This window comes from Leifsonia sp. 466MF (assembly GCF_900100265.1).
In the GTDB taxonomy this organism is placed as follows: Bacteria; Actinomycetota; Actinomycetes; order Actinomycetales; family Microbacteriaceae; genus Leifsonia.
Genome location: NZ_LT629696.1, coordinates 1,014,103 through 1,071,773, shown reverse-complemented (window position 1 = coordinate 1,071,773; position 57,671 = coordinate 1,014,103). Strand labels below are relative to the sequence as shown.

The 57,671-nt window shown below is 71.3% G+C and carries 42 protein-coding genes, 1 pseudogene and 1 riboswitch (2 of these 44 only partly in view); of the genes and pseudogenes, 27 read left to right on the top strand and 16 right to left on the bottom strand.

What is annotated here, in order from left to right:
- From BLR91_RS05085 to BLR91_RS05075, 3 genes are all read right to left on the bottom strand, one after another.
- Positions 1 to 3,009: the 5' portion of a ricin-type beta-trefoil lectin domain protein gene (locus BLR91_RS05085; protein WP_089876641.1), read on the bottom strand. 258 nt of this gene lie to the left of the window's left edge; the window shows 3,009 of its 3,267 coding nt (coding positions 1-3,009); the start codon lies at positions 3,007 to 3,009; the stop codon falls past the left edge of the window.
- A 162-nt stretch (positions 3,010 to 3,171) separates the two neighbouring features.
- Positions 3,172 to 4,803, bottom strand: a complete 1,632-nt coding sequence (locus tag BLR91_RS05080) for an acyl-CoA dehydrogenase family protein (RefSeq protein ID WP_089876643.1) — start codon at positions 4,801 to 4,803, stop codon at positions 3,172 to 3,174.
- Between the two features lie 38 nt (positions 4,804 to 4,841).
- Entirely contained in the window at positions 4,842 to 5,702 is an 861-nt protein-coding gene (locus tag BLR91_RS05075) for an Abi family protein (protein WP_157694661.1), read from the bottom strand.
- 174 nt (positions 5,703 to 5,876) lie between these two features.
- On the opposite strand from BLR91_RS05075, the pseudogene BLR91_RS20460 reads away from it, so the two are divergent.
- The 3 genes and pseudogenes from BLR91_RS20460 to BLR91_RS05065 all read left to right on the top strand — a co-directional run.
- Positions 5,877 to 6,345: pseudogene (locus BLR91_RS20460) on the top strand (ATP-binding cassette domain-containing protein); the annotation flags it as partial.
- Between the two features lie 191 nt (positions 6,346 to 6,536).
- Positions 6,537 to 7,682, top strand: coding sequence for an ABC-F family ATP-binding cassette domain-containing protein (locus tag BLR91_RS20455; RefSeq protein WP_442911335.1), 1,146 nt, complete (start codon positions 6,537 to 6,539; stop codon positions 7,680 to 7,682).
- A gap of 130 nt (positions 7,683 to 7,812) precedes the next feature.
- Positions 7,813 to 10,644 (top strand): helix-turn-helix transcriptional regulator, encoded by a 2,832-nt coding sequence (locus tag BLR91_RS05065; protein WP_089876648.1) that lies wholly within the window; start codon positions 7,813 to 7,815, stop codon positions 10,642 to 10,644.
- 185 nt (positions 10,645 to 10,829) lie between these two features.
- On the opposite strand, the gene BLR91_RS05060 is transcribed toward BLR91_RS05065, so the two are convergent.
- The 5 genes from BLR91_RS05060 to rsmI form a co-directional block, all read right to left on the bottom strand.
- The gene (locus BLR91_RS05060) at positions 10,830 to 11,765 is read right to left on the bottom strand and encodes a 4-(cytidine 5'-diphospho)-2-C-methyl-D-erythritol kinase (RefSeq protein ID WP_018191631.1); all 936 of its coding nucleotides are present in this window, start codon (positions 11,763 to 11,765) and stop codon (positions 10,830 to 10,832) included.
- Between the two features lie 66 nt (positions 11,766 to 11,831).
- Entirely contained in the window at positions 11,832 to 12,683 is an 852-nt protein-coding gene (rsmA, locus tag BLR91_RS05055) for a 16S rRNA (adenine(1518)-N(6)/adenine(1519)-N(6))-dimethyltransferase RsmA (protein WP_089876650.1), read from the bottom strand.
- The gene (locus BLR91_RS05050) at positions 12,680 to 13,609 is read right to left on the bottom strand and encodes a TatD family hydrolase (protein ID WP_089876652.1); all 930 of its coding nucleotides are present in this window, start codon (positions 13,607 to 13,609) and stop codon (positions 12,680 to 12,682) included. Before BLR91_RS05050 ends, rsmA begins: the two co-directional genes overlap by 4 nt.
- Positions 13,606 to 15,195, bottom strand: a complete 1,590-nt coding sequence (gene metG / locus BLR91_RS05045) for a methionine--tRNA ligase (RefSeq protein WP_089876654.1) — start codon at positions 15,193 to 15,195, stop codon at positions 13,606 to 13,608. Before metG ends, BLR91_RS05050 begins: the two co-directional genes overlap by 4 nt.
- A gap of 84 nt (positions 15,196 to 15,279) precedes the next feature.
- Positions 15,280 to 16,098 carry a 16S rRNA (cytidine(1402)-2'-O)-methyltransferase gene (rsmI, locus tag BLR91_RS05040; RefSeq protein ID WP_089876657.1) on the bottom strand — a complete coding sequence of 273 codons (819 nt, stop codon included), beginning with the start codon at positions 16,096 to 16,098 and terminating at the stop codon, positions 15,280 to 15,282.
- Between the two features lie 75 nt (positions 16,099 to 16,173).
- On the opposite strand from rsmI, the gene BLR91_RS05035 reads away from it, so the two are divergent.
- From BLR91_RS05035 to BLR91_RS05025, 3 genes are all read left to right on the top strand, one after another.
- Positions 16,174 to 17,787: a dolichyl-phosphate-mannose--protein mannosyltransferase gene (locus BLR91_RS05035; RefSeq protein WP_089876660.1), complete on the top strand. Its 1,614-nt coding sequence runs from the start codon at positions 16,174 to 16,176 to the stop codon at positions 17,785 to 17,787.
- Between the two features lie 45 nt (positions 17,788 to 17,832).
- A complete protein-coding gene (locus BLR91_RS05030; protein ID WP_089876662.1) occupies positions 17,833 to 19,425 on the top strand; it encodes a S53 family peptidase in 1,593 nt (530 codons plus the stop codon).
- A 143-nt stretch (positions 19,426 to 19,568) separates the two neighbouring features.
- Positions 19,569 to 20,591, top strand: a complete 1,023-nt coding sequence (locus tag BLR91_RS05025) for a YeiH family protein (protein ID WP_172823186.1) — start codon at positions 19,569 to 19,571, stop codon at positions 20,589 to 20,591.
- 7 nt (positions 20,592 to 20,598) lie between these two features.
- Here the strand turns inward: BLR91_RS05025 and BLR91_RS05020 are convergent, their stop codons facing one another.
- Positions 20,599 to 20,913, bottom strand: coding sequence for a DMT family transporter (locus BLR91_RS05020; RefSeq protein ID WP_020077159.1), 315 nt, complete (start codon positions 20,911 to 20,913; stop codon positions 20,599 to 20,601).
- Positions 20,914 to 20,923: 10 nt separating this feature from the next.
- A riboswitch (guanidine-III (ykkC-III) riboswitch) is annotated at positions 20,924 to 20,987 on the bottom strand.
- Between the two features lie 76 nt (positions 20,988 to 21,063).
- Here BLR91_RS05020 and BLR91_RS05015 point away from each other — a divergent pair.
- Together BLR91_RS05015 and BLR91_RS05010 are read left to right on the top strand one after the other, a co-directional pair.
- Entirely contained in the window at positions 21,064 to 22,365 is a 1,302-nt protein-coding gene (locus BLR91_RS05015; RefSeq protein ID WP_018191640.1) for an O-acetylhomoserine aminocarboxypropyltransferase/cysteine synthase family protein, read from the top strand.
- The gene (locus tag BLR91_RS05010) at positions 22,362 to 22,964 is read left to right on the top strand and encodes a CoA-binding protein (protein WP_018191641.1); all 603 of its coding nucleotides are present in this window, start codon (positions 22,362 to 22,364) and stop codon (positions 22,962 to 22,964) included. Before BLR91_RS05015 ends, BLR91_RS05010 begins: the two co-directional genes overlap by 4 nt.
- Before the next feature lie 94 nt (positions 22,965 to 23,058).
- Here BLR91_RS05010 and BLR91_RS05005 read toward each other — a convergent pair whose 3' ends face one another.
- Positions 23,059 to 23,640 (bottom strand): class I SAM-dependent methyltransferase, encoded by a 582-nt coding sequence (locus BLR91_RS05005; RefSeq protein ID WP_089876664.1) that lies wholly within the window; start codon positions 23,638 to 23,640, stop codon positions 23,059 to 23,061.
- Between the two features lie 152 nt (positions 23,641 to 23,792).
- Between BLR91_RS05005 and BLR91_RS05000 the strand changes: the two genes are divergently transcribed.
- The 8 genes from BLR91_RS05000 to BLR91_RS04965 all read left to right on the top strand — a co-directional run bounded on the left by BLR91_RS05000 (position 23,793) and on the right by BLR91_RS04965 (position 41,787).
- A complete protein-coding gene (locus tag BLR91_RS05000; RefSeq protein WP_089876667.1) occupies positions 23,793 to 33,356 on the top strand; it encodes a DUF7507 domain-containing protein in 9,564 nt (3,187 codons plus the stop codon).
- A gap of 43 nt (positions 33,357 to 33,399) precedes the next feature.
- Positions 33,400 to 36,723 (top strand): ATP-binding protein, encoded by a 3,324-nt coding sequence (locus BLR91_RS04995; RefSeq protein ID WP_089876669.1) that lies wholly within the window; start codon positions 33,400 to 33,402, stop codon positions 36,721 to 36,723.
- Positions 36,724 to 36,887: 164 nt separating this feature from the next.
- Positions 36,888 to 37,130: a helix-turn-helix domain-containing protein gene (locus BLR91_RS04990; RefSeq protein WP_018191645.1), complete on the top strand. Its 243-nt coding sequence runs from the start codon at positions 36,888 to 36,890 to the stop codon at positions 37,128 to 37,130.
- The gene (locus BLR91_RS04985; RefSeq protein ID WP_089876671.1) at positions 37,123 to 37,632 is read left to right on the top strand and encodes a Clp protease N-terminal domain-containing protein; all 510 of its coding nucleotides are present in this window, start codon (positions 37,123 to 37,125) and stop codon (positions 37,630 to 37,632) included. Before BLR91_RS04990 ends, BLR91_RS04985 begins: the two co-directional genes overlap by 8 nt.
- A gap of 146 nt (positions 37,633 to 37,778) precedes the next feature.
- Positions 37,779 to 38,780 carry a daunorubicin resistance protein DrrA family ABC transporter ATP-binding protein gene (locus BLR91_RS04980; protein WP_018191647.1) on the top strand — a complete coding sequence of 334 codons (1,002 nt, stop codon included), beginning with the start codon at positions 37,779 to 37,781 and terminating at the stop codon, positions 38,778 to 38,780.
- Positions 38,777 to 39,595, top strand: a complete 819-nt coding sequence (locus tag BLR91_RS04975) for an ABC transporter permease (RefSeq protein WP_018191648.1) — start codon at positions 38,777 to 38,779, stop codon at positions 39,593 to 39,595. Before BLR91_RS04980 ends, BLR91_RS04975 begins: the two co-directional genes overlap by 4 nt.
- A gap of 238 nt (positions 39,596 to 39,833) precedes the next feature.
- Positions 39,834 to 41,219, top strand: coding sequence for an L-serine ammonia-lyase (locus BLR91_RS04970; protein WP_089876673.1), 1,386 nt, complete (start codon positions 39,834 to 39,836; stop codon positions 41,217 to 41,219).
- Between the two features lie 79 nt (positions 41,220 to 41,298).
- A complete protein-coding gene (locus tag BLR91_RS04965) occupies positions 41,299 to 41,787 on the top strand; it encodes a glutathione peroxidase (protein ID WP_020077153.1) in 489 nt (162 codons plus the stop codon).
- Positions 41,788 to 41,808: 21 nt separating this feature from the next.
- On the opposite strand, the gene BLR91_RS04960 is transcribed toward BLR91_RS04965, so the two are convergent.
- Positions 41,809 to 42,099 carry a hypothetical protein gene (locus BLR91_RS04960; protein ID WP_089876676.1) on the bottom strand — a complete coding sequence of 97 codons (291 nt, stop codon included), beginning with the start codon at positions 42,097 to 42,099 and terminating at the stop codon, positions 41,809 to 41,811.
- Between the two features lie 112 nt (positions 42,100 to 42,211).
- On the opposite strand from BLR91_RS04960, the gene BLR91_RS04955 reads away from it, so the two are divergent.
- Complete coding sequence (locus BLR91_RS04955; protein WP_018191652.1) at positions 42,212 to 42,643, top strand: TraR/DksA family transcriptional regulator; 432 nt, start codon at positions 42,212 to 42,214, stop codon at positions 42,641 to 42,643.
- A 58-nt stretch (positions 42,644 to 42,701) separates the two neighbouring features.
- Here BLR91_RS04955 and BLR91_RS04950 read toward each other — a convergent pair whose 3' ends face one another.
- Together BLR91_RS04950 and BLR91_RS04945 are read right to left on the bottom strand one after the other, a co-directional pair.
- Positions 42,702 to 45,653, bottom strand: a complete 2,952-nt coding sequence (locus BLR91_RS04950; protein ID WP_089876678.1) for a helix-turn-helix transcriptional regulator — start codon at positions 45,651 to 45,653, stop codon at positions 42,702 to 42,704.
- An 85-nt stretch (positions 45,654 to 45,738) separates the two neighbouring features.
- Positions 45,739 to 45,978, bottom strand: a complete 240-nt coding sequence (locus BLR91_RS04945) for a hypothetical protein (protein WP_089876680.1) — start codon at positions 45,976 to 45,978, stop codon at positions 45,739 to 45,741.
- 141 nt (positions 45,979 to 46,119) lie between these two features.
- On the opposite strand from BLR91_RS04945, the gene BLR91_RS04940 reads away from it, so the two are divergent.
- Positions 46,120 to 46,722 (top strand): NADPH-dependent FMN reductase, encoded by a 603-nt coding sequence (locus tag BLR91_RS04940; RefSeq protein WP_089876683.1) that lies wholly within the window; start codon positions 46,120 to 46,122, stop codon positions 46,720 to 46,722.
- Complete coding sequence (locus tag BLR91_RS04935; protein ID WP_089876685.1) at positions 46,719 to 47,141, top strand: WapI family immunity protein; 423 nt, start codon at positions 46,719 to 46,721, stop codon at positions 47,139 to 47,141. Before BLR91_RS04940 ends, BLR91_RS04935 begins: the two co-directional genes overlap by 4 nt.
- 24 nt (positions 47,142 to 47,165) lie before the next feature.
- Here BLR91_RS04935 and BLR91_RS04930 read toward each other — a convergent pair whose 3' ends face one another.
- Positions 47,166 to 48,197, bottom strand: a complete 1,032-nt coding sequence (locus BLR91_RS04930; protein ID WP_089876686.1) for an aldo/keto reductase — start codon at positions 48,195 to 48,197, stop codon at positions 47,166 to 47,168.
- A gap of 268 nt (positions 48,198 to 48,465) precedes the next feature.
- Between BLR91_RS04930 and BLR91_RS04925 the strand changes: the two genes are divergently transcribed.
- The 3 genes from BLR91_RS04925 (at position 48,466) to BLR91_RS04915 (ending at position 50,034) form a co-directional block, all read left to right on the top strand.
- A complete protein-coding gene (locus BLR91_RS04925) occupies positions 48,466 to 49,146 on the top strand; it encodes a hypothetical protein (protein WP_089876688.1) in 681 nt (226 codons plus the stop codon).
- Between the two features lie 2 nt (positions 49,147 to 49,148).
- Positions 49,149 to 49,448, top strand: coding sequence for a hypothetical protein (locus tag BLR91_RS04920; RefSeq protein ID WP_089876690.1), 300 nt, complete (start codon positions 49,149 to 49,151; stop codon positions 49,446 to 49,448).
- An 85-nt stretch (positions 49,449 to 49,533) separates the two neighbouring features.
- Complete coding sequence (locus BLR91_RS04915; protein WP_089876692.1) at positions 49,534 to 50,034, top strand: metallophosphoesterase family protein; 501 nt, start codon at positions 49,534 to 49,536, stop codon at positions 50,032 to 50,034.
- Between the two features lie 88 nt (positions 50,035 to 50,122).
- On the opposite strand, the gene BLR91_RS04910 is transcribed toward BLR91_RS04915, so the two are convergent.
- The gene (locus tag BLR91_RS04910) at positions 50,123 to 51,652 is read right to left on the bottom strand and encodes a DUF7059 domain-containing protein (RefSeq protein WP_089876693.1); all 1,530 of its coding nucleotides are present in this window, start codon (positions 51,650 to 51,652) and stop codon (positions 50,123 to 50,125) included.
- 31 nt (positions 51,653 to 51,683) lie between these two features.
- Between BLR91_RS04910 and BLR91_RS04905 the strand changes: the two genes are divergently transcribed.
- The 5 genes from BLR91_RS04905 to BLR91_RS04885 all read left to right on the top strand — a co-directional run bounded on the left by BLR91_RS04905 (position 51,684) and on the right by BLR91_RS04885 (position 55,789).
- The gene (locus BLR91_RS04905) at positions 51,684 to 51,959 is read left to right on the top strand and encodes an acylphosphatase (protein ID WP_089881543.1); all 276 of its coding nucleotides are present in this window, start codon (positions 51,684 to 51,686) and stop codon (positions 51,957 to 51,959) included.
- Between the two features lie 130 nt (positions 51,960 to 52,089).
- The gene (locus BLR91_RS04900) at positions 52,090 to 52,983 is read left to right on the top strand and encodes an aminodeoxychorismate lyase (RefSeq protein ID WP_018191663.1); all 894 of its coding nucleotides are present in this window, start codon (positions 52,090 to 52,092) and stop codon (positions 52,981 to 52,983) included.
- 143 nt (positions 52,984 to 53,126) lie between these two features.
- Positions 53,127 to 53,462: a hypothetical protein gene (locus tag BLR91_RS04895; RefSeq protein ID WP_018191664.1), complete on the top strand. Its 336-nt coding sequence runs from the start codon at positions 53,127 to 53,129 to the stop codon at positions 53,460 to 53,462.
- A gap of 13 nt (positions 53,463 to 53,475) precedes the next feature.
- The gene (locus tag BLR91_RS04890; protein ID WP_018191665.1) at positions 53,476 to 54,087 is read left to right on the top strand and encodes a dihydrofolate reductase family protein; all 612 of its coding nucleotides are present in this window, start codon (positions 53,476 to 53,478) and stop codon (positions 54,085 to 54,087) included.
- A gap of 124 nt (positions 54,088 to 54,211) precedes the next feature.
- Positions 54,212 to 55,789 carry an FAD-binding oxidoreductase gene (locus BLR91_RS04885; RefSeq protein ID WP_089876695.1) on the top strand — a complete coding sequence of 526 codons (1,578 nt, stop codon included), beginning with the start codon at positions 54,212 to 54,214 and terminating at the stop codon, positions 55,787 to 55,789.
- 38 nt (positions 55,790 to 55,827) lie between these two features.
- Here BLR91_RS04885 and BLR91_RS04880 read toward each other — a convergent pair whose 3' ends face one another.
- Positions 55,828 to 57,671, bottom strand: the 3' portion of a protein-coding gene (locus BLR91_RS04880; protein WP_089876697.1) for a thioredoxin domain-containing protein. It continues 7 nt past the right edge of the window; the window shows 1,844 of its 1,851 coding nt (coding positions 8-1,851); the start codon falls outside the window, past its right edge; it ends in the stop codon at positions 55,828 to 55,830.

The window sequence follows — 57,671 nt, the reverse complement described above, 5'->3', positions numbered from 1 at the left end:
CGCGAGGGCGACGCCCTTGACCACCGTCCACTGCGAGCCGTTGGTGCGACTGTAGGTCTGGTAGAGCTTGTCGTCGGCGCCGCGGGCGAACACATCCACCGACGAGCCGAACACCGTGATCGCCAGTTCGCCGACCAGGGGCACGCCGAACAGGATCTTCTGCGACCCCACCCACTGGCCGGCGAGGGTGCGCACGGAGTGCCAGGTGGTTCCGTCGGTGCTGCGGACGACGACGTGGGAGTCGCCCCACACGGCGTCGAAGGCGACAGCGGGAGGTTCGAGGGCGGTCGGCAGTCCGGGGTCGGTCCAGGGGCCCCAGGTCTTCCCACTGTCCGTGCTGGTGATCGAGTACACACGCGTGTTGCTGGTCAGCGCCCACAACTCGATCCGGCCGCGCGATGCGGTCAGCGCCGGTCGTCCGACGATGGTCGTCCCGGCCGGCGGCGAGATGGTGTTCCAGCCGGTCCAGGTCGTCGCCCGGACCTTCCAGGCGATCGCTCCGCTCGTCGTACGCGCGGCCGCCACGTAGCGGCTCTGCCCGGGGTCGAAGGTGACGGCGGGAGCGCTCGCGATCGTTCCGCCGAGGCCCGGGTTCCAGGCGATCTCGGGGAGGTGGTGGTTGCCGCTCAGGTCGAACTTCTCCCATGGGCCGATCGCCGCCCGGTTCGCGAGGAGCACACCGTCGCCCCCGGACTCGGCGACGACGTACTTGCCGGTCGCCTTCGAGAGCAGGGCAACCCATCCCTCCGTTGACTCGGTGAGCGTGAATTTCTCCCGATCGCCGATGGATCCCGCACTCGCTCGCAGTTCCGTCGAGGTCGCGTCGACCGTCACGAAGCGGCCGGCGCTCCGCGAGCGGAAGGACACCGACCCGAGGTCGTCGTTGTTGAAGACGAGGTCGAACAACTCGTCGGTACCGACCGTTGCCGCCTTCGGCCACAGCACGTTCGACTCGTAGCTGACCACCGTGACCTGCCGGGAGTTCGCGCGTGCCGACAGCGACACCTCCGCGGTCGGCGCGGGGACGGTGGGCACGGCTGCCGGCGGGTTCTCGGGCAGGATGCGCCATTGCTGATTGGTGCGGTCGCCCGACGTCTTGCACGCCCAGCTGACGATGGCGGTCCCCTCGTCGGTCTTCCCCTCCGCCACGTCGAGGCACTGGCCGCTCCAGCGGACGTTGGTGAACGTCGTCGATCCGTTGGTGTTGGTTGACGGCTTCCACCGCTGCGCCAGGTCGTCTTTGCTGCAGGTGCGCACGAGGGTGGGCGCCGACTCGGCGGATGCGGTCAGGCACTGCAGCTCCTCCGTCCCGGACGTCGAGCGCCAGGAGGTCAGCATCCCGGAAGCCGGATCCGTCGGGGAGGCCGCCCAGGCCCAGTTCTGGTTCTCGCCGTTGACGTCGTTGCCGATCACCCCGTTGCCGGCGGTCGCCGTCAGCACCTTGCCGGTGCCGAGCAGTGTGCGCACGCTGACCCGCGGCTCGCGGCCCAGCGCCCCGACGTCGTTGAAGACCTCGTTCTCGGTGGTCGTGCAGGACCAGAGGATCAAGCGGCTTCCGTTTCCGGTTGCACCGCCGGCCACGTTGATGCACTTGTTCGAGACAGGGTTGTAGATCGTCCCGTCGCCGCGGTGATGCCAGACCTGGAGGGCGTCGCCCTGGCGGCAGCGTGCCGTCACGATCGTGCTGTTGTCGGCGACGCCGGAGGCTGCGACGCAGAGGGTCAGGTCCGGGCCGTCCACGTCACCGGGACCCGTGAGATCGAACACCGTCATCGACCGGCCCTCGTCGTGGAACCGCACCTTCTGGTTGCTTCCGTTGTTGCAGTCCCAGATCCCCAGCTGCCGGCCGGGCTTCGTGTCGCTGTCGGGCACGTCGATGCAGCGACCGGACTGCTGTCCCACCAGCGGGTACGCCTGCGAGCCGGGAACCGCCGGCGACGCGGCCGTCTCGGGGTGGGAGACGATCATCCGGGCGTTCTGCGAATCGCAGCCGCCCAGGACCGCGTGGATGCCGAGCACACCGAGGCGGGCGAGCAGGCACTGCCCGTCCTTCTGGTTGCGGAGCGTCGTCGTGCCGTCCGCCTGCTGCTGCACCGACCAGAAAAGTCCGGCGCGGTCGCTCCTCTCGTAGCACTGCTGCTCCGTCGCGACCTCATGGCCGTTGTCGGTCGACCATGACGCGAGGCACAGGGCGGACAGCGTGTTCACGATCACGCCCGCCCGTTCGCCGGCCGGGCCGACACCGGCTCGCTCCTGCGGGACGAACGTCCAGCGTGCCGACGTGTCGGTCGCCCGTCGGTTCATGAACAGCGCGCCGCCGGGTTCGCCCCCGCCGTGCAGGGCGAGGCCGGCGTCGATGACGATCGGGGCGTCCGCGGGAAAACCGGGCGTGGCGTTCGGCGCGAGGGAGGCGAGGACGCCGGCGATGTCGTCCGGGTACGGTCCGATGTCCTGGCCCGGGCAGCCGATGTGGCTCATCACCGAGCGGCAGCGGTCGTTCACGACCGGGTGATTGAGGCTCAGCAGGTGCCCGAACTCGTGGATCATCACCGCCGCCTTCTCGAGCTGGGTGAGTCCGTCCATCTGTGCCCGGTACGCGTCGATCCGCCCGGTGTCGTAGGTGCCGGTCCCGGCGGTGCCGCAAGCCGAAGCCCCGGCGGACGCGTACGCGTCGCGGCGACCGGTCGCCGGGTAGACAGTGACGTACGACGTGTTGGCGTGGAAGGTCGCCGGCGGTTCTGCCGACACCTCGAAGGTGATGAGCCCGGGCAGCGCATCCTCCCAGGCGGCGGCCGCCGCGCGGACGGCCGTCCGGTAGTTCGCGGGAAGTTCCGGGTCGTACGTCACGTGCATCGCCGGGCGCACCGGCTGGGTCGGCGAGCAGCGGGAGTTGCTCACCGCATCCACCCACGCGAGGGCGGGGCGATCGACGGCCAACACACCGGACGTGACGAGCAGGACGACGGCGACGGCCGCAGCGGCCCAGCGCCCGAAGGAATAACGCAACACGCCCTTTACGACGCACCGCTCGCTCCGCCCATGACGCCCTCTCGCATCTATACCTCTCCCGCGCCCCTCCCCCCGCCGTCGAGTACACGATTTCTGCACGCCGCGGCGGCGTGTCGCGGTAAGGAATCGTGTACTCGACGGTGGTTGGACGGAGGTGGGGGGTCAGGCGCGGGCGGTGAGGGCGGCGAGGTCGAGGCCGGAGGGGAGCTCGCCGTAGAGGGCTCCGCGCTCGGGGCCGAGCCGGGCGGCGACGAAGGCGTCGGCGACGGCGGCGGGTGCTGTGCGGATGAGCAGGGAGGCCTGCAGCGCGACGGCCAGTGCGGCGACGAGCGGGCGCACCGCCGCCTCGGCCGCGGCGGGGTCGTCGGTGGCGGACGCCGCTGCCGCCGCCAGGCGCGCCCGCAGGCGGTCATGGTGTCCGTCGAAGGTCCGGTACACACCCCGAGCGGCGGCGAGCTCGGCGTCGAACGCCTCCGCCGCCGCCGGCTCCCGACGCAGCGCGCGCAGCACATCCAGGGCGATCACGTTGCCCGAGCCCTCCCAGATCGCCATCACCGGCTGCTCCCGATACCGCCGGGCCAGCGGGAACGCCTCCGTGTACCCGTTGCCGCCGAGGCATTCGAGCGCCTCGTACGCGTGTCCCGGACCGCGCTTGCACACCCAGTATTTGGTGACGGCGGTCGCGAGCCGGCGGAGCGCCACATCCCCCTCCCGCGCATCCGCATCGTGAGCGCGCGCCAACCGGAGGGACACGGCGGTCGCCGCTTCCGACTCCAGCGCGAGGTCGGCGAGCACCGCCGTCATCGCCGGCTGGTCGATCAACCGCCGCCCGAACGCCGCGCGGTGCCGCACGTGCCAGGCCGCCTCGGCGACCGCCTGCCGCATCCCCGCCGCGCTGCCGTAGACGCAGTCGAGACGCGTGCGATTCACCATCTCGAGAATGGTGCGCACGCCCCGGCCCTCCTCCCCCAGCAGGTACCCGACCGTCTCGTCGAACTCGACCTCGGACGACGCGTTCGAACGGTTGCCGAGCTTGTCCTTCAGCCGTTGGATGAGGAACACGTTGCGCGCGCCATCGTCCAGCACGCGTGGCACGAGGAAGCAGGAGAGCCCGTTCGCGGTCTGCGCGAGCACGAGGAACGCGTCCGACATGGGCGCGGAGCAGAACCACTTGTGGCCCGTGAGCAGCCAGCGTCCGTCGCCGTCTGCGAGCGCGCGGGTCGTGTTGGCCCGCACATCCGATCCGCCCTGCTTCTCGGTCATGGCCATCCCGAACAGCGCGGAGGTCTTGCCGGGGAGCAACCGGCCGTCGTAGTCGCGGCTGAGCAGCCGCGGCATCCACTCGGCGGAGAGGCTCTCGGAGACGGCGAGCGCGGGGACGGCGGCGTGCGTCATCGATACCGGGCAGGCGTGGCCCGGCTCGACCTGCGCGAACTGCAGGAAAGCCGCGGCACGGGCGACGTTCGCTCCCGGACGCGGGTCCGCCCACGCGGACGTGTGGGCACCGGCCGCGACCGCAGCGGCGATGACCCGGTGGTAGCCGTCGTCGTACTCGACCTCGTCGATCCGGTTCCCCCAGCGGTCGAAGGCGTGCAGCTCGGGCTCGTGCCGGTTGGCGAGCTCCGCATCCCGCTGGAACGCCTCCGAGCCGACCAGGCGGCCGATGTCGCCGAGCGAGGGGATGGCCCAGGCGGCGTCGTAGCGCTCCACGCCTTCCCGGAGCGGCAGGTTCGCCGCGAACTCGTCCACGTCGACGCGCGGGGGCGCCTGGTTCACGACGGTGTGGGTGACCATGGCGGGAGTCTAGCTCCGGTGCCCGCGTGAAGAAGGCCTCAGCGGGGCGCTGGCTGCAGTATCCCGGCGCGGAACTCGGCGTCTTCGTCGAGAAGCGCAGACACCCGCTCCGACCAATCCGGCAGCCGGTTCATGCCCTTGAGGAAACGCTTCGCGACGACGATGCCGCTATAGACGCTCGACGGTTCGTGGCGAGGTTCTCGCTTCTTCTCTTTCGGAAGCGTCGCGAACATGACGTCGAAGGAGCGATGCCACAACTGCCCATGATGTGCACACACGTTCCGCAGGACAGCAAAGCTGTGGATGCTGGACCCGAACCCCGTACGCTGCAGACCAGCGGCGTCTGCTGTGCGCTGCGCGGCGAGCGGTGGATCCAGATACCACACCATCTTGGCGAGCGCGCCGAAAGTGACCACCTCGATAGCGACCCAGATGGGAACCCGCGAAAGGTCATCCCCCGAGCGGTAACGTGCGACGGTGCGGAGTTGAGGCCGAAGCAGTTCTCGTCTGATCTTTGCGATGTGGCTTCCCAGGTCTGGAGTGCTGTCCAGATAGGCGGCCGACTCGAGATAGAACGCGTGCGAACCGTGCACGCGTCCCGCCTCGTGCGCGAAGCGGGAACGGACTCCGATTTCGATTTCTATCAGCGCTTCCGTCAGCAAGAGCCGGAGGCGGGCATCGCGGTCCATCAATCCAAGAATGCGCTCAAGCGACGCTCCGGCGTCGTAGTCGTCGTCTCCCCGCGAGGGCGCGACCTGGAACTCTCGCCCATATCCGCTCACGCGGTAGTAATTGAGGCGATGAAGCGCGTGTGCGGCTTGCTGAGCGTCACCCACATCCAGTCCACGCTGATCGAGGAGCTCAACCTGCTCATGGAGGGAGAGGAACGGCTTGTGCACAGAATTGATGTTATGAGAATGTCAAGGCAAACAGCATCTGGCATAAAAAGACCCCCCGCATTTGAGGAAGCCGGACGGCTCGAGCCTTGGGGGGGCGCTGATACTGAAACTGTAACAGGTGCCACCGACGGGGCGGGAGTCTAGCTCCGCCCGCCGGGTAGGCTGGAGACCCTCATGGCTCACCTTCTCGGCGCGGAATCCCTTCACCTGGAGTACCCGACGCGCACCGTCTTCGACTCGGTCACGCTGGGGCTCTCCGAGGGCGACCGCGTCGGCGTCGTCGGCCGCAACGGCGACGGCAAGTCCACGCTGCTGCAGCTGCTCGCCGGGCGCATCGAGCCGGACTCGGGCCGGGTGACCCGCCGCCGCGGGGTGACGGTCGGGATGCTCGACCAGCGCGACGAGCTGCCGTCGCAGCTGACGGTCGGGCACGCCATCGTCGGCGACCGGGAGGAGCACCTCTGGGCGGGCGATCCGCGCGTCCGCGACGTGCTGGCCGGGCTCGTCTCCGACATCCGCTGGGAGGCGACGATCGGGGAGCTCTCCGGCGGCCAGCGTCGTCGCGTCGCGCTGGCCGCGCTGCTGGTGCACGACCACGACATCCTCTTCCTCGACGAGCCGACGAACCATCTCGACCTGGAGGGCGTCGCCTGGCTCGCCCAGCACCTGAAGGGCCGCTGGTCGGCGGCGTCCGGCGCGCTCGTCGTCGTGACGCACGACCGCTGGTTCCTCGACGAGGTGTCCACGACGACGTGGGAGGTGCACGACGGCATCGTCGAGCCCTTCGAGGGCGGGTACGCCGCCTACGTCCTGCAGCGCGTCGAGCGCGACCGGATGTCCGCGGTCGCGGAGACGAAGCGGCAGAACCTCATGCGTAAGGAGCTGGCGTGGCTGCGTCGCGGCGCTCCGGCGCGCACCTCGAAGCCGAAGTTCCGGATGGATGCGGCCGCCACGCTGATCGCCGACGAACCGCCGCCCCGCGACACCGTCGAGCTGACGACGCTGGCCACCTCCCGCCTCGGCAAGGACGTGGTCGACCTGATCGACGTCTCGGTCTCGTACCCGCCGAAGACGGTGCTGCGCGACGTCGAGTGGCGCATCGCCCCCGGCGAGCGCACGGGCATCCTCGGCGTCAACGGAGCGGGCAAGTCGACACTGCTCGGGCTTGTCGCCGGAACGGTGAAGCCGGACTCCGGAACCGTGAAGCGCGGCAAGACGGTGCGCATCGCCACCCTCACCCAGCAGCTCGCCGAGCTCGACGACGTGCAGGACGAGCGGGTCTCCGCGGTCGTGGCGGGCAAGCGGACCACCTACCTCGCCGGCGGCAAGGAGGTCACCCCGGGCCAGCTGCTGGAGCGTCTCGGCTTCTCGAACGCCCAGCTCTCCACCCCGGTGAAGGATCTGTCGGGCGGCCAGAAGCGCCGGTTGCAGTTGCTCCTCATCCTGCTCGACGAGCCGAACGTGCTCATCCTCGACGAGCCGACCAACGACCTCGACACGGACATGCTGGCCGCGATGGAGGACCTCCTCGACTCGTGGCCGGGGACGCTGCTGGTCGTCTCCCACGACAGGTACCTGCTCGAGCGCGTCACCGACCAGCAGTACGCCGTACTCGACGGCCGCCTGCGGCACCTTCCCGGCGGCGTGGACGAGTACCTGCGTCTGCGCCGCGCACAGGGCGCGGTCGGGGCCGCGGCCTCCGATGCTGTCTCGAGCGTCGCATCCACACCGACGACGCCCGTCACCCCCGCGCTTTCCGGCGCCGCACTCCGCGCCGCCGAGAAGGAGCTGTCGGCGCTCGACCGCCGGCTCGCCAAGGTGGGCGACCAGGTCGCGGCCAAGCACGAGGAGCTGGCGCGGCACGATCAGAGCGACTACCAGGGCCTCGGCCGGCTCACCGACGAGCTCCGGACGCTGGAGGGCGAGATCGCCGACCTGGAGACCCGCTGGCTGGAACTCTCGGAGCAGCTGGAGGGCTGACCACGCACGCACGGCATCCCGCGTCCACTCCCCCGGACTGGGGAACGAACTCGGCCTCTCGCTGTGCGATGATCCTGAGGATCGGTCGCGAAACCCGACCCGACGCGGCCGACGGGGACGGGAGCGCCACGTGACTGACCAGGAACGGGCCGACGAGCGGCCCCTGTTCGGACGGGACCGTGCCCGCGAGACGATGCTCCTGGTCGCGCACCGCGCCAAGGAGCGCGGCGGGGCGGTGCTCGTCACCGGCGAGGCCGGCATGGGCAAGACGGCGCTGCTCGCCGATGTCGCCCAGCGGCTCGACGGCTGGACGGTGCTGCGGGTGCACGCCGACTCGTTCGAGTCCGACCTCGCCTACGCGACCGTGGAGACCCTCGTCCGCGGCCTCAACGCCCAGCGGACCGGCACGAAGCGGGGAACGGATGCCCCCATCCGCCCGCCGTCGCCCGGCGACGACCCGCTGACGGTCGGCCGGCTGCTGCTCGACGCCATCGACGCGATCGACGGGCCGGTGTGCCTCATCGTCGACGACGCGCAGTGGGTGGACGAGCCGTCCGCACGGGCTCTCCGCTTCCTGGTGCGACGGCTCGCGGAGCAGTCGTTCCTGTTCACGGCGGCCGCGCGGCCGCAGCCGAACAGCGTCAGCGGCCTGTTCGACGACCTGGCCTCCAGCACCACGAACCACGCCCGCGTCGAGCTCACACCGCTGACCGTCGGCGACACGCAGGAGCTCGCCCGCCACATCCTCGGGCACCCCGTCTCACGCCGCACCGCGACGCGTCTGACCGAGGCGACGCAGGGGTCGCCGCTGCTGCTCAGCGTGCTCCTCGGCCAGCTGCGCGACACCTTCGCCCAGGCGCTGCACCCGGCTGGATGGGACCTCCCGGCCACCGCGATCACGCCGCTCGCCACCGCGATCGCCGCCTCCCTGGAGGGTGCCGAGCCGTCCGTGCGCGCGGCGGCGGAGCTCGTCGCGGTGCTCCGCGATCCCCTTCCGCTGCCGGTCGTCGGCACCATCGCGCAGCGCCTCGGGATCGACGTGGATGTGCCCGGTGCGGTCGCCCGCGGGCTCGTCCTCGCCGAGACGCGCGACGGGGTGGTCCGCGTCGAGCCGGCGCACGCCATCCTCGCCGACGCCCTCGCGGGCGAGCTGTCGCTGGAGAGGCGCGTCGCCATCCACCGCGTCGCCTCCGAGGTGCTCTCCGGTCACCGGGCGCTGCGGCACCGGGTCGAGGCTGCCGACCGCGCCGACCCGACCCTGGTCGCCGAGCTGCTCTCCGCCGCGCTCACGGTGTCCGACCTCGGGCAGGCGGAGCAGGCGCTCAGCTACGCCCGGTCGGCCGTCGACCTCGCGGACGGCAGCGACGCGGAGCGCGCGCTGCTCGAACTCGGGCTCATCGCCATGCGGTTCCGGATGCACGAGCGCATCCTGGACCTCCGGCCCGCCTTCGAGGCGACCCCGGCGTCGCCCACGCGGGACGCCGTCCTGCTGGAACTGCGGACCCTCTCACGCGACCTCCCGGGCGCGCTCGCGTTGGCGCTCGAGTTCGAGCGGCGGCCCGCTCTCACCCCGGACGAGCGGGCCCTCCGCTCCCACGTGGCCGAGGCACTCCCCAAGGTGCTCATGGCGATGGGCGATTTCGCCGGCGTGATCGACCACCTCGACGCCGCACGGGAGCACATCGCCGCCTCCCCCGCGCCGAACGAGGTCGCCGATCCGGCCCTCCGCTGGCTGGCCGCGCCGCAGGACGACCTGACGCGTCTGCTCGGCTGGGCGATCAACTCGGCCGCGCACTCTCGCCGGCCCGACCTGTTCGGTCCGCTCACCGTCGAACTCGACGAGCTGCTCGTCGGGCACGAGTCGCCCGCAGCGGTGGATGCGCTGGTCAGCCGCTCACGCGTCTTCATCCTCAGCGGCGACATCGGCCGCGCACGTGCCGACCTGGCGCGCGCGGCGGACCTGGTGCGGCGCTTCCCCTCCAGCTGGACGGCCGGATTCGCACGCACGATGTACGCGCACATCCTCTTTCTCACCGGCGAATGGGAGGACTCCGTCACCCTCGCGGACACGGCCGTCGCGCTCGCGCTCGACGAGACCGATCTGTCCTGCTGGCCGATCGCCCTGTGGACCTCAGCTCTGGTGCGCGCCGGCCGCGGCGAGGCGGAGGCGGTCGAGGAGCGGCTCCGCGCCGCCGCGCAGGCCGACCCGCGCATCACCGGATCGTACGACGGCGACCTGCCGCATCTCGCGCGTGCGGAGCTCGGGCGCGCCCTGGGCCGGCCCGAGGAGCAGCTGGCGGCCGCCGAGCAGGCGGAGGCTGCCGCCTCCCGCGGCTCCACGCTCGGCTGGCTGACGTACCGGATCGACGCCCTCGCGGCCCTGGAGCGGCCCGCGGAGGCACGGGAGGCGTACGAGCGGGCGGCGTCGTCGCCGATGTGGCGGCCGTACTACGGCTCGCTGCGATGGCTGGAGGGGCGGGTGCTCGAAGCCGAGGGGCGCACCGCCGAGGCGCTCGACGCCTACGAAGACGCGGTCGCCGAGCCCGGCGCGGAGCGCTTCCCCTTCCCCCGCGCGGTCGCTGCCCTGGACGCCGGACGGCTCGCCGCCGCGCAGCCGGGCGCCACGGCCGACGGCAGAGAGCGGGCGCGGGCGCAGCTGGATGCGGCGGCCGAGACCTTCCGCCGCCTCGGTGCAGCGGGATACCTCGCCCGCTGTGTGCGTCTGCTCGATGAGACGGCGGTCGCGACCTCGGCCGTCGACCCGCTCGCAACGCTCACGACGCGGGAGCGGCAGGTGGCGCACGCGCTCGCCGCGGGGATGACGAACAAGGAGATCGCGGAGCGCCTCTACGTGTCCGTGACGACCGTCAACTTCCACGTCCGCAACATCCTCTCGAAGCTCGGACTGCGCTCGCGCCGGGACCTCCGCACGCTGTCGCGGAGGAGACCCGTCAAGTCTTGACGGTTTCGCGCTCTGGGCACCGTTCGCGGGCCGAGCGCTGGTTAGGGTGAGAACACCTGGGATGCCCGGCCCGGGACGTGGATACGCTTCAGATTCCGACGGATCGTCTCAACCCGACGCGTGTCGTGGCCGGGCATCCTCGGGCATCGACATCCTCGGGCATCCGCATCGCCGGGTCTCCGCAGTCAGTCGCCGAGGATGCGTGCCCCGTGCACCGGCCCGGTGGCGCGGACCGCCCTCACCCGGGAAGCGCTGAGCGCGATCTGCAGGTCGATGGCCGAATCGAGATCGGCCGCCAGGAAGGCGACGGTCGGGCCGGATCCGGACACGATTCCGGCCAAAGCCCCGTTCATCTCGCCCAGCTCGATGACATCGGCGATCTCGGGCACGAGGTGGATGGCCGGAGCCTGCAGGTCGTTCGTCAGAGCCTCCGCGAGCATGGCCGGTTCACCGGCGCGGAGGGCCTGCAGCACGGCGGAGTCGACGGTCGGCGACACCTGCGCCGGGGCGATGTCGGCCGCGTGGCGCTCACGGTGCCGGTCGAGCTCGCTGTAGACGCGTGGTGTGCTCAGCTCGCCGTCCGGGAGCGCCAGCACCCAGTGGAACTGGCCCGTCGCCAGGGCGGGGCTCAGCCGGTCGCCGCGACCGGTGCCGATGGCAGTGCCGCCGACCAGGGCGAAGGGCACGTCGGCACCCAGCGTGGAGGCGAGGGTCAGGAGCTCTTCCCGCCCGAGCTCCGTGCCCCAGAGCGTGTCGCAGGCGACCAGCGTGGCGGCGGCGTCCGCCGAGCCTCCGCCCATCCCGCCGGCGATGGGAACGTGCTTGTCGATCTCCAGCCGGACACCACTGGAGTAACCGGTCCTCTTGGCCAGCAGGCGCGCGGCCTTGATCGCCAGATTGGATTCGTCCCGCGGCAGTCCGCTGGTGTCGACGCTGCCGCCGAAGCTCACCGAGAAGTCATCGGCGTGGTACGCGCGGACGTCCTCGTAGAGGGAGACGGCCTGATAGGCGGTCGCGACGTCGTGGTAGCCGTCCTCCATGACGGCGCCGACACGCATGAACACGTTGATCTTGCCCGGGGCGCGAACATGCACGCCGTCGACGTCCCACGCGTCCACCATGTCTCCAACCTACACACACCGGAACGCCCATGCTGGGCACGGCCTGAGCGCCTGTTCGCGCTGTGGCTACTCCGCGCTCGCAGCCGCCAGGCGTGCGAAGTCGGCCAGGGCGAGCTGCTCGCCGCGGAGGGACGGAGAGATGCCCGCCGCCAGCAGAGCCGCCTCCGCCGACGCGGGGTCGCCGTAGACCGGGGCGAGGGCCTGGCGGAGCGTCTTGCGGCGCTGCTGGAAGGCGGCGTCGACGAGGGCGAAGGTGCGGAGACGGAGCTGCTCGTCGCCCGGCGGGTCGTCACGCCGCTCGAAGGCGACGAGGACCGAGTCGACGTTCGGCACCGGCCAGAAGATCTGGCGGCTGACGGAACCGGCGGTGCGCCAGGTGCCGTACCAGGCGGCCTTCACGCTCGGGGCGCCGTAGACCTTGGAGCCGGGCTGCGCGGCGATCCGGTGCCCGACCTCGGCCTGCACCATCACGACGCCGGAGCGGAGGCTCGGGAAGTGCTCCAGGAAGTGCAGGAGCACCGGAACCGAGACGTTGTAGGGAAGGTTCGCGACGAGGCGCACGGGATCGACCGGAAGCTCGGTGATGGCGAGGGCGTCCCGATGCACCACGGTCAGGTGCGGGGCGGCATCCGGCGCCAGCTGGGCCACCGTCGTGGGCAGCTGCGCGGCGAGCCGACCGTCGATCTCGACGGCCACCACGTCCGCTCCAGCCTCGAGCAGGCCGAGGGTGAGGGATCCGAGCCCGGGGCCGATCTCTACGACGCTGTCTCCCGCCTGGACCTCGGCGACGCGGACGATCCGACGGACGGTATTGGCGTCGATGACGAAGTTCTGGCCGAGCTTCTTCGTCGGGGTGACGTCGAGCAGCTCAGCGAGGTCGCGGATCTCCGCCGGGCCGAGCAGCCGGAGCTCGGTCACGCGATGATCCCGATGGGAGTGGTCGGCGGCGGTCCGACGGGCTCGCTGTCCCACCGGCCGTACACGAGCTCCGTGTTGGAGTTGATCTGCGCGGCGAGGGTCGAGGCGTCCGTTCCCATCACCTCGGCCATCGCCCGGAGGGTGTGCGGGATGAGATACGGCGCATTCGGGCGGCCGCGGAACGGCATCGGCGTGAGGAAGGGGGCGTCCGTCTCCACCATCACCAGGTGGCGCGGGGCCGCCTCGAGGGCGGCACGGAGGTTGGGCGCGTTCTTGAAGGTGACGTTGCCCGCGAACGACATGTACCAGCCGTTGTCGGCGCAGATGCGGGCCAGCTCGACATCGCCCGAGAAGCAGTGGAACACGGTCCGCTCGGGGGCTCCGACCCGCTTCAGCGTGGCGACGACGGCCGCGTGCGCGTCGCGGTCGTGGATCTGCAGCGCGATGTCGTTCTGCTTCGCGATCTCGATGTGGGCCTCGAACGACCGGAACTGCGCGTCACGCCGGGGCCCCTCCTCCGTGCGGAAGAAGTCGAGTCCGGTCTCGCCGACAGCGCGGACCCGCGGCCGACCTGCGAGCTCGGCGATCACGCCGAGGGCGTCATCCAGCTCTCCGCGTTCGTCGTAGTCCGGCGCGTCGTTCGGGTGCAGCGCGACGGCGGCCAGCATCCGCGGCTCGACGGCAGCCGTCTCGGCCGACCACCGGGACGTCTCGACGTCGTTGCCCACCTGGACGACCCCTCGCACGCCCACGCTGGACGCGCGGTCCAGCTGCTCGCGGTAGTCGAGCGGCTGCTCGCCGTCGGCGATCTCGAGGTGCGTGTGGTTGTCGTAGACGGGAACGGTCAGCGCCTCGGGCAGCGGAGGGTAGCTGAGGTCGCGGCCGTCGGTGACGTGCCGCTGCCGGACGAACGACGGGTCCGTCATACCGCGGCGACCGCCTCCGCGTCGATCCGCGGGAACAGCGCCTCGAGACCATTGACCTCCGTGCCGGCCGGCAGCTGACCCCAGTCGCCCGCCGTCCGGAGCGGCTGCGCGTCGAGCGCGCCCAGCTCGCCGGCGACACCGAGCGACTCCCACAGCTTTCCGGTCGCGGCCGGGATCACCGGCGACAGCAGCACGGCGAGGGACCGCAGCCCCTCGGCCGCCGTGTAGAGCACGGTGCCGAGGCGCTCGCGCTTGGCCTCATCTTTCGCCAGGGTCCACGGCTCCTGCTCGGTGATGTAGCCGTTGAGCTCGTCGACGATCCGCCAGATCGCCGTCAGGGCGTCGTGGATCGCCAGCCGCGAGATCGCCGCATCGGCGTCGGCCGCCGCGGTGCGGACGACCTCCTGCACGTGCAGGTCGACCTCCCGGTACTCGCCCGCCGGCGGCACGATGCCCTCGAAGTACCGCGTCACCATCGCGATCACGCGCGACGCCAGGTTGCCGAAGCCGTTGGCGAGCTCGGCCTGATACCTGGCCGCCAGATCCTCCCAGCTGAACGAGCCGTCCTGCCCGAAGTTGATGGCGCGCATGAAGTAGTAGCGGAACGCGTCGGAGCCGAACGTATCGGTGATCTGCGTCGGCGCGATGCCCGTCAGCTTGGACTTGGACATCTTCTCGCCGCCCACGAGCAGCCAGCCGTGACCGAACACGCGCTTCGGCACCTCGAGGCCGGCTGCCATCAGCATGGCGGGCCAGATGACCGCGTGGAACCGCAGGATGTCTTTGCCGACCAGGTGATTGGCGGGCCAGCGGCGGGCGAACTCCTCGTCGTCCTGCCCGTAGCCAACGGCGGTGATGTAGTTGAGCAGCGCGTCGAACCACACGTAGACGACGTGCGACTCGTCCCACGGCACCTTGATGCCCCAGTCGAAGCTCGATCGCGAGATGGACAGGTCGCTCAGCCCCTGACGCACGAAGCTGACCACCTCATTGCGGGCCGACTCGGGCTGCACGAAGTCCGGGCGCTCCTCGTAGAGCGACAGCAGACGGTCGGCGAACTGGCTCATCCGGAAGAAGTAGTTCTTCTCCTGCAGCAGCTCGAGCGGCTTGGAGTGGATGGCGCAGACCTTCTGACCCTCGTACTCCCCCGTGCCGTCGACGATCTCGCTCTGCGGCTTGAACTCCTCGCAGCCCACGCAGTACAGCGCCTCGTACTCGCCGGCGTAGATGTAGCCGTCGTCGTAGAGCTTCTGCAGGAACTTCTGGACGTTGACCTCGTGCCGCTCGTCGGTGGTGCGGATGAAGTCGTCGTTGGCGATGTCGACGGTGTCGAGCAGCGGCAGCCACTCCTCGGTGACCAGCTTGTCGGCCCATTGCTTCGGCGTGGTGCCGTTGGCGGTCGCCGTGCGCAGGATCTTCTGCCCGTGCTCGTCGGTGCCGGTGAGCAGCCAGGTGTCGTCGCCGGCCTGGCGGTGCCAGCGGGCGAGGACGTCGGCCGCGACCTCCGTGTAGGCATGCCCGATGTGCGGGACATCATTCACGTAGAAGATCGGCGTGGTGATGTAGAAGGAAGAGCCGTCGGACATGGTGACTATCCTACGGGCGCTGGAGCACGCGATCCGGTGTGTTACTCCGCCTGTGGAGAACGGGATGTGCTGTGGACGGACTCGTCAGCGGCGCCGTTCGAGGGCGGCCTGGTAGAGGTCGCGCTTCCCGAGGCCCGTCGCCTCGGCGACCTCGGCCGCCGCATCCTTCAGCCGCGTGCCCGAGGCGACCAGCGCGAGCACCTGCTGCACCGCCGCTTCGGGGTCGGCCGCCCGCGCCGGAGCGCCGGCGACGACGACGACGATCTCTCCGCGCACGCCCTCGGCCGCCCAGGCGGCCAGTTCCGCCGCGGTGCCTCGACGCACCTCTTCGTAGAGCTTCGTCAGCTCGCGGCAGACGACGACGCGCCGGTCGGCGCCGAGCGCCGTCGCGATGTCGCCGAGGGAGGCGGCGAGCCGGTTCGGCGACTCGAAGAACACCATGGTCCGCGGCTCGGCGGCGACCGCCCGCAGGGTGGACAGCCGCTCCCCCTGCTTGCGCGGGAGGAAACCCTCGAAGGTGAAGCGGTCGGTCGGGAGGCCGGAGACGGCGAGCGCAGTCAGCACGGCCGACGGCCCGGGCAGCGCCGTCACGCCCACCCCCGCCGCGGCGGCCGCCTCGACCAGGTGGAATCCGGGGTCGGACACCGTGGGCATCCCGGCGTCGGAGAGCAGCACCACATCCTGATCGCGCGCCAGCTCCACGAGCTCCGCTGCCCGATCCCGCTCGTTGTGGTCGTGCAGGGCGATCAGCCGCGGGCGGTTCTCGACGCCGAGGCCCGCCAGCAGCCGCTGGGCGACCCGGGTGTCCTCCGCCGCGACCACCGTCGCCGCGGACAGCACCTCCACCAGCCGCCGCGACGCGTCGCCGAGATTGCCGATCGGAGTCGCGGCGAGGATGATCATGGCTTCTAGTGTGGCAGTCGAAAGTTGTCTGTCCGTCGAAAGGCGACACCGAGCCTCCGCCCCTAGCATGGCTGGGTGACCTCTGCTCCTCCGACCGACCTCCCGGCCGCGCACGTCGCCGCGGTCCCCGTCGGCACGCGCCTCGACGACTGGTGGGCGCGCGTCCTCGGGACGCCGGCCCGCCTGCGGCTGTGGATGTGGGGTGCGCCCGTCGCGGTGACCCTGCTCGCCGCCGTGCTGCGGCTGTGGAACCTGGGCCAGCCGCACGCGCTCGTCTTCGATGAGACCTTCTACGTGAAGGACTCCTGGAGCATATGGAACCTCGGCTACGAGGGCAGCTGGCCCGACAAGGCCGATGCGCGATTCGCCGCGGGCCAGACGCAGATCTTCGACGCGGATCCGTCGTTCGTCGCGCATCCACCGCTCGGCAAGTGGCTGATCGGGCTCGGGATGGCGGCCACCGGCCCCGCGAACTCGTTCGGCTGGCGGGTGTCCACCGCGATCGCCGGGACGATCGCCGTGCTGCTCGTCTTCCTCATCGCGCGCACCCTGTTCCGCTCGACGATGCTCGCCACGATCGCCGGCTTCCTCTTCGCGATCGACGGTCACGCCATCGTGATGAGCCGCGTCGCGCTCCTCGACAACTTCGTGATGTTCTTCGCGCTGCTGGCGTTCTGCTGCATCCTGCTCGACCGGCGCTGGGCGGCCGATCGGCTGGCTGCCAAGGTCGGGGCCGCCCGGTCAGCGGGTCGCGATCCGGCGTGGGGACCGGTGCTGTGGTGGCGTCCCTGGCTGATCGCCGCGGGCATCCTCTGCGGGCTGTGCGCCGGGGTCAAGTGGACCGGCTTCTACTTCCTCGCCTTCTTCGCCGTGTACACCGTTGTGGTGGATGCGGTGGCCCGCCGCCGAGAGCGGCTGCCGTTCTACGCGAGCGGCGCCCTGCTCAAGCAGGCGCCGGCGACCTTCGTGCTGATGGTCCCGCTCGCGTTCGTCACCTACGTCGCGACGTGGACGGGCTGGATCCTGTCGAGCAACGGCTACTACCGCCACTGGGCGGAGGCCGCACACGCGCAGTGGACGGGCGCCTTCAGCTGGGTGCCGCTCTGGGTGCAGAACCTCTGGTACTACCAGACGCAGATGTACAACTACAGCATCAACCTGCACACCCCGCACCCCTACCAGTCGAACCCGCTGACGTGGACGCTGATGCTGCGGCCGACGAGCATGTACTACGTCGGAACGACGAAGGGGCAGGACGGCTGCCAGTGGGACTCCTGCTCTGCGGCGATCACCTCGCTCGGCAACCCGCTCATCTGGTGGGCGGGAACGGCCGCCATCCTCTTCCTGGTCTACTGGTTGATCCGCTACCGCGACTGGAGGATCGGCCTCATCCTCACCGGGCTGGCGGCGGGCTACCTGCCGTGGTGGCTCTACATGGGCCGGACGATCTTCACCTTCTACTCGATCGCCTTCGAGCCGTACCTCATCCTCGCCCTCACGGCGGCCATCGCGATCGTGCTCGGGAAACGCACCGATCCGGAGCCACGACGGCGCCGCGGCATCCTCTGGACCAGCGTCTTCCTGGCCGCCTGCACCCTGGTGAGCGCCTTCTTCTGGCCGATCTGGACGGGCCAGCAGGTGCCGTTCTGGTTCTGGCAGATCCACATGTGGCTGCCCAGCTGGGTGTAGCTGCGGCCCTGTGCGGTGTCGGAGGCCGGTGGTAGACCGAGTGGTATGACCGATGCGGAACAGCCCCTCGACCTCGTCCCCCTTCCCGGAAGCGAACGGCCGGAACGTCCCGGCTTCCGCGCGCACGGCGGCCTCGCGCCCGACTCCCGGGTGGATGCGACGCTCGTCCTGCGCCGCCGCGCCGAACTCCCGCAGAGCGCCTTCGCCGAGCCGCTGAGCCGCGACGAGCTCGCGGAACGCTACGGCGCGTCCCCGCAGGACGTCGAACTGGTCCGCAGCACGCTCGAAGGGCTCGGGCTGACGGTCGACGAGGTGGATGCGGGCGCGCGTCGTGTCCGTGTCTCCGGCCCTGTGCAGACCGTCGCTCGGGTGTTCGGCACCGATCTGGCCGAGTCGAGCGCCGAAGACGCGGGCGAGGGTGCGACCGTCTACCGGCAGCGGACAGGGGGGCTCAGCATCCCGGCCGCGCTCGCCGGCGTGGTGACCGCTGTCCTCGGTCTCGACGACCGGCCTCAGGCGCGGGCGCAGTACCGCTACGTCCCCGCGGCCGCGGTCAACACGAGCTACACACCGCCGCAGCTCGGCACGGTCTACGCGTTCCCCGACGGCACCGACGGGGGCGGGCAGACCATCGCCATCATCGAACTCGGCGGCGGCTACGTGCAGGAGGACCTCGACACCTACTTCGCCGGCCTCGGCATCCCGACGCCCAGCGTGCGCGCGGTCGGCGTCGACGGCGGCTCGAACGCACCGGACGGCAACCCGAACGGCGCCGACGGCGAGGTCATGCTCGACATCGAGGTGGCCGGCGCGCTGGCCCCGAAGGCCGAGATCGTCGTCTACTTCGCGCCCAACACCGACGCCGGCTTCCTGGATGCGGTGACCACCGCCGCGCACGCGGACCCGACCCCCGCGGCGATCAGCATCAGCTGGGGTCAGTCGGAGGACGGCTGGACGGCGCAGGCGCGCACCGCGTTCGATGAGGCGCTGCAGGACGCCGCCGCCCTCGGCGTGACGACCACCGCGGCCGCGGGAGACGACGGGAGCAGCGACCGGGTCGGCGACGGACGGCCGCACGTCGACTTCCCCGCCTCCTCGCCGCACGCGCTCGCCTGCGGAGGCACGCGGCTCGAGGCGGACACCTCGACCGGCACGGTGCGCTCGGAGATCGTCTGGAACAACGGGACGGGCGGCGGCGCCACCGGGGGCGGCGTCAGCGCGGTCTTCCCGCTGCCGTCGTGGCAGGCGGGAGTCGGGGTGCCTTCGGGTGCGGACGGGACCGACGCGGGAGGCTCGGCCAACGGCCCGGGCGGGCGCGGGGTGCCCGACGTCTCGGCGGTCGCGGACCCTCAGACCGGATACCGCATCCGCGTCGACGGTCAGGACACCGTGATCGGCGGCACCAGCGCGGTCGCCCCGCTGTGGGCGGCGCTCGTGGCCCGGCTGGCGCAGTCCACGGGGAAGCCGCTCGGGCTACTCCAGCCCCGGCTCTACGATTCCGTTCCTGCCGGGAAAGTGGCGGACGGGTTCCGTGACATCACGACCGGCGACAACGGCGCTTATCGGGCGGCGGCCGGGTGGGACGCGTGCACGGGTCTGGGCGTGCCGGACGGGACGAGGCTGCTGTCGTCGCTCTGACCGGCACGCGGCTCGGCCGGGCGGCCGGTGGGTCGCAACACGCCGTTATGCGGCGCGCATAACGGCGTGTTGCGACCCACGCTGCGGACGCGCGCGACGTGTGCGCGGCACGGACGGGCGAGCCGGGCCGACAGAATGGATCGGTGAGCACTCCGTCGGTGACCGCCCGTCCGCTGCCCTGGCTTCCGGGCCTCGTGGTGTGCGCCGTGGCCGCGGCCGTCGCGTGGGGTGTCCACTGGCTGGTGCCCGCCGTGCCGCTGCTGACCGCGGCCGTGGTGCTCGGGATCGTGGTGGGCCAGCTCCCGGTCGCCCGGCCGGCCGTGACCGGACGACTCGCACCGGGACTGTCCGTCAGCGCCAAACGCCTGATGCGCATCGGCGTCGTGCTGCTCGGCCTGAAACTCAGCTTGGGCGACATCGCCGGGCTCGGCTGGGTGGCCATCCTGACCACCGTCGGCGTCGTGCTGCTCAGCTTCGCGGGCACCTTCTGGATCGGTCGGCTGATGCGCCTCCCGGGTCATCAGCCGCTCCTGATCGCCACCGGCTTCTCGATCTGCGGCGCATCCGCGATCGGCGCCATGAGCGGCGTCGTGAAGCCGAAGGACGAGGAGGCCGCGACTCCGGTCGCCCTGGTGACGCTGTGCGGCACGCTCGCGATCTTCGTCCTGCCGCTGTTCTGGCATCCACTGGGATTGGATGCGCAGCAGTTCGGCCACTGGGTCGGCGCCGGCGTCCACGACGTCGGGCAGGTCGTCGCGACCGCGCAACTCGCGGGCGCCGCCGCCCTGGCCGTCGCGGTCGTCGTCAAGCTCACCCGTGTGCTGATGCTCGCCCCGATCGTGGCGGTCGCCGCGGTCGTGGAGCGTCGCCGCCACGTCGCCGGCGACCCGGGCGTGAAGCGCCCGCCCATCGTCCCGCTCTTCGTCGCCGGGTTCCTGCTCGCCGTTCTGGTGCGGACGTTCGTGCCGCTCCCGTCCGCCGTGACGGACGGCGCCGACACCCTGCAGACCGTGCTGCTCGCCATGGCGCTGTTCGGCCTCGGCACCGCCGTCCGCCTCCGCACCCTGGTCGGCACCGGCGGGCGCGCCCTCGTCACCGGACTCGTCTCGTGGCTGCTGATCGCCGTGCTCGCGCTGGCCGCCGTCTGGGTGTCGACGGCCGCCTGACTCGCGCTCAGTCGACCAGTTTCAGTCCGATGACACAGCCCACCAGGCCGACGATCAGCAGCGCCTTGACGAGGGAGAACCCGTCACCGCCGAACGTCATCGCGTAGAGCACGGTCAGCGCCGCGCCGATGCCGACCCAGACCGCATAGGCGGTCCCGGTGGGGATCTCCCGCATCGCGAAGGCCAGTCCGGCCATGGATGCGAGAAGCGCTCCGACGAAGACCACGGACGGCCACAGCCGCGAGAGCCCCTCCGAGCGGCCGAGCGCTGTGGCCCAGACGGCTTCGAGCACGCCGGAGAGAATGAGAACGATCCAGGACACGATCCGACTCCTTGGCCAGTCTTGTCGCTCACCGGGTACTGAACCGTCGTCCGGGGCCCTGCGTGGGCCTCGCACCAGGGTAGCAAAGCGGGTTGCGGCGTGTTACGACGCCCGCCGGAGAGCGTCGGCGGCGTCGGGTAGCGTGAGCCCATGGCAGATCGCGAATACGGTTTCCGCACGCGGGCGATCCACGCGGGCAACATCCCCGACCCGGTGACGGGAGCGCGCGCGCTGCCGATCTACCAGACCAGCGCGTTCGTGTTCGACGACACGGCGGATGCCGCGGCACGCTTCGCCCTGCAGAAGTACGGCAACATCTACTCGCGTCTCGCCAATCCGACCGTGGCCTCGTTCGAAGAGCGGGTCGCCAGCCTCGAAGGCGGCCTGGGCGCCGTGGCGACGGCCTCCGGCCTCAGCGCGCAGTACATCACCTTCGCGTCGCTGGTCGGTGCGGGCGACCACATCGTCGCGTCCGCGAACCTCTACGGCGGATCGATCACCCAGCTGGATGTGACCCTCCGGCGCTTCGGCGTCGAGACCACCTTCGTGCAGAGCGCCGATCCCGCGGACTACGCCGCCGCGATCACGGACCGCACCAAGCTCGTCTTCGCTGAGACCATCGCCAACCCCTCCGGCGAGATCGCCGACATCGAAGGGCTGGCGGAGGTCGCCCACGCGGCCGGCATCCCGCTCGCCATCGACTCCACGATCGCGACCCCGTACCTCAACCGGCCGTTCGAGTGGGGAGCCGACATCGTCATCCACTCGGCCACCAAGTTCCTCGGCGGCCACGGCACGACCCTCGGCGGCGTGGTGGTCGAGAGCGGACGCTTCGACTGGCACTCCTCGAAGTTCCCCCTGTTCGGCGAGCCGGTGCCCTCGTACGGCGGGCTGCAGTGGTCGGGCAACTTCGGCGAGTACGCGTTCCTCACGCGGCTGCGCGCGGAGCAGCTGCGCGACATCGGCCCGGTGCTCGCACCGCACTCGGCCTTCCTGCTGGCGCAGGGCGTCGAGACGCTGCCGTACCGCATCCAGGCGCACGTCGACAACGCTCGCGCAGTGGCCGAATGGCTGGATGCCGACCCGCGCATCGAGAAGGTGTTCTGGGCCGGACTGCCCGAGCACCCGCACCACGAACGCGCGCTCAAGTACCTGCCGAAGGGGCCGGGCAGCGTGTTCAGCTTCGTCGTGAAGGGCGGCCGGGAGGTGGGCCAGAAGTTCATCGAGTCGGTGAACCTCGCCAGCCACCTCGCCAACATCGGCGATGCGAAGACGCTGGTCATCCATCCCGCGTCGACCACCCACGCGCAGCTGACCGAGCAGCAGCTGCTCGACGCGGGTGTGCTGCCCGGCGTCGTGCGCATCAGCGTCGGGATCGAAGATGTCGACGACATCATCTACGATCTCGATCAGGCGCTCACGATCGCCGTCGAGGAGGCGAACGCAGCATGACGACTGCCACCGAACCCACCACGGAGTCCACCGCGGAGTCCACGACCGAGGTCCAGCTCGCGAACGGGCTGAGCTGCGCGCTGCCGTCCGACTCCCCGCTCGCCAAGCTGCTCAAGTCGCAGCGCACCTGGGTGGGGCCGGACGCGAAGGAGCGCCTGAAGATCCTGCGTGGCGCGAAGTCCGTCGCGATCGTCGGCGCGTCGCCCAACCCGGCCCGCTCCTCCTACTTCGTCGGCACGTACCTGCAGCAGTCGAGCGACTACCGGCTGTACTTCGTCAACCCGAACGCCGACACCATCCTGGGCCAGAAGGCCTACCCCGACCTCGCGTCGCTGCCCGAGGTTCCGGACATCGTGGATGTGTTCCGCAAGCCCGCCGACATCCCCGCGGTCATCGATGAGGCGCTCGCGATCGGCGCTCCGACCGTGTGGGTGCAGCTGGGGATCTGGAACCAGGAGGCCGCCGAGTACGGCGAGTCGAAGGGGCTGACGGTCGTCATGGACCGCTGCATGAAGATCGAGCACGCCCGCTTCCACGGCGGACTGCACCTGCTCGGCTTCGACACCGGCCAGATCACCGCGCGCAAGACGCTCCGCTGACCCGTCCCCTCACTAACAGCTCCTGAGTTTTTCGCACGAATGGATGGTCAGAGCGCGAAAAACTCAGGAGCCGTGAGCTGAGGGGCGCGACATCTCAGGCGCGCGCCACGATGTGGAAGACGTGCCAGTGCTTCGGGCCCTCGAAGGACATGCCTCGGCGGTCGTCCTCCACCAGCTGCACCACGTCCATCCCGGCGAGCATCCCCTCCACCTGGGATCGGTCGTGGAAGCTCATCCCGGACCGGCCGGCCCACTCGTCGTGCGGGCCGAACAGCTCCCCCGCGAACACCCCGCCGGGCCGCAGGGCCTCGCGGATGTCGGCCCACAGGTACGGGAAGTGCGACTCGTCGCAGAACGGCAGCGCGAAGCCGGCATAGACAAGGTCCGCGGGCGGCAGCTCTCCCAGCGTCTCGAACGACGCGCGCCGCACCTCCACCCGCTCGGATGCCTCCCCTGACAGTCCCGAGCGCACGCGCTCCTCGACGCCCGGGTCCGCATCCACCGCCAGCACCCGCCACCCGTGCTCGGCCAGGTGACGCGTCTCGACGCCGTCGCCGCAGCCGAGATCGACCGCGTCGCCCGGCTCCCCGTCCCACGCGGCGAGGGCGCTCTGGAAGGTCGGCCGCACGCCGCGTCCGCCCTGCTTCTCGTAGAACTGCGACCAGTCGAACGCCATGTCGCCGAGCCTACGCGGAGCGCGCCTCGGCCGGGCCAGCCACACGCAGCTGTCTTTCGAGTCACCCGGCACCGCCCTAGCTTGTCAGGCAGGCGGCCACCGGCGCTCTCTCGCAGCTTCGGTCGGGGGCGGAGCGCCGGAAGGAAGTTCACATGCGTCAGCGGAAACCGAGCGTCCGACGAGCGATCGTGGCCACCGTCGCCATCCTGGGCCTGACGGTGACCGGCATCAGCGTCGGCATCCCGGCGCCTCGCGCGGCAGCGACGACCGCGGGCACTCCGGGCACTCCGCAACCGCCGACCGCCCTGTTCACCGAGGACTTCTCCGGCCAGAACGCCGCATCCACCGCGATCAAGATCACGTCGTACCAAGGCACGCCCGGCAGCACGTACGTCCCCGGCGTCTCGGGCGCGAACTCCGAGACGTACTACGCCGACCCGCGCTGGGCGGACGGCCTGTACTGCAACGGCTACATCGTGAACGGCTCGACGACCCCGGCGCCGCCCGGCTGGAACTCGGGATGCCCGATCTCGGGCGTGCAGATCCTCGCCAACGCGATGGGTCAATACCAGGGCTACTCGACGGCGGCGGCGGCCCAGAACCAGGCGGTCACGGCGTATACCGCGAGCGGTACCGTCCCGGGCATCCAGTTGAGGACGAACACGGCCATCCCCGCGGTTCCCGGCCACTTCTACCAGGTGACGTCGATCGTCGCCGCGACCAACTGCGTCGCGAACAGCTCCGGGAACCCGGCCGAGACACTGTCGCTGTTCATCAACGGGGTCAAGAACGTGCTGGCGTCGCAGCTCGATCCCTGCAACTACCCCGGCGCCGTCCAGTACGGCTCGGGACCCTTCGGACCCACCATGGTCGCCGGCCTCACCTCGGCGGCGATCAAAGTGCCGAGCACGGGGACGCCGACCGTCGGCATGCAGCTCGAGAACCAGAGCGCGGTGGTCGCCGGCAACGACGGCGCGTTCGACCTCCCCCAGATCCTGGACGTGACCCCGCAGCTGGACAAGGCGTTCAGCCCGGCGACCATCGCCTCCGGCCAGACCTCGACGCTGACCTTCACGATCACCAACACCTCCGAGCTCGCGGCGAAGAACGGCTGGTCGTTCCACGACGACCTCCCCGCCGGCGTGACGGCCACCGGGGTGAACGCGACGACCTGCTCCAGCGGCACCGTCACGGCTGCGGCCGGATCGACTTCGGTCGTCGTCGCGAACGGCACCCTCACCCAGGGCCAGAACGCCTGCACCGTGACCGTGCAGGTGACCGCGACGGTGCCGGGCACCTACACGAACGGTCCGGGCAACTTCCCCGAGGGGACGGCCGGACTCGACGGGCTGAACCCGCCGGCCGACACCCCGCTGACGGTGACACCGCCCGCCTCGCTGCTCGTCACCAAGGCGTCGTCCACGACCGCGATCACGCGGGTCGGGCAGGTGGTGACGTACAAGTTCGTGGTCACGAACCGGTCGCAGGTGACCCTGCACGGCATCTCGGTGGTGGATGCGCAGACCCCGCCCGCCTCGCAAGCGAACCTCTCTGCGATCCTCTGCGAGACGCAGACTCTGGCACCGCAGGCATCCACCACCTGCACCGCGCGCTACACCGTGACGCAGGCGGACCTCGACAACGGCTCCGTGCACGACACCGCGACCGCGAGCGGTCTCGACCCGGGCGGGGCGACCGTCACCGCGCCGCCGGCCACCCTCACCATCACGAGCGCCCGCCCGGCGATCTCGGTGGTCAAGTCGACGACGACCACGCTGGCGAGCTCGGTCGGCCAGCAGATCCCCTACCGGTTCCTCGTGACGAACACCGGGAACGTGACCCTGTTCGGCGTCTCCGTGACCGACACCCCCGCCCCTCCGGCGTCGTCCGCGAACCTGTCGGCCATCACCTGTCCGAACCCGGCTCTCGCGCCGGGCGAGTCGCAGTCGTGCATCGGCACGTACACCGCGACCCTCGCGGACCTGCAGAACGGCACGCTCGCGGACTCGGCGACGGCCTCCGGCACCCCGGAGGGTGGGACCGCGGTGACCTCCGCGCCGTCCGACCTGTCCATCCCGACCCAGCTGCCCGGTTCGCTGACCATCCGGAAGGCGACGACGACGGCCGCGGTGACGGCGATCGGCCAGGTCATCCCCTACACCTTCCTGGTGACCAACAACTCCACCGTCGTCGTCAACAACGTGGCCGTCACCGACACCGCCGAGGCGCCGTCGTTGCCGGCCAACCTGACCACCCCGAGCTGCCCGCAGACGACGCTGGCACCGGGTGCGTCGACCACGTGCACGGCGTCATACCGCGTCACGTCCGCCGATGTGAACGCCGGGGTCGTCGCCGACCACGCCCGCGCGTCCGGGACCGATCCCGTCGGCAACCCGGTCCTCTCCTCGCCGTCGCGCGTCGAGCTGTTCTCCCCCGTCTCCGCACTGACGATCGTAAAATCCACCACCGCGACCTCGGTGTCGGCCGTGGGTCAGCTGGTCCCGTACGCGTTCCTCGTCACGAACACCGGAAACCAGGTGCTCACCAACGTGGCGGTCGCCGACACTCAGGTTCCGCCCGCCTCGCAGGCGAACATGTCGGCGGTCTCGTGCCCGCAGACCACCCTCAACCCCGGCGCGTCGATGTCGTGCACGGGGACGTACCAGGTGACGGCGGCCGACCTCGGCAACGGGTCGGTGAACGATTTCGCGACCGCATCCGGCCGTAACCCGGCAGGGGCCACCGTCACCTCCCCGCAGTCGGCCGCATCGGTCAACGCGACGCCCGCGGCCCTGACCATGGTCAAGGCCTCGTCGACTAACTCGTTCAACGCCGTCGGCCAGCCGGTGCGGTACACGTTCACCGTCACCAACAACTCGTCGACCACGTACCGGAACATCACCATCCAGGACACCCAGGTCGCCCCGGCCACGCAGAGCCGGCTGTCGCTCATCACCTGCGACCGCACCACCCTCGCGCCCAGCCAGGTGGCGGTCTGCTCGGCCACCTATTCGGTGACCGCGGCCGACATCACGAACGGATGGCTCAGCGACTTCGCGACAGCGACCGGAGTGGATGTGGCCAGCAACACCTACACGACCGCGCGGTCGAGCACGATCATCCCGGCCATCCAATCGCCCGCCATCACCGTGACCAAGACGTCGACCGTGACCCGGATCACGGCGCTCGGCCAGGAGGTGCCGTACGTCTTCACCGTCCGCAACACCGGAAACGTGGACGTGACCGACGTCACCGTCACCGACACCCAGATGCCGCCGGCCACCCCGGCGAACATGAGCGCCGTGACGTGTCCGCCGGGTGCGCTCGCACCGGGCGACACCGTCGACTGCACCGGCACGTACACGGTCACGCAGGCGGACCTCGACCACGGCCTCGTCGCCGACACCGCGACCGCGCGCGCGACGGACCCGACCGGGAATCCGGTGGATGCGCCCGAGGCCCGGCTCCGCATCACCGCCAACCCGGCGCTCACCATCGAGAAGTCGTCGACCACCACGCTCATCACCGCCATCGGCCAGCAGGTGCCGTACGAGTTCCTGGTGACGAACATCCGCACGACACCGGTCTCGAACGTGCGGGTGGACGACACGCAGATCTTCCCGTCGAGCCAGGCGGGGATGTCCGCGATCGTCTGCGACGACGTCACGCTCGCGCCCGGCGCCTCCACGCTCTGCCACGGCACCTACACCGCGACCGCCGCCGACATCGCGAACGGCGCGGTCGACGACTCGGCCGTGGCGGAGGGCACCGACTCGAACGGCCTGCCGCTGCCGCCGTCCGAGCCGTCCGAGCTCGCCATCCCCGCGCAGCAGTCCCCCGAGCTGACGGTCGCGAAGTCGTCCAGCACCTCTGTGATCACCGCGGTCGGCCAGACCCTCACTTACCGCTTCCTCATCACAAACACCGGCAACGTCCGCATCGACGGCGTCGACGTGGAAGATGTGCAGCTGCCGCCCGCGCAGCAGGGCGACCTCTCGCCGATCGCCTGCCCGTACCCGTCGCTCGAACCCGGCCAGTCGCAGACCTGTACCGCCACCTACACCGTGAGCCAGGCCGACGTCGCCAACGGCTCGGTCGCCGACTTCGCCGTCGCCACCGGAACGACGCCGGGCGGCGTCGCCGTGCGGTCGACGCCCGACGCCCTCAGCATCCCGGCGCCCTCCACACCGCCGGCGATCTCCATCGTGAAGTCCTCGTCGTCGCAGGGCGTCAGCACCCTGAACGAGCAGATCCCGTACAGCTTCGAGGTGACCAACAACTCCGCGGTCACCCTCACCGAGGTTCGGGTGACCGACACGCAGGCGCCCCCTGCGTCGCAGTCGAACCTGTCGTCCGTCACCTGTCCGTCCACGACTCTCGCGGCCGGTGCGTCGATGACGTGCACGGCCACCTATACGACGACCCAGCCCGACTTCGACCACGGACGGATCGACGACTCGGCCGTGGCGACCGGGCGCGACCCGGGTGGCACGGTCGTGCAGTCGTCGCCCTCGACGTTCGTGGTGCTGGTCGACCCGGTCGACAACAGCCTGACGATCGACAAGCGCTCCACCACCACCACGATCACGCAGGTCGGCCAGCAGGTTCCGTACCAGTTCGTCGTCACCAACACCGGCACCCAGACCATCACCGCGCTGTCGGTGACGGATGTGGTCGCCTCGCCGTCGGCGCAGTCCAACCTCAGCGCGGTGACCTGCCCGACCACTCCGTTGGCACCCAACGCCACGGCGACCTGTACGGCCACGTACACGACCACCGAGGCGGACCTCAACAACGGGTCGGTGAACGACTCCGCGACCGCGCACGGGACGACGCCGGCCGGGCTGCCCATCCACTCGGGCGAGGATGCGCTGAGCATCCCCACGGTCGCCGCGCCGGCCATCACCCTGGTGAAGTCGTCGACGACGACCGCCGTGGTGCGCGCCGGACAGCAGATCCCGTACCGGTTCCTGGTCACCAACACGGGCAACGTGACTCTCGCGAACGTCGCCGTGACCGACACGGTCGCGCCGCCCTCCCTCCCCGGCGGCCTGACCGCCGTGACCTGCCCGACGACGACGGTTCCGCCCGCCGGGACGGTGACCTGCACCGCGACGTACACGGTCACCCAGGCGGACATCGACCACGGCACCGTGAACGACACCGCCACCGCGAGCGGCACCCAGCCGGCCACCCCGGGAAACCCGAACCCGGCACCCGCGACCTCCGGCCCCTCGACCGTCTCCCTCCCGGTGGACTACCAGGCCGAGCTGACCATCCTGAAATCCTCGGCCGCACCCGGCGTGACGCGCGCCGGCGAGACCATCCCGTACACGTTCCTGGTCACCAACACCGGCAACCTGTCGATCTCCGACATCCAGGTCACCGACACGGTCACCGCGCCGTCGGACCCCGCGAACCTGACCCCGGTGGTCTGTCCCGCGACGGTGCTGGCGCCGGGAGACTCCACGACGTGCACGGCGAGCTACACCACCACCCAAGCGGATGTGGACAACGGCCAGGTGCACGACACCGCGATCGCATCGGGCCGGCCCGCGCCGAGCCCGGGCGACCCGACCCCCGGGCCGGTGGTGTCGACCGGGTCGCAGGTGACGCTGCTCGTCGCCTCCGATCCCGCGTTGACCGTGGTGAAGTCGTCGCCGCAGACGGCGAACCCGCCGACGGCGGCGGGCCAGCAGATCCAGTACGAGTTCCTGGTCGAGAACACCGGCAACGAGACCCTGGCGGATGTGACGGTCGAGGATGTGCAGGTGGCGCCGGCGACCCAGGCCAACCTCTCGCCGGTGACCTGCCCGCCCGGACCGATCGCGCCGGGCGCCCGGATCACCTGCACCGCGACGTACACCGTCACCCAGGCGGACGTCGACAACGGCGCCATCACCGACCAGGCGACCGCTTCCGGCCAGCCGCCGACGACGCCGCAGAACCCGAACCCGCCCCGGATCACGTCGCCGCAGGCGACGCTCACCGTCTCCGCCGCTCCGGTGCCCGCGATCACCGTGACCAAGTCTTCGCCCACGGCGACCGTCACGCAGCCCGGGCAGGTGGTGCCGTACGCGTTCCTGGTGACGAACAGCGGAAACGTCACGCTCTCGGGGATCGCCATCGACGACCAGGTCGCCGCCCCATCCTCTCCGGCGAACCTCTCCGCGATCAGCTGCCCGCAGACCACACTCGCACCGCAGGCCACGACGATCTGCACGGCGACCTACACGGTGACGCAGGCGGACGTGGACAACGGATCCGTCGTCGACAGCGCCACCGCGTCCGGTCTGCCGCCCGCGACCCCTAGCGACCCGAACCCGCCCGCCGTCGTCTCGCCCGTCTCCACCGTCACCATCGACGCGGACCGGGTCACCGGGATCACCGTCGTGAAGACCTCGACAACCACCGCGGTCGCGCAGGCCGGGCAGCAGGTGCCGTACGAGTTCCTCGTGACGAACACCGGAACGGTCACCCTGTCGGGGATCGTCGTGGACGACCAGGTCGCCGCGCCCTCCGACCCAGCGAACCTGTCGGCGGTCACGTGCCCGCAGACGGCGCTGGCGCCGGCCGCGACGATGACCTGCACCGCCACCTACACCGTGGCCCAGGCGGATGTGGACAGCGGCTCCGTCAGCGACAGCGCGACCGCCTTTGGCACGCCGCCGGCCACACCGACCGACCCCACGCCTCCCCCGGTCGGCTCGCCCATCTCCACGGTGACCCTCGCTGTGGCCGGCCAGCCCGCCCTCACCGTGGCCAAATCGTCCAGCACGCCGGCGATCACGCAGGTCGGGCAGGTGGTGCCGTTCGCCTTCCTCGTAACCAACACCGGAAACGTCACCCTCACCGGCATCACCGTCGACGACCAGGTCGCGGCGCCTTCCGACCCCGCGAACCTCTCCCCTGTCTCATGTCCGGTGACCACGCTCGCGCCGACCGCGACGACGACCTGCACCGCGACGTACACGGTGACGCAGGCGGATGTCGACAGCGGTGCGGTTTCGGATAGCGCGACGGCCTCCGGCACCCCTCCCGCGACTCCGGCCGACCCGAACCCGCCGACGGTCGGCTCGCCCGTCGACACGCTCACGATCGCGGTCACGCAGGCTCCGGCGCTGACAGTGGCGAAGTCGTCCACCACGACCGCGGTGACGCAGGCCGGTCAGGTCGTGCCCTACGAGTTCCTCGTGACGAACACCGGAAACGTGACGCTGAGCGGCATCACCGTCGACGACCAGGTCGCCGCCCCGTCCGACCCGGCGAACCAGTCCGCGATCGACTGCCCGGTCACCACGCTGGCGCCGACCGCGACGACCACCTGCACCGGGACGTACACCGTCACCCAGGCGGATGTCGACAACGGAGCCGTCACCGACAACGCCGCCACCTCCGGCACTCCGCCCGCCACGCCGACCGACCCAACGCCTCCCCCGGTCGACTCACCCGTCGACACGCTCACGATCGCCGTGACACCGGCGCCGGCGCTTACGGTCGCCAAGTCGTCCACGACGGCGACCGTCAGTCAAGTCGGCGAGGTCGTGCCCTACGAGTTCCTCGTCACGAACACCGGAAACGTGACGCTGAGCGGCATCACGGTCGACGACCAGGTCGCTGCCCCGTCCGACCCGGCGAACCTGTCCGCGATCGACTGCCCGGTGACCACGCTCGCGCCGACCGCGACGACCACGTGTACGGCGACCTACACCGTGACCCAAGCGGATGTCGACAACGACTCGGTCGCGGACAGCGCGACAGCCTCCGGCACCCCGCCCGCGACACCGGCCGACCCGAACCCGCCGACGGTCGGCTCGCCCGTCGACACGCTCACGATCGCCGTGACCCAGGCGACGGGAGTCACCGTCGTCAAGAGCTCCACGACCACCGCGATCACGCAGGTCGGACAGGTCGTGCCGTACGAATTCCTGATCACCAACACCGGCAACGTCACCCTCACCGGCATCACCGTCGACGACCAGGTCACCGCGCCTTCCGACCCTGCGAACCTGTCCACGATCGACTGCCCGGTCACCACGCTGGCGCCGGCCGCCACCACCACGTGGCCGGCGACATACACCGTGACCCAAGCGGATGTGGACAACGGCTCGGTCGCGGACAGCGCGACAGCCTCCGGCACACCGCCCGCGACTCCGACCGACCCCACACCTCCGCCGGTCGACTCGCCCGTCTCCACCGTGACCATCAGCGTCACCGGCCAGCCCGCGCTCACCGTCACCAAGTCGTCCCCGCAGTCGGCGACCCCGCCGACCGCCGCTGGAGCCGTGATCACGTACGACTTCCTGGTCCGCAACACCGGAAACGTGACGCTCACCGACATCCAGGTGGACGACATCCAAGACGCCCCCGCCAGCCAGAGCAGCCTCTCGCCTGTGACGTGCCCGCCCGGCGCGCTTGCGCCCGGCGCCCAGGTCACCTGCACCGCGACGTACACCGTCACCCAGGCGGACGTCGACCACGGCAGCATCACCGACCGCGCCACCGCGTCCGGCCGGCCGCCCGCCACCCCCGCCGACCCGACGCCGCCGCGCGTTGCGTCGCCCGAGAGCACCCTCAGCATCCCGTCGCCGGCGACACCGTCGCTGACCGTGACGAAGTCGTCCACCACCACCGCCGTCACGCAGGTCGGGCAGCGGGTGCCGTACGACTTCCTGGTCACGAACAGCGGCACCAGCACGCTGACCGCCGTGACAGTCGTCGATCAGGTCTCGGCGCCCTCCGATCCGGCCAACCTTACGGCCGTCGAGTGCCCGCAGGACACGCTCGTCCCCGCCCAGACCATGACGTGCACCGCCACCTACACCGTCACCCAGGCGGATGTGGACAACGGGTCGGTCGCCGACACGGCCACGGCGAGCGGAACCCCGCCTGCCACACCGGGCGACCCCAACCCGCCCGCCGTGTCGTCGCCGGACTCGACGGTGACGATCGCGGTCGACCAGACGCCCGGCCTCAGCGTGCAGAAGTCCACGACCGCGGCCGCTGTCACGCGGACCGGCCAACAGGTCGCGTACACATTTCTCGTCACGAACACCGGAAACGTCGCCCTGACCGGCGTGACAGTAGCCGACCAGGTCGCAGCGCCCTCCGATCCCGCGAGCCTGTCGGCCGTCGACTGCCCGCAGGGCACGCTCGCGCCCGCCCAGACGATGACGTGCACCGCCACCTACACGGTCACGCAGGCGGACGTGGACAACGGCTCGGTCACCGATAGCGCCACCGCGACCGGGACCCCTCCGGCCACGCCGACCGACCCCACACCGTCGCCCGTCACGTCGCCGCCGTCCACCGTTACCCTGGCCGCGACTCCGGCACCCGGCCTGACCGTCGACAAGACCACCGAGACCGGAGCCGTGACCATGGCCGGGCAGCAGGTCGTCTTCCAGTTCGCCGTCCAGAACACCGGAAACGTCACCCTCGACGGGATCGTCGTCACCGACACCGTCGCCGCCCCCTCCGACCAGGCGAACCTCTCGCCCGTCTCCTGTCCGGCCGCCGTCCTCGCACCGGGAGAGCGGATGACGTGCACCGCCACCTACACCGTCACCACCGCGGACATGATGCTCGCGACGTCGATCAGCGACACAGCGGTCGCGACCGGAATCGGTCCGGACGGTGGCCGTGTCGGCTCGCCGGAGTCCACCCTGGCCCTGCCCGTGCGCGCGATCGCCCACCTCCCCATCGTGACCGGCTGAGCGCATCCCACCGAGCGTCGTCCGCACTGGCTAAGATCGGCGGGTGCAGTCCGCGCCCCCGCCCCCTCGCGTCGCCGTGCTCGGCCCGGTGCTGGTGGAGGACCGCGCCGGCGCGTTGGCGGAGCCCGCCGGCGTGCTCGGCAAGAGCCTGATCGTGGCGCTGGTGCTCGCACGCGGCGTCGCGACGGTCCCGTCCCTCGTCGAGGATCTCTGGGATGACGCCCCACCCCGGCAGGAGCGCGCGGCCCTGCAGACCCTCGTCTCGCGCGTGCGGACGACCAGCGCCGACGGTCTGCTGGAGTCCACGCCGAGCGGCTACACCCTCGCCGTCGCCCCCGAGCAGACCGACCTCGGTCTCGCCCGTCACTGCCTCGACCGCGCCACCGTCGCCCTGCGCTCGGGCGACACCGCCTCCGCGATCGCCGAGACGACGCGTGCGCTCCGGCTGTGGCGCGGCGAACCCGGCGCCGAGCTGGGCAGCTCGCCGCTCGCCGACGAACTGCAGCGCACCGCCGCCTCCCTCCGCGACGAGCTGCTGCTCCTGCGCGCCCGCGCCCGGCGTGCGGCCGGCGATCCGACCTCCGCCCTCGACGACCTCCGCCCGCTCCTCGAGAGCCGCCCGCTCGACGAGGCCCTGCGGCTGGAGCAGCTGCGGGCGCTCGCCGACGCCGGACGGCGCAGCGAGGCGCTGCTGGCGTTCGCCGAGCTGAAGGAGGCGCTGCTCGACCGGCTCGGCACCCGCCCCGGACCCGAACTCGTCGCCCTCAACGCCGAGCTGCTCGCCGCCGACGAGGACGAGCGGCCCAGCACTCCGCGCCGCGTCCGGATCGGGCTCCGCACCGCGCCGAACGCGCTGGTCGGCCGCGAGTACGACCTTCAAGCGGTTGAAGACCTCATCGCCACCTCCCGGCTGACGACCATCCTCGGCGCCGGCGGCCTTGGCAAGACCCGTCTGGCGCAGGAGGTGGGCAATCGCGCCGTGCACACCCCCGCCGTCATCGTGGTCGAGCTGGCGAGCGTCCGGTCGGGCGAGGATGTGGAGCTCGCGTTCGCGTCGACCCTCGGCATCCGTGAGGCCCGGGCGACGCGGGCGGCCGACCCCGGCTCGCAGCTCGACCTGCGCTCGCGCATCCTCGGCCTGCTCTCCGAACGCGAGACCCTGCTCATCGTCGACAACTGCGAGCACATCGTGGATGCGGCGGCAGCGTACGTGCAGGACATCCTCGACTCCACCACCAACGTCCGCGTGCTGGCGACCAGCCGCGCTCCGCTCGCGATCGGCGCCGAGCGCGTGTACCCGCTCGACTCGCTCAAGAGCACCGACGGGGACGCGGCCCGCGCGTCGGGTGCCCGGCCCGCATCCGGCTCGTCCGCCGCCGACGACTACGGCCCGGCCGTCGCCCTGTTCGTCGAGCGCGCCCGCGCCGCACGACCCGGAGCCGTGCTGCCCCTCGACGTCGTGGCCCGACTCTGCGACCGGCTCGACGGCCTCCCGCTCGCCATCGAGCTCGCCGCCGCACGCACCCGATCCCTGTCGGTGGATGAGATCGAGCGCCGTCTCGGCAATCGCTTCGCCCTGCTCACCGGCGGCGAGCGCACAGCCCCGCAGCGGCACCGCACCCTCTTCGCCGTCATCGAGTGGAGCTGGAACCTCCTCAGCACGTCGGAGCAGGCGCTGCTGCGGCGGCTGTCGCGCTTCCCCGACGGCTTCAGCGCCGAGGCCGCGGAGGCCGTCGCCGGCTCCGGCGCCGTGACCGTGCTGGACGACCTCGACGCCCTCGTCGCGCAGTCGCTGGTGACCGTGACCGAGGACCGCAGCACCGGACTCCTCCGCTACCGGATGCTGGAGACCGTCCGCGAGTTCGGCGACCACGAGCTGGTCGGCGCCCGCGAGGAGGACGCCGTGCTCGTCGGGATGGACGCGTGGGCCGTGGCGTTCTGCCGCGAGACGCTGTCGCGGATGCACGGCCCGCAGCAGGTGCCGACCTTCCAGCGCGTGACCGCGGAGCAGGACAACCTCGTCACCGTCCTCCGCTCCGCGATCGACGGCGGACGGCGCGACACCGCCGCGGTGGTCTTCGCCACGCTCGCCTACTACTGGTCGCTCCGCAGTGCGCACTCGGAGGTGCTCGGCTTCGGCTCGGCGATCATGGACCTGCTGCAGGGGTGGGAGCCGGAGGGCGAGCTCCGGGAGGCGGTCGCCGCGACCTACACCATCGTGGGCGGCACCTTCCTGTTCGTCGACCTGCGAACCTCCGCCCGGGCGATCTCTCGGCTGCGCAGGCTCCGTCGCCGCCGGCCGTTCGCCGACTCCCGGCTGGATGCGATGGCCGCACTCGTCCTGCACGCCGGCCGGGCCGACACCGGCCTGGATCTGCTGCGCACCTACGCCGACTCGGACGATCCCGAGCGCGCGGCCATCGGCAACCTGCTGCTCGCACAGCTGCACGAGAACTCCGGCGAGCTGGATCAGGCGCTCGAGCGCGCAACGCGCGGGTGGGAGGCCGCCCAGGCCGCCGGGGACGCCTGGTCGCTGGCGTCCGCCGCCCAGGCCATCGCGCAGTGCCACAGCCAGCTCGCGCATCCCGCCGAGGCCTTGGAGTGGGCACAGCGCGCCCACGACCAGATGTCGCAGCTGCAGGCCGACGGCGACCTCCGCCAGCTCGACTGGCTGATCGCGATGAACGCCATCGCGAACGGCGACACCGCCCGCGGGCGCACCCTGCTGGAGCGGTACCTCGCCGTCGAGATCGACCGCACCGGCTTCGACTACGCCGACTACTACGCGATCGGCTACGCCGGGATGGCGGAGATCGCGGTGGCGGAGGGCGACCTGCCCGAGGCGTTGCGGCTCTACGACGAGGCGCTCGCCGCGTTCGGCGGCGCGCCCACCACCGGCGAGCGCATCCTGAACCCGTGGACGATCGTGCTGGGGGCGGCGGCGCTGGTCGTGCGGCTGCGCGTGCTCGCCGCGGACCCGACCGTCGTCGACGCCGCGGAGACGGATGCGGTTGCCGCGGCCCTGCGCACGCGCATCCTGGTCACCTCCCGCCTCAACCCGCCGTCGCTCGACCGGCCGGTCACCGGGTCCGGTCTGTCCGGATTCGCCGTGTGGATGCTCGACCCGCGAACGGCCGAGCGGTATCCCGACGGCTGGGTGGATGCGGGGCTGACGCTGTTCGCACTCTCCGGGCGAGCGAACGCCCGGCAGGACGTCGCGAGCCTGCACCAGGACGCTCTCGCGGACCGGATCGCGGAGACGTGGGGGCGCGAGCGCCTGCAGGCCGCCGCCGCGTCCGTGGCGGCCGTCCCGCCCGCCGAGGCCGTCGTGCGCGGGCTGGCGCTGCTCTCCGACGTGCGCCCCTGACCCGGCCCCGCGTCCTTCCCTCCCGTCCCGTCCGCCCCTTCCCATGCCCTCCGTGGGTCGCAACACGCCGTTATGCGCGCGCCATAACGGCGTGTTGCGACCCATCCCGTCGTGGATGAGCAACTTTGGTTGACAAATTCGGATAAGCAACTATAGTTGCTTCCATGACTCCGAAAGCACCGTTCCCCGACCCGGTCGGAGGCGTCGCCGACGGCCTCGCCGCGGTGGTCGCCCTCCGTGAGCTCGCCGACCGCCTCGAAGACGCCGAGGTCGAGCGCGCGCTCCGCGAAGGCTGGAGCTGGACCCAGATCGCCGACGCTCTCGGCATCACGCGGCAGGCGGTCCACAAGAAGCACCTGCGCCGTGTCGCCGCGGCCGGCGTCGAATTGAGGAGACGCAATGTCTGAGATCGCTCCCGGCTCCGCCCAGAACGTGCCCGGCCAGCCGCTGTCGCGCGCGTTGCGTCCGGTGATCATCCGCTCGGTCGCCGAGGCGCAGCAGCGCAGCTCGTCCACCGTCGAAGCCGAGCACCTGCTGCTCGCGCTGTCCCGCGAGGGAAGCGAGCCGGTGCGCACCGTCCTCGCCGCCGCCGGCCTCGACCCCAAGGGCCTCGACGCCGCGCTGGCCGACGAGCGGGCCGCCAGCCTGCGCGTCGCCGGTGTCACCCCGCCGCCCGCCGAACGCCTATCGGCGTCGCCGCGCGTCGTCCGCCCCCGCTGGGGCGCCTCCGCCCGAGAGGCACTCGTCCGCGCCCACCGGGTCGCCGCCGCCAACCGGCGGCAGCGGTCCGGGGAGCTCGACCTCCTCGCCGCCCTCCTCAGCCTCGAGCTCGGCACCGTGCCACGCGCCCTCGCTCTGGCGGGCATCGACAGTCTGGGACTCCTCGCGTCCGCACGCCGCGCGGCCTGACCTCAGCGCCGCGCGCACACCGCATCCTGACACGCGCTCACGCGCTCTTACATCCCCTCGCCCGCGCTGTAAGCGGCACGTGAGGGCGATGTAAGCGCGCCCGCGCACTATCGGAGCATCACCATTCCAACCAGGAAAGGAACACCATGACTCGAAGCTCCGAGTGGGCCGTCGAAGCCCACGGGCTCGTCAAGGTCTTCGGCGACAACCGCGCGGTCGACGGCGTCGACCTCACCGTTCGCGCCGGCGCCGTCTACGGCGTCCTCGGCCCGAACGGGGCCGGCAAGACCACCACCATCTCCATGCTCGCAACCCTGCTGAAGCCGGATGCCGGCGAGGCCTTCATCTTCGGCCACGACATCCGCAAGGAGCAGCAGGTCGTCCGCCAGCTGATCGGCGTCACCGCGCAGTTCGCCTCGGTCGACGAGACCCTGTCGGCCAATGAGAACCTCATCATCTTCTCGCGCCTGCTCGGCCTGAGCGGGCGCGAGGCCAAGCAGAAGACGGCCGAGCTGCTCGAGGAGTTCGGGCTGACGGAGGCGGCGAAGCGCCCGCTGAAGAAGTTCTCCGGCGGCATGCGGCGTCGCCTCGACCTCGCGGCCAGCCTGATCGCGCAGCCGCCGCTCATCTTCCTCGACGAGCCGACCACCGGCCTCGACCCGCGCACCCGCGCCCAGATGTGGGACACCATCCGCCGCCTGGTCGCCACCGGATCCACCGTGCTGCTCACCACGCAGTACCTGGACGAGGCCGATCAGTTGGCCGACCGTATCGCGGTCATCGACCGCGGACGCGTCGTCGCCGAAGGTACGGCCGACGAGCTCAAGGCCTCGGTCGGAGAGTCGTCGCTGCAGCTGCGCATCAGCGACCCGGCCGACATCGAGGACGCCCGCCGTGCCATCCAGACCGTGCTCGGTGTGGATGCGGTGGTGTCGCCCGAAGGCTCCCGCATCACCGCCCCCATGCGCAACGCGGACGCGGTCACCGACCTGTTCATCACGTTCCGCGAGGCGGGCATCCACCTGTCGGAGATGTCCGTGCAGAAGCCGACGCTCGACGAGGTGTTCCTCACCCTCACCGGCCACGGCGTCGAAGACGAGAAGGCGGACGAGGCGTCCGCCGAAGAAGGAGAGAAGGTCTCCGCATGACCGCCCTGACCACCATCACCCCGCCGTCCGAGCGGCGGCTGAAGAACCACGTGAGCCTGAGCCAGACGCTCGCCAACACCGTCACCATGGCGCACCGCGGCCTGCTGAAGATCAAGCGGACGCCGGAGCAGCTGATGGATGTGACGCTCCAGCCGGTGATCTTCACCGTCATGTTCGCGTTCCTGTTCGGCGGCGCCCTCGCGGGCAGCGTCCAGGCGTACCTGCCGCAGCTGATCCCGGGCATCCTCGTCCAGACGGTGATCACGGCCTCCGTGGTCACCGGCGTCCAGCTCCGCGAGGACATGGACAAGGGCGTGTTCGACCGCTTCAAGTCGCTCCCGATCGCGCGCATCGCCCCGCTCTCGGGCGCCCTGCTCGCGGACACCCTGCGGTACACGATCGCCACGGCGGTCACGTTCATCGTCGGGTTCGCGATGGGCTACAAGCCCGGAGCCGGGGTCGGCTATGCGGCGCTCGGCGGCCTGCTCGTCATCGCCTGCGCGTGGGCGATCAGCTGGATCTTCGCCTTCTTCGGGGTGATCGCCCGGACCGCCGGCTCGGTGCAGGGCATCTCGTTCCTGGTGCTGTTCCCGCTGACGTTCTTCTCGAACGCCTTCGTGTCGCCGAGCACACTCCCGAGCTGGCTGGAGTGGTTCGTGAACATCAACCCGGTGTCGCACCTGGTCACCGCGGTGCGCGACCTTGCCAACAGCGGCACCTTCGGCGCCGACGGCTGGATCGCCCTCGCGGGCGCCGCTGTGATCGTCGCGGTGTTCGCCCCGCTGACGGTCCGCGCCTACATGCGGAAGGCCTGATCGCCCAGCCGGTCCCGTGAACGGCGGCCGTCGCATCCTGCGGAGGGATGCGGCGGCCGCTTCCGCATCCCCGCCGCCCTGGCCGCCCGAAATCCGCGATTTGCGCCAAATCTCGGTTAACGCCGCCCGAAAACCGCGATTTGGCGCAAATCGTGACGCGGGGGCGTACGCACGATACGTGCGCGGATGCGCGCGGGTACGCGGGAAAGCCGCGCGGACAGCGACATACACTGGAGAAGTGACAGCGTACGTCTCGGCCTTCGACCTGTTCTCGATCGGCATCGGCCCGTCGAGTTCGCACACCGTCGGACCCCTCCGAGCGGCCGCCGCGTTCGCCTCGCGGCTCGACGACGCAGGGATGCTCGACCGCGTCGACCAGGTCACCTGCGCTCTCTACGGCTCGCTCGGCTCCACCGGCATCGGCCACGGGACACCGGACGCCGTCATCGCCGGACTCCGCGGGCTGCAGCCCGAGACCTGCCGCCCGGAAGACGTCCGCGGCGCCTGGGCGGACCTCGCCCCCGGCGCGACGCTCCAGCTCGCCGGCCGCCGCAGCATCCCGCTGTCGAAGGACGACATCGCCTTCGAACCGCGCACGCGCCTACCCGGCCACCCCAACGCCCTGACCCTGCGAGCCTGGGGCCGCGACGAGAACGGAGAGCGGTCACCGCTCCCCCTGCTCGAAGAGACCTACTACTCCATCGGCGGCGGATTCATCCGCCGCGACGGCGAGGAGGCCGAGCTCGCGGCACGCAAGGCGCATCCGCTCCCGTACGACACCGCCGAGGAGCTGATCGCGATCTGCGACCGGGAGTCGATCCCGATCTGCGAGGTCGCCCGCCGCAACGAGGTCGCACTGCACGGGGAGGACGCGACGCGCGAACGCCTCGACCTCATCTGGGAGGCCATGGCCGAGTGCGTCGCCCGCGGGCTCTCCGGCGACGGGACGCTGCCCGGCGGCCTCGGCGTCTGGCGCCGCGCCGCGAAGATGCGACAGCACCTGGAGTCGGTCCAGGACGACCCGGGCCGCGCCACCGCTCTCGAGTGGCTTCATGCGTTCGCGCTCGCGGTGAACGAGGAGAACGCGTCCGGCGGCCGGGTGGTCACCGCGCCGACGAACGGCGCGGCCGGCATCGTCCCGGCCGTCGCCCACTACTACCTGCGGTTCGTGCCCGGCGCCTCCGCCGAGGGCATCCGGCAGTACCTGCTCACCGCGACGGCGATCGGCTCGCTGTTCAAGGCCAACGCCTCCATCTCGGGAGCCGAGGGAGGCTGCCAAGCGGAAGTCGGATCGGCGTGCGCCATGGCGGCCGGCGCTCTGTGCGCGGTGCTCGGCGGAACCCCACGCCAGGTGGAGAACGCGGCCGAGATCGCGATGGAGCACCACCTCGGCCTCACGTGCGACCCGGTCGGCGGCCTGGTCCAGATCCCGTGCATCGAGCGCAATGCGATCGCCTCCTCGACGGCCGTGTCGGCCGCCCGCCTCGCCCTGCACGGCGACGGTTCGCACCTCGTGTCGCTCGACACCGTGATCGAGACCATGCGACAGACCGGTCTCGACATGTCGACCAAGTATAAGGAGACCAGCGAGGGCGGCCTGGCGGTCAACGTCATCGAGTGCTGAGGATGCGGTGGCGCCGGATGCGGCGCGCCGAATCGCAGACTCAGAGCAGGTTCGAAGGCACGGGCCATACGCTGCGATCATGACCGTGATGGACATCCCCTTCCACACCATCGACGGCGAGCAGACCTCCCTCGCGGCATTCGCCGGGAAAGTCGTCCTCGTCGTCAACGTCGCCTCTCGCTGCGGGCTCGCTCCGCAGTACGAGAAGCTCGAGAAGCTGCAGGAGACCTACGGCGACCGCGGGTTCACCGTCGTCGGGTTCCCGAGCAACCAGTTCCTCCAGGAGCTGAGCTCCACCGACGCCATCAAGGAGTACTGCTCCACCACCTGGGGCGTCACGTTCCCGATGATGGAGAAGGTGCGGCTGAACGGGCGCAACGCCCACCCGCTGTACCAGGAGCTGACCAAGTCGCCCGATGCGGAGGGCAAGGCCGGGCGGGTGAAGTGGAACTTCGAGAAGTTCGTGATCACGCCCGACGGCGCCGTGCACCGCTTCCGCCCGCAGACCGAGCCGGACGACCCGGCCATCCTCGGGCTGATCGAGGAGTCACTGCCGGCCGCAGCCTGACCGGCGCACCGGCGGTCAGGCTCAGGCCCGACGGAACCAGCGGCCTCCGACGCGTTCGGTGAGCCGCCACGGACCGGTCTCCGCGACCGAGCGGAGGCCGGCGACGGTGTGCTCGGCCACCCGGAGGGCGGACTGCGCGGAGTCCTCGGTGAACCGGACGGTGATGCGCGCCTCGCCGGCCACGACATCCACGCTCGACGCCTCGACGACGGCGAGCTCGCGGGCGGCGTCTGCGGCCGTCGGTTCCACGGAGCGCGGGTCCACTCCCGGGCGAAGACGGCCGACGGCGACGATCACGCGGAAGGAGGGCACCCGCTGAGCCTACGCGCGTCGCGGAGACGGAATCGATCGAGCAGGCGTACCCTGACTCGGTCAGAAGCACGATCGGGGGATCGGAAGGGGTGCGCTGGTGCAGGATGCGCAGATGGATGAGCGGGCACGGGCCGACGAGCCGGTGACCGCCGAATTGCGGCTGGTGTCGGACGAGGACGTCCTCACCGCCGAGGAGCGGAACGAGCTGGGCGCACTGCTGCGCGAGCGGCGGCGCGGCGACCTCGCCGAGTCGCAGCGCATGGCGGAGTCGCTGGGCGTGCTGCTGGCGTCCCGGTCGGAGTCGACCGCCGACGACGAGCACGATCCGGAGGGCCCGACGCTGTCGTCGGAGTGGAGCCGGTTGCAGGCGTTGCGGTCGGATGCCGCACACGACATCGTCGCGGTGGATGCGGCGCTCGAGCGGCTGCGGATGGGCACCTACGGCGTGTGCGCACGCTGCGGGCAGCCGATCGGCGTGGACCGCCTGCGGGCGCGGCCGACCGCCGAGCTGTGCATCCGGTGCGCGGTCGCCGTCGAGAGCTGATCGGTCGGCGGCAAGCCGCCCGCGGCAGCGGCCTCAGGCAACTGCGCAGGGCACCCGCTCAGGGCAACGGCTTCGAGGCCAGATAGACGGCCTCCGTGCGGCTGGACGCTCCGGTCTTGCGCAGGATGCTCGACACGTGCACGCTCGCAGTCTTGGCGCTGATGTAGAGGCGTTCGCCGATCTGTTTGTTGCTGAGGCCCTGCTCGATGAGGGCGAGTACCTGTTCCTCGCGCTCGGTCAGCGGCTGGCCGTGCGCAGTCGCGACCGCGGCGGGACGACCGGCGGGGTGCTCGCCGAGAGCGTCGGCGACGTGGACGAGGAGTGGGATGCCGTAACCGGCCGCCGCCTGACGACCCTCGGCGACGAGCGCGTCGGCCCGCGAACGCTCCCCGGCGGCGAGGGCGACACGTGCGCCGCGCAGCAGAGCGTACGGCCGCAGGTGAGCGGGCGCCACCGCGTGATCCGCGGCGACGATCGCGCGTTCCCAGGCAGCGAGGGCGTCGGCGTACCGCCCGGCGCGGTCCGCGGTATCCGAGACCGCGGCGCGCGCGGTCGCGAGTTCGGCCTCGACCAGCGGTGCCCACGCCGTCGCCGTCGGCCAGGAACGCAGGCGGTCGAGGGTGGCCTCCAGGCGCGCGGCCTCTGCCAGGACATCCAGCGCACCGCCGTCGTCGCCGGCCGCACCGGCAGTCGAGCCAGGGATGCCGTCGCCGCGGACTGCGAGCTCGGCGAGCGCTCGCGACGCGGACGCCAGCACCGGCAGGTCGTACCCCGGTAGCGAGCGGAACGGCAGCGAGCCGATCCCCCGCGTCTCGGCCCACGCGCGGTCGTAGTCGCCCAGCGCGATCGCCACCTCGGCGGACACGCGCGCCAGCGACAGCCGGGTCTGCTGCTCCAGCTCGGCGAGTGCGCGGAGGGGTGTCCGCAACCGCCGGAGCAGCGCCTCCGCCCGCTGCGGCTCGCCGTGCCACACCCAGAGACGCGCTCGCTGCAGCTGGGCGGTCACGCCCGTGCGGTCGTCGAACCCGAGGGCGATGCGCAGCATCTCCTCCGCCCGCTCGTACTGTCCGAGCGCGATCAGCGGCTCGGCCGTGTTGGCCGCGAGCCAGACTCCGGAGGTGCGCTCGACTCCGCGCTCGCGCGCCTGCGCGACCCCGGACTCCGCCAACCGGACCGCCTCGGCGTACTGGCCGACCGAGTTCAGGGCGTCCGACGCGTTGACGGCATAGCGCAGCGTTGCCCCCGCGTCACCGACCGCGAGGCGTCCGGCGATCTCGAACTCGGCGAACCCCTCGTCGATGCGACCGCACTCGACGAGCGACGCCGCGAGGATGTTGTGGGCGACGGAACGCATCGAGGGCGCGGCCGCCTCGGCCTCCGCGATCGCGGCACGTGCCGTCTCGATCGCGATGTCGAAGAGCCCGGCGAGCATCCGCTGCGCCGCGAGCTCCGTCAGCAGATGCGGCCGCAGGGGGTCGCCCGGCGATACCGCCTCCGGCGGCACGAGGGCGAGCGCCTCCTCCAGGAGCTCGGCGCTGCCCGGGCGGTTGAGGTTCGCAAGGTACTGGCCCTTGTCGCGCAGCAGCCGTGCCCGCCGGGACGGCGCCAGGTCGTCGGCTTCGGCCAGCGCGGATTCCACCAGCGCCAGCGCCCGCTCGTTGTTGCCGGCGTTGCGGAGGGCGGATGCCGTGCGAGCGATCACCGACGCGCGGTCGCGCCCGCTCAGGGTCTCGGCGTCCGGGATGCGATCCCAGAGCTCGAGCACACGGTCGCCCATGGCCGCGGTGGTGGCGTACGCGTAGGAGCGCTTGGCCTCCTCCATCGCCTCCAGCGAGGCGAGGAAGGCGCGCCGCACATCGTGCGCCGCGAGCCAGTGCGACGAGAGCTGCACCGCGGACCGCTGCGGGCTCTGCTCGAGCGCCTCGGCGTACCGGGCGTGGAAGCGCGTGCGCTCCCCCGGTAGCAGGTCGGCGTGGATGGCCTCGCGGACCAGCGCGTGACGGAACGCGTACTCCGTGGAGTCGGCGGACAGCAGGTTGGCGACGACGGCCTCGCGGGCTCCCGCATCCAGCTCGTCGGGTGTGCCCTCGAAGACGGCCGCGAGCAGTTCGTGCGTGACGCAGACACCGCCCGCCGCCAGCACGCGCAGCAGGCGCTGCGCCGGGTCGCTCAGCCTCTCGAACCGGGCGAGCACCAGCTCGCGCAGGGTCTCGGGGAGGTCGTCGCCGGACTGCAGGCCGTCGATGCACACCAGCTCCTCGACGAAGAACGGCACGCCTTCGCTCAGCTCCGTGACCCGGGCGAGGGAGGGATCGTCGGGCACGCGCCCGAGGAGCTCCGCCACCAGCTCGGCGACCTGCTCCGGGCCCAGGCGGGAGAGCTCCCAGCGCGTCACGCGCCGGGTGCGCTCCAGCTCCGGCAGCCATGACCGCAGGACGTGGCCGCGCGGCACCTCGTCGCTGCGGTAGGTGAGGACGACCAGGAGACGCCCTCCCTCGGCCATCCGCACGATGAACCGGAGCAGCTCGAGCGTCGAGCGGTCGGCCCACTGCACGTCTTCGATCGCCAGGATGACGGGCCGATCGCCGGAGATCTTCTCCAGCAGCACCGTCACGAGCTCGTAGAGCCGCTCGGCGCCGGTGCGCGGAGGCACCGCCGACTCGTCGGCGAGTTCGGGCAGCAGAGCCGACAGCACCCCGGCCCCTGAGCCCGTCGCGTCGAGCACACGCTCCAGCCCGACCGTCTGGATGAGGCGGCGGAGCACCGCGGCGAACGGCGCGTACGGCGCGGCGTCGTCGCCCAGATCGACGCAACGGCCGAGCAGCACGGTGGCCGTCGACTCCTGGGCCGACAGGAACTCCTCCAGCAGCCGGGTCTTGCCGATGCCCGCCTCGCCGCCGATCACGACGGCCTGCGGCTCCCCCTCCTGAGCATCGCGGAGCGCGTCGCGCAGCGCCACCAGATCGGACTCCCGTCCGATCAATGTGGGGCTCGACGCCGGTGCTCGCATGACATCATCGTGCCACCGACCACCGACATCCGTGGCCACCGCGAAGGTGGGTCTGCGGACGGCAGACAGCCGCCCGGCGCCGCCCTCAGCGGGCGACGTCGGCCAGCTCCCTGCGCTCCTCGCTCAGGCCCTCCGCGGCGGGTGCCGGCACCGGCACGACCGCAGCCGAGCTGACGGCCGCCGACCGTGCACTCGTGCGCCCCCGGCGCTCCGACCGCAGCCACCGGCCCCGCTCGTCGGCGCGGCGCGCCTGCTCGCGCTGCCGCTCCTCGCGCGCCGTCTCGCCGGCCCGTACCCGGAAGTCCACGAACTCCTCGATCATCATGATCCGATCCCCTCTTCTTCGTGAGTCTCAGACTTCTCGCTAAGGCCCCCCGCAGACATCGGGAAGATGCCCTATTCCTCGCCCCGGCGACGCGAGACCGACGCATAAGGGGGCTTCACTCCGCCGACCGCGGGGAGCAGCATGGCGGACATGGCGACGATCAACGAACTCCAACCTCCGTACAAAGTCGGCTACTTCGTGGGCAGCCTGTCCACGAGCTCCGTCAACCGCACGCTCTCCCGCGCCCTGCTCCGGCTGGCTCCGTCCGACCTCGTGTTCACCGAGATCCCCATCGGCGAGCTGCCCCTCTACAACCGCGACTTCGACGGCGACTTCCCGCCGGTCGCCCGCGAGTTCAAGGCGCTCATCGCCCAGCAGGATGCGCTCCTCTTCATCACGCCGGAGTACAACCGGTCCATCCCGGGCGCGCTGAAGAACGCGATCGACTGGGCCAGCCGCCCCTACGGCGAGAACGTCATCGCGCGCAAGGCGACCGCCGTCATCGGGGCGTCGCCCGGACAGATCGGGACGGCCGTCGCACAGCAGCAGCTGCGCAGCGTCCTCAGCTTCCTCCAGGCGCCGCAGATGAACGCACCGGAGGCCTACATCTGGATGCGCCCCGGCCTCATCGAGGAGGACGGCACCGTCACCGATCCGGGGACGGAGGAGTTCCTCCGCGGCTTCATGAACGCGTTCTTCGAGTACATCGAGCGCGTGCTGACGGTGGTGCCGAGCGCATCGTGAGACTGCAGGACGAGGGCGGCGACCGCAGCGTCGAGCTACGGCCGGCCGCCTACGACTCGGCGAGCGACCGCGTGGTCGTCGACGCGGTCGTGGAGGACGGCGCCCGGCGCTGGACGCTGACCGACGCCTGCCTGACCGACGACGAGGCGAGGGACTTGGCGGCATGGCTCGCCGGCATCGCCGACGACACCACGGCCGCCGACGACGAGTGGACGTCGCTCACGTTCGCCTCCACCGTCATCTCGCTCAGCGGCCACCGCATCCCGGGCGGGACGGTCGAACTGCGGATGGCGGTGCTGCGCATGGCGGCGGCCGGCGGCGGCACCGCGGATGTCGTGGTCGGTCTGCGTGCGCCGCAGGCGGCGGTCAGCGCCGCCGCCCGCGACCTCCTCCTGGAGCTCGACGGCCTCCGCCGCTAGGGTCGGCGGACGCCGCGACCCGGGTCAGCGGCCGCCCTCGCGCTTCCGGTGACGCTGCTGGATCGCCTGCTCGCCGTACGGGTAGATGTCGGTGCGCGGCGTGCTCGCCTCGTCGAGGCGTGCCCGCTGCTCGTCGGTCAGCTCCAGGTCGGCCGCGCCGAGGTTGTCCTCCAGCTGCTCGACCGTCCGGGCGCCGAGGATGACGGATGTGACCGCCGGGCGATCGCTCAGCCAGGCCAGCGACACCTGCGAGGCGGATGCTCCGGTCTCGCTCGCGACCGCATCCACCGCGTCGATGATCTCCCACGTCCGCGGGTCGGCGTTGCGGGCCTCCCACGCCTCCATGCCGCGGGTCGGGTTCTCGCCGAGGCGCGTCGCGCCCGTCGGCGGCTCGTCACGACGGTACTTGCCGCTCAGCCAGCCGCCCGCGAGCGGCGACCACGGCAGGAGGCCGATGTTCGCATCCAGAGCAGCCGGCACCACCTCGTGCTCGATGCCCCGCACGATCAGGCTGTACTGCGGCTGCAGGGTGACCGGCGCGGCCCACCCGTTCGCGCGGGCGACCTGCGCCGCCTTCGTCAGCTGCCAGCCGAGGTAGTTCGAGAAGCCGTAGTACGAGATCTTGCCCGCGGTGACGGCGTCGTCGAGGAACCGCAGGGTCTCCTCGATCGGCGTCAGCGCATCCCACGCGTGCATCTGGTACAGGTCGATGTGGTCGACGCCGAGCCGCCGCAGGGAGGCGTCGAGCGCGGTGCGGAGGTGGGTGCGCGAGAGGCCGAGGTCGTTGGGGCCGCCGCCCATCGGGAACCGGCCCTTCGTCGCGATCACCACCCCGTCGCGGCGACCCGGGTTGCGGGCCAGCCACCGGCCGATGATCGACTCCGAGGCGCCTGTCGTGTACACGTCCGCCGTGTCGATGAAGTTGCCGCCCGCGTCGAGGTAGCGCTCCAGGATGGCGTGCGAGGTCTGCTCGTCCGCCTCCGCTCCGAAGGTCATCGTGCCGAGGGCGAACTCCGACACGATCGTTCCGCTGTTTCCGAGGTTGCGTAGATCCATAGCGCGAAACTAGCCCCGTCCCGGCGGTTTGCGTACTGTGTGCCATCGTGAGGTTTCGCGCCTCCGTGTCCTAGTGCGGCCTCACGCGGCCTCCGGGCGTCATCACCCTCCCCTCGGCGCACGTGGCGTCACGATCCGAGCGATGCGTCGTCTTCCTGGGTAACGGGGTCGCTCCCTGTACGGTCGCGAACCGCACCGCCCCTTCCGAACGTCGGGTGAGGGACACGAGGATCGCGCGTTCACAGACGAACGGAAATTGCAGATTCAGATGAACCGACTGACGAAGATGGTGACGGCAAGCGGCGTTGCGCTGGGCCTGATCCTGGGGACCGGAATCACCGCGGCTCATGCGGAGGAGGCACCCGACTCGGCTGAGGCGGTGTTCGAGGAGTTTCTCGACAGCCTCCGAGTCGACGCCAAGACCGATGCTGCGCTGACCGAGCGGTTCGATGACCTGCCGCCAGCCGAGCAGGAGCGGGTCGCGGACGCGATAGAGGAGAATCCGCTGTCTGTGATGGTATTCGACGCCGGTGCGCCGACGCTGACCTCGGGAACCGGAACCTCTGCACAACCGGCGCTGGCACGCAATTCCGCCCGCGGGCTCCACATCCTGGCGTCCGCGACCGCGCCTCGGTACACGGCAACCTACCCGGTGAACGCGAGCCTGTTCGGGATCACGACTGGCACGTTCACCATGCGCTACGTCTTCGAGGCGACGTCGACCAACGTCACCCGGAACCTGGAGTGCACGGGCTGGTTCACCGGGGCGGCCGGGGTCTGGAACATCGGGACCAGCCAAAGCAACTACGTCTCCGGCGGTCAGGGCGCATGCACGGTCAAGTACACCATGTCGCTTGCCTTCAAGGGATCCTTCTTCACCGCCAACAAGCAGCAGCAGCTCGTCTACAAGGGCACCAGGCTCACCAGCGCGAGCCTGAAGAACATCTAGCCATGACCACACCCCCTGTCACCCGAACCCACTCTCTCGTGACCGACCGGCGGCTGCTGGTCGCTTCCGTAGTGGTGGGTCTTCTGGCCCCGATCGTGTGGCCCGCTCTCGTCGTCGCAGTCGTCCTCCTGGTCTGGGCCGTGGTGCGATTGGCCCGCCAGCGGCCGCGTTCGGTGGCGATGCTCACCACCGCGATCGTCCTGCTCAGTCTGTCAATCGTCGTCGGGGTGGCACTGGGGGTGGCAACCGCGGCAACCTTCGATGACACGGGAGACGGGAAGGTGACCCTCGTCCCGGGGTGAGCGGCCCGCCACAGCCGTTCCGTGTTGCACGGATCCATAGCGCGAAACTAGCCCCGTCCCGGCGGTTTGCGTACTGTGTGCCATCGTGAAGCTGCTCCTGATCTCCGACACGCACGTCCCGAAACGCGCTCGCGCCCTGCCCGCCCAGGTGCTGGCGGCGGTGGATGTGGCCGATGTCGTCATCCATGCCGGGGACTGGGTGGATGCGGCGACGCTCGACCTGCTGGAGCAGCGCGCACGGCGGCTCGTCGGCGTCTGGGGCAACAACGACGGACCCGAGCTGCGGCGGCGACTGCCGGAGGTCGCGCACGTGGAGCTGGGCGGGCTGCGGTTCACGGTCGTGCACGAGACCGGCCCGGCGACCGGCCGCGAAATGCGGGCGGAACGCGACCACCCGGATGCGGACGTGCTGGTGTTCGGGCACTCGCACATCCCGTGGGACACGGTGTCGCCGCGCGGGCTCCGCCTCCTCAACCCCGGCTCGCCGACGGATCGGCGACGGCAGCCGGTCTGCACCTACCTGACGCTGGACGTCGCGGACGGGCGGATCGCCGACGTCACGCTGGTGCCGGTCGAACGCAGCTGACGTTCCACGGGGCGCAACTCGCCGTTATGCGCGCCCCATAACGGCGTGTTGCGACCCCGGGATGCCGCCCCGGGGAGGCGCCAGCGCGTCAGGCGCGCAGGAAGCCGTCGACGAGCATGCCCCGCACGGCGGGCAGGAGGTCAGCGAGCAGCGCGTCGTCGTCGACCTCCAGCAGCTGCGCCAGCGCCGCAACGATCGCCGCGACGGACAGCTCGCCGTCGCACGCGCCGACCAGCGCCGCGAGTCCGGTGTCGGCCGACACCGTCCGCCCGAACCCTCCACCCTGCCGGAGCAGGATCGCCGTCGGCGCGTCGGCGCCCGGCCACAGGTGCCGCTCCTCCGTCACGTCGCCGGCGACCACCGGTCGCAAGCGGCCGAGCTCATCGTCCGTCAGTGCGGCCTGCAGATCATGCGCTGCCAGCGCCTCGCCCAGGTGCACGCCGAGCCCTGCCTCGTTGGCGCCGAGCGAACCGTGCAGCCTCTCGAACCGGCGCAGCGTCGGCACGCCCGCCGACCGACGGAGCAGCAGGTACCCGAACCCGACCGAGCGCACCTCGCGGGCCTCGAAGTCGTCGAGCCACGCGCCGAGCAGCCGCTCGAACTCCGGGGTGCCCGGGCGGGTGCCGCCGTCGCGGATCCACGTCTCCGAGTAACGCACCGCGTCCTCGACGTCGCGCTCGATGACCCAGGCGTCGAGCGGGACGGGGGACGCGTCCACCCAGTCGCGCACACGCTGGAGACCGTCGCCGGGGCCGCGGTACTCCCAGTTGCCGAGCAGCTGCGCGACCCCGCCGGGCTGCAGGTGCTCGCCGCATCGGCTCACGAAGGAGGCCACCAGGCCGTCGCCGACCATGCCGCCGTCGCGGTACTCGTACGCGGGAACACCCTCCACCCGCGGCGTGATGACGAACGGCGGATTGGACACGATGTGGTCGAAACGCTCGCCGGCGACCGGCTCGAACATGCTCCCGAGCCGCAGCTCGACGCCGTCGATCTCGTTGAGCGCGAGGTTCAGGGCCGCCAGGCGGAGGGCGCGCGGCGAGATGTCGGTCGCGACGACCCGGCGGGCGTGGCGTGCGGCGTGCATCGCCTGGATGCCGCATCCCGTCCCGAGGTCGAGCGCGCTGTCGACGGGGGTCTGCAGCATCAGTCCGCTGAGGGTGAGGGATGCGCCGCCGACGCCGAGCACATGGTCCTCGGGCAGTGCGTGGCCGAGGGCGAGCTCGCCGAGGTCGGAGACGATCCACCACTCGGCAGGGCCCGCCGCATCCACGAAGCCGTACGGGCGGAGGTCGACCGCCGAAGCGACCGTATCGCCCTCGACGGTGACGAGTTCGAGGCCGAGCGCACCGTCGATCCCGAGCTCGGGGAGGGCTTCGGCGACCTCGTCGCGCGGGACCGGCCGGCCGAGCACGAACAGGCGGGCGAGCGTTGCCAGCGCCGAGGGGCCGCGGCGTCGCAGCGCCCGCTCCGCCGGGACGCGCTGCCCGCGGTGCAGGGCATCCGCCGCCTCCTCGCCCCAGAGGTCGGTCAGCGCGTCGACCGTGAGGCCGGCGCGGATGAGGTCGGACCGGAGGTCGGGGATGCGTTCGGCGGCCGGGACGGCGGGTGCGCTCATCCTTCCATTGAAGCAGGGGCAGAATGGGGCTGTGATCCGCAAGAGAGCGATCGTGTCCGGGGGCGTGCAGGGCGTCGGGTTCCGCTGGGGTGCGCGGGAGGCCGCGCAGCGCCTCGGCGTGACCGGATGGGCGCGCAACCGCCTCGACGGAACGGTCGAGGCCGAGATCGAGGGCACGCCGGAGCAGGTCGACGGGATGCTCGACTGGCTGCGCACCGGGCCGCCGGGCGCATCCGTCTCGAACGTCGCCGTCTCCGACCTCCCGCTCGCCCACGACGACGCCTTCCGCATCCACGAAACCCACTGACCCCTCCCCAACCGAACAGCTCCTGAGTTTTTCGCACGAATCACCGCGCGAAAGCGGAAAAACTCAGGAGCTCTTGGCTCGTTACGGGAGGGACGGACGCGGGGAAGGAGGCGCGGGGCAGAATGGGGGCATGACGCGCGCGACACTCCTCACCATCACCACGCCGACCGGGACCCCGGAGGCCGGCGATCCCGGGTTCGTGGTGTCCGACTTCGACGCGCCGCAGGTGCGCGTCACCGATCTGTCGGTCACCCGCGGCGACGGCGTCTTCGAGACGATCGCCGTCATCGACGGCCACCCGCAGGCGCTCGAACCGCACCTCGCGCGACTGGCGCACTCCGCCGCGCTGCTCGACCTCCCGGCCCCGGCGCTCGACGTCTGGCGGGAGGCCGTGCGCGCTGGCGTCGCCGACTACCTGACCCGCAACGGCGACCGGGATGCGGAGCTCTACGCCAAGCTCATCTACAGCCGCGGGATCGAGGGCTCTGGCGTCCCGAGCGGCTGGCTGTTCGTGGATCTGGGCGAGGACTTCTCGCGGGCCCGCCTCGGCATCCGGGTGGTCACCCTCGATCGCGGGTACCGCCACGACGTCGCCGAGACGTCGCCCTGGCTGCTCGCCGGCGCGAAGACGCTGTCGTACGCGATCAACCGCGCCGCGCAGCGCGAGGCGGTCCGCCGCGGGGCCGATGACGTGCTCTTCGTCAGCAGCGACGGCTACGCACTCGAGGGCCCCACCTCGAACGTCGTGACCCTCACCGACGGCGTCGTCCGCACGCCGAACACCGACCAGGGCATCCTCGCCGGGACCACGCAGGCGGCCGTCTTCGACTTCTTCGAGAGCCGCGGTCTGCGGACGGAGTTCGCTCCCCTGACCCTTGACGACGTGACCGCCGCCGACGCCCTCTGGCTGGTGTCGAGCGTCCGCCAGGCGGCGCCCGTCACGCACCTGGACGAGCGCGAGTACCCGGTGGATGCGGCCCTCACCGCTGAGCTGAACGCCTACCTCCTCGCTCGCACCGAGTGACATCGCGCGACACGTAGACCCTTCGTTGCACCCCGATTGGCGTGGTGTCGCCGGCACCGCCTAGGCTGTTCCCACTGCGCGGGCGATGGGGCCGGCGCGGCGGGCGAACGACCCGTCCACGACCCGGGGAAGGAGGGTGCGAGATGACCGAACCGGTGCCGCGCAGCATCGAGCTGCTCCGCCAGCAGGCGCGCGACGAGCTGTCCGCGATCATCGAGCACCGCTGCCGTGCCGGGGAAGATCCGTGGCAGTTCATCCCCGATCTGCCGAGTGTCGACGAGCAGGTCGTCATCGGCCTCCGCGCCACCGCGATCGAGGCGTTCGACCTCGCCGACGAGCAGTCCCGCGCACACCATCCCTCGGCCGGCCGCGATGTGTTCGCCCGCTTCGAGTACGGGGTGCTGCGCCGGATCGCCCTGGAGCATCCCGAACTCAGCGAAGCGGTCTGGGGGATGCTCGACAAGGTCGAGCGCGCCTGACTACTCTTCCCGCATGGGAATCGTCACCGCCGACATCGCCATCTCGCTCGACGGCTTCGCGGCCGGCCCCGACCAGTCGCTGGAGCAGCCGCTGGGCGGTGGAGCGGCCAACCGCCTGCACGCGTGGATGTTCGAGTACGCCGACGCGCACGCGGAGGAGATCGACGCCATCACCGCGGCGGGCGCCTACGTGATGGGACGCAAGATGTTCGGCCCGGTGCGGAACGAGTGGCCCACCCCGGACGAGCCGCTCGGCGACTGGATCGGGTGGTGGGGCGAGGAGCCGCCGTATCACGCGCCGGTGTTCGTGCTCACGCACTACGCCCGCGACCCGCTGGAGCTGACCGGGACCACGTTCCGGTTCGTCACCGACGGCATCCACTCGGCGGTCGAGCAGGCGCGAGAGATCGCCGGGGATGCGGACGTCGCCATCGCCGGCGGCGCCGAGACCCTCAATCAGGCGCTGTGGGCGGGGATCGTCGACGAGCTGCGGCTGCACATCGCTCCCGTCACCCTCGGCGCGGGTGAGCGTGTCTTCGACCGTGTGCCCTCGCTCGAATTGGAGTTGCTGCGCGAGCGCGTGACCCCCGAGGTCGCGCACCTCACGTATCGCGTGCGTCGCTGAGAGGGCGGTCACCGGGCGCGCATACCCGCCCGGGATGCCGCTCGCACCCCATCAGGTTTAAACGCCCGATCCGGTCATGTTCGCGCGTCCGTCTCCGTCGGTTAAGGCGAGGGATGGAGTCGACATGGACCGGAGAACACTGCTCCGCACCGGATTCGGTGCGGCGATCGGCGCGGGGCTGGGCCTCTCGCCCACGACGATGGCGCACTCGGCACCGGAGGCGGCGCCCTTCGGCGGTGACGGCCCCGATCTCGAGGAGCTCCGTCGTGCCCTCTCCCGGCCCGACTACCTGCTGATCCCCGGCCAGCCGCGGTACGAGCAGCTCGCGCCTCCGTTCAACCGCCAATTCGCCTCCGTCCGCCCGTTGGCGATCGTCACGCCGCGCAGTCCTGCCGACATCGCGGCGTGCGTCCGCTGGGCCGTGCGCAACGGCGTGCCGATCACGCCGCGCAGCGGGCTCGGCCACAACTACGCCGGGTTCTCGACCACCGGCGGTCTGCTGCTGGTGCTCTCGCTGATGACGGATGTGGTCTGGCAGGATGACGCCCACGCGTCCGCGCCGGTCGTCTGCTACTCGACGGGCACGTTGACGAAGAAAGCGGGGACCCTGCTGGTGGAGGCCGGTGTCACCAACGGCATGCTGCATCCCCTGCTGGAACGGGGCAACATCGTCCTTCCGACCGGTCGATGCAGCAGTGTCGGGGTCGCCGGGCTCGTGCTCGGCGGAGGCATCGGATTCAGCGACAAGATGGCGGGGCTCACCTGCGACCGGTTGGTGGAGACCCGGCTGATCGGGGCCGACGGCGAGTGGATCACGTGCAGCGAGAAGGAGAACGCCGACCTCTTCTGGGCGGTGCGCGGTGGAGCGGGCGACAACTTCGGCATCCACTTCGATTTCACCCTCGACTACGACAAATACCACGGGACGGTCGCCTTCTACCGCTTCAGCTGGAGCATCGACACGGCGGTGGATGCGGCCGTCGCGCTCCAGCGCGCGTGCGCCGACGCCTTCCGCGACCCACGGCTGCACATGCGCATCGGCCTGGGGACGTCCGGCACGTCAGCCCCACAGGTCCGCGCCAACGCTTCGGTGACGGCCATCGGGCAGTTCTATGGCAGCGCCCGTGAGCTGCGCGACCTGCTCGCCCCCGCGCTGCGACTCGGCACGCCGTCGGAGCAGGCGGCCAACGCGGCGAGCATCCGCGACGTCACCCTGGCCGAGGCGAGCGAACTGCTCAACGAGGATGTCGCGCCCGCTCCGTTCACGGGAGCATCGGCCGTGCTGACCGAGCCTCTTCCCGGCGAACGGATAGCCGCCGTCCGCGACCACCTGCTGACCTGGCCGGGCAGTTCCAACCCGGACGGCGTCGACATCGCCCTCTTCGCGCTGGGCGGCGCCGTGAACGACGTCGCCGCGGAAGCGACGGCATACGTCCACCGCGATGCCCTGTTCATCGCGCAGTTCAACGTCAACTGGTCGGAGGGCGATCCGGCGTCGAGCCTGCGGGTGCACCGGGAGTGGCTGGACGGCCTGACCGCCCTCGTTCCGTCGACGCGCGCCTACCAGAACTTCCCGGATCCGTATCTGCGAGATCCGCAGCAGGCCTATTACGGGCGCAACTACGCGCGGCTGCGAGCGGTCAAGTCCGCCTACGACCCGCGCGGCGTCTTCGGGTACGCCCAGGGCATCGCACCGCAATGACCCCGTCCGGTCGGAGGTTCCCGGTTGTGCGCCGGCTGCTACAACGCCGCCGCGTCCGTCACGGGCAGCCGGCAGACGAAGTCGCGGCAGAGATACGCGGTCGGTAGGCCGTCGCGAGTGACGCGCCCCTCGAACAGCTCGAACCCGTCCGCGGCCAGGTCGGCCGCATCCTGTTCGGTCACCAGAGCGATCAGCGGTGCCGGATGCCGCCGCGCGGCCTGCACGAGCCCTCCGGTATCCGCGCCCGGCTCCGCCGGCCGCACCACGACGAGCTGCTCCGGCTCCTCCCCCAGGCGGGACATCAGCGTGAGCGACGCCCCGAAGCCGCTCGGCACCTGGGGCGCCTGCGCGGCGACCATCCGCATCGCCTCCCGTGCAGCCCGCTCGTACTTCCGCTCCCCCGACAGCAGGTAGAGCGTGTGCGCCGCCGCGGCGGTCGCGCTCAGACCCGAGGGATACGCGCCCTCGCTCGGGTCGACGCGCACGGCCAACCCGGTCGCGGCCAGCACCGGGTCGCCTCCGCCCGGGGTCTCGAACGGGCACGTCCCCTCGCGTGCCGCATCCAGGCACAGGTCCACCAGGTCGCGCGCCGCCGCCGCGTAGCGCGCTCCGCCGCCGGCGAGCGCCAGCTCCAGGAGGCCGCCGGCGAGCCCACCGTAGTCCTCGAGTGTCGCCTCCGCGTCGCTGGCCCGGCCGCCGAGGGAGGCGCGGAGCAGCAGCCCGTCCGGCCGCCGGTGGCGGGTCAGCAGCATGTCGGCTGCCTCCCCCGCCGCGGCGATCCAGGCCGGTCGGTCGAGGATGCGACCGGCTCGCGCGAGGGCGCCGATCGCGAAGCCGTTCCACCCGGTCAACACCTTACCGTCAACGGCCGGCGGTTCCAGCCTGGCGCGCTCCTCCGGCGGGACCGTGTAGTAGGTGCCCTCGACCCGCGCGCCGTCGATGACGCTCTCGGAGTCCTGCGCAGAGGCGAAGCCTCCGGCCGGTCGCCGCAGCACCGCCAGCAGGAACGCGGCGACCCCGTCGGCCGTTCGCTCCGCCCAGGCGGCGCCGCCCTGCTGCCACGCGGTGGCGTACGCGTCGAGCAGCAGCGCGTTGTCGTAGAGCATCCGTTCGTAGTGCGGGTCGCTCCAGTCGCGGCGGGTGGCGTACCGGAAGAAGCCGCCGTCGACCGGGTCGCGGAGTGGCGAGGCGGCCATGCGCTCCAGGGTCCGGTGCCCCAGCTCGCGGCCGGACGGCCGGGCGAGCAGAAAGCCAAGGACCGGCGCGACGGGGAACTTCGGCGCCGTCCCGAAGCCGCCGTACTGCGGGTCCTCCGCCTGCGCGAGCCGCTCGACAGCCGCGTCGAGGACTCGGTCGTCGGGCAGGTCGGCGACCGCCGTCGCGGCTGCGGCCGCAGCGGTCATCGCCTCGCCGACCCGCGCGGCGTCCGACTCCACGGCGTCCCGGCGGTTCATCCACGCGTCGGCGACGGCGTCGAGCACCTGACGGAACGACGCGCGGCCGCCGATCGGCTCGGGCGGGAAGTAGGTCCCCGCGAAGAACGCGCGGCCTTCTGGTGTGGCGAACACCGTCAGCGGCCAGCCCAGGTTGTCCGTGAAGGCGCTCGCGGCGGAGAGGTAGGCCGCATCCACCTCGGGATGCTCCTCCCGGTCGACCTTGATCGCCACGTACCGCGCGTTCAGCTCGCCGGCGGCGATCGGATCGCTGAAGCTCTCGCGTGCCATGACGTGGCACCAGTGGCAGGTCGCGTACCCGATGGAGATCAGCACCGGCACATCCCGCCGCCGCGCCTCCGCGAACGCCTCGGCGCCCCACGGGAACCAGTCGACCGGGTTGGACGCGTGAGCGCGCAGGTAGGGGCTGACCGCGTCCGCGAGCCGAT

Coding starts and splice junctions, on each gene's coding strand:
- BLR91_RS04900 (WP_018191663.1), top strand. CDS start 52,090: ATGACGCGCGCGACACTCCTCACCATCACCACGCCGACCGGGACCCCG.
- BLR91_RS05005 (WP_089876664.1), bottom strand. CDS start 23,640: ATGGCGTTCGACTGGTCGCAGTTCTACGAGAAGCAGGGCGGACGCGGC.
- BLR91_RS05080 (WP_089876643.1), bottom strand. CDS start 4,803: ATGGTCACCCACACCGTCGTGAACCAGGCGCCCCCGCGCGTCGACGTG.
- BLR91_RS05015 (WP_018191640.1), top strand. CDS start 21,064: ATGGCAGATCGCGAATACGGTTTCCGCACGCGGGCGATCCACGCGGGC.
- BLR91_RS04980 (WP_018191647.1), top strand. CDS start 37,779: ATGACTCGAAGCTCCGAGTGGGCCGTCGAAGCCCACGGGCTCGTCAAG.
- BLR91_RS05010 (WP_018191641.1), top strand. CDS start 22,362: ATGACGACTGCCACCGAACCCACCACGGAGTCCACCGCGGAGTCCACG.
- BLR91_RS04945 (WP_089876680.1), bottom strand. CDS start 45,978: ATGATGATCGAGGAGTTCGTGGACTTCCGGGTACGGGCCGGCGAGACG.
- BLR91_RS04890 (WP_018191665.1), top strand. CDS start 53,476: ATGGGAATCGTCACCGCCGACATCGCCATCTCGCTCGACGGCTTCGCG.
- BLR91_RS04965 (WP_020077153.1), top strand. CDS start 41,299: ATGACCGTGATGGACATCCCCTTCCACACCATCGACGGCGAGCAGACC.
- BLR91_RS05050 (WP_089876652.1), bottom strand. CDS start 13,609: ATGACGGACCCGTCGTTCGTCCGGCAGCGGCACGTCACCGACGGCCGC.
- BLR91_RS04975 (WP_018191648.1), top strand. CDS start 38,777: ATGACCGCCCTGACCACCATCACCCCGCCGTCCGAGCGGCGGCTGAAG.
- BLR91_RS04950 (WP_089876678.1), bottom strand. CDS start 45,653: ATGCGAGCACCGGCGTCGAGCCCCACATTGATCGGACGGGAGTCCGAT.
- BLR91_RS04940 (WP_089876683.1), top strand. CDS start 46,120: ATGGCGGACATGGCGACGATCAACGAACTCCAACCTCCGTACAAAGTC.
- BLR91_RS05030 (WP_089876662.1), top strand. CDS start 17,833: ATGACCGATGCGGAACAGCCCCTCGACCTCGTCCCCCTTCCCGGAAGC.
- BLR91_RS04985 (WP_089876671.1), top strand. CDS start 37,123: ATGTCTGAGATCGCTCCCGGCTCCGCCCAGAACGTGCCCGGCCAGCCG.
- BLR91_RS04910 (WP_089876693.1), bottom strand. CDS start 51,652: ATGAGCGCACCCGCCGTCCCGGCCGCCGAACGCATCCCCGACCTCCGG.
- BLR91_RS04930 (WP_089876686.1), bottom strand. CDS start 48,197: ATGGATCTACGCAACCTCGGAAACAGCGGAACGATCGTGTCGGAGTTC.
- rsmI (WP_089876657.1), bottom strand. CDS start 16,098: ATGATCATCCTCGCCGCGACTCCGATCGGCAATCTCGGCGACGCGTCG.
- BLR91_RS04895 (WP_018191664.1), top strand. CDS start 53,127: ATGACCGAACCGGTGCCGCGCAGCATCGAGCTGCTCCGCCAGCAGGCG.
- BLR91_RS04925 (WP_089876688.1), top strand. CDS start 48,466: ATGAACCGACTGACGAAGATGGTGACGGCAAGCGGCGTTGCGCTGGGC.
- BLR91_RS20455 (WP_442911335.1), top strand. CDS start 6,537: ATGTCCGCGGTCGCGGAGACGAAGCGGCAGAACCTCATGCGTAAGGAG.
- BLR91_RS05060 (WP_018191631.1), bottom strand. CDS start 11,765: ATGGTGGACGCGTGGGACGTCGACGGCGTGCATGTTCGCGCCCCGGGC.
- BLR91_RS04885 (WP_089876695.1), top strand. CDS start 54,212: ATGGACCGGAGAACACTGCTCCGCACCGGATTCGGTGCGGCGATCGGC.
- BLR91_RS04990 (WP_018191645.1), top strand. CDS start 36,888: ATGACTCCGAAAGCACCGTTCCCCGACCCGGTCGGAGGCGTCGCCGAC.
- BLR91_RS05000 (WP_089876667.1), top strand. CDS start 23,793: ATGCGTCAGCGGAAACCGAGCGTCCGACGAGCGATCGTGGCCACCGTC.
- BLR91_RS04920 (WP_089876690.1), top strand. CDS start 49,149: ATGACCACACCCCCTGTCACCCGAACCCACTCTCTCGTGACCGACCGG.
- BLR91_RS04955 (WP_018191652.1), top strand. CDS start 42,212: ATGGATGAGCGGGCACGGGCCGACGAGCCGGTGACCGCCGAATTGCGG.
- metG (WP_089876654.1), bottom strand. CDS start 15,195: ATGTCCGACGGCTCTTCCTTCTACATCACCACGCCGATCTTCTACGTG.